Source organism: Curtobacterium sp. 22159, assembly GCF_052045775.1.
In the GTDB taxonomy this organism is placed as follows: Bacteria; Actinomycetota; Actinomycetes; order Actinomycetales; family Microbacteriaceae; genus Curtobacterium.
In genome coordinates this window covers 30951-88621 of sequence record NZ_JBQEPN010000013.1, presented here as the reverse complement: position 1 = coordinate 88621, position 57671 = coordinate 30951, and the positions used below count along the sequence as shown (strand labels likewise).

52 protein-coding genes (1 of these 52 only partly in view) are annotated in these 57671 nt (G+C 71.7%); 15 read left to right on the top strand and 37 right to left on the bottom strand.

What is annotated here, in order from left to right; all coding sequences use genetic code 11:
• The 6 genes from ACTJKO_RS14945 to ACTJKO_RS14920 all read right to left on the bottom strand — a co-directional run.
• Positions 1-176 carry the 5' end (the start) of a 50S ribosomal protein L25/general stress protein Ctc gene (locus ACTJKO_RS14945; protein ID WP_440689935.1) on the bottom strand. Its footprint begins 445 nt before the window's first position, so only the first 176 of its 621 coding nucleotides appear in the window; the start codon lies at positions 174-176; its stop codon lies beyond the left edge, outside the window.
• A 287-nt stretch (positions 177-463) separates the two neighbouring features.
• The gene (locus ACTJKO_RS14940) at positions 464-1420 is read right to left on the bottom strand and encodes a hypothetical protein (RefSeq protein WP_440689934.1); all 957 of its coding nucleotides are present in this window, start codon (positions 1418-1420) and stop codon (positions 464-466) included.
• 10 nt (positions 1421-1430) lie between these two features.
• Positions 1431-2087 (bottom strand): response regulator transcription factor, encoded by a 657-nt coding sequence (locus ACTJKO_RS14935; RefSeq protein WP_440689933.1) that lies wholly within the window; start codon positions 2085-2087, stop codon positions 1431-1433.
• On the bottom strand, positions 2084-3301 hold the full coding sequence (locus ACTJKO_RS14930; RefSeq protein ID WP_440689932.1) for a sensor histidine kinase: 1218 nt from the start codon (positions 3299-3301) through the stop codon (positions 2084-2086). The genes ACTJKO_RS14935 and ACTJKO_RS14930 overlap by 4 nt, the downstream gene beginning before the upstream one ends.
• A 276-nt stretch (positions 3302-3577) precedes the next feature.
• On the bottom strand, positions 3578-4747 hold the full coding sequence (locus tag ACTJKO_RS14925; RefSeq protein ID WP_440689931.1) for a MalY/PatB family protein: 1170 nt from the start codon (positions 4745-4747) through the stop codon (positions 3578-3580).
• Complete coding sequence (locus ACTJKO_RS14920) at positions 4744-5226, bottom strand: DinB family protein (protein WP_440689930.1); 483 nt, start codon at positions 5224-5226, stop codon at positions 4744-4746. Before ACTJKO_RS14920 ends, ACTJKO_RS14925 begins: the two co-directional genes overlap by 4 nt.
• 73 nt (positions 5227-5299) lie before the next feature.
• Between ACTJKO_RS14920 and ACTJKO_RS14915 the strand changes: the two genes are divergently transcribed.
• The gene (locus tag ACTJKO_RS14915; RefSeq protein WP_440689929.1) at positions 5300-5866 is read left to right on the top strand and encodes a CGNR zinc finger domain-containing protein; all 567 of its coding nucleotides are present in this window, start codon (positions 5300-5302) and stop codon (positions 5864-5866) included.
• Positions 5867-5922: 56 nt separating this feature from the next.
• On the opposite strand, the gene ACTJKO_RS14910 is transcribed toward ACTJKO_RS14915, so the two are convergent.
• A complete protein-coding gene (locus tag ACTJKO_RS14910; protein ID WP_440689928.1) occupies positions 5923-8469 on the bottom strand; it encodes a metallophosphoesterase in 2547 nt (848 codons plus the stop codon).
• A gap of 179 nt (positions 8470-8648) precedes the next feature.
• Here ACTJKO_RS14910 and ACTJKO_RS14905 point away from each other — a divergent pair, with 179 nt between their 5' ends.
• The 3 genes from ACTJKO_RS14905 to ACTJKO_RS14895 are packed head-to-tail and all read left to right on the top strand — an operon-like array spanning position 8649 to position 11280.
• On the top strand, positions 8649-9389 hold the full coding sequence (locus ACTJKO_RS14905) for an ABC transporter ATP-binding protein (RefSeq protein ID WP_440689927.1): 741 nt from the start codon (positions 8649-8651) through the stop codon (positions 9387-9389).
• Entirely contained in the window at positions 9386-10798 is a 1413-nt protein-coding gene (locus tag ACTJKO_RS14900; protein ID WP_440689926.1) for an FtsX-like permease family protein, read from the top strand. Before ACTJKO_RS14905 ends, ACTJKO_RS14900 begins: the two co-directional genes overlap by 4 nt.
• Positions 10795-11280: a hypothetical protein gene (locus ACTJKO_RS14895; protein WP_440689925.1), complete on the top strand. Its 486-nt coding sequence runs from the start codon at positions 10795-10797 to the stop codon at positions 11278-11280. Before ACTJKO_RS14900 ends, ACTJKO_RS14895 begins: the two co-directional genes overlap by 4 nt.
• Positions 11281-11296: 16 nt before the next feature.
• Here ACTJKO_RS14895 and ACTJKO_RS14890 read toward each other — a convergent pair whose 3' ends face one another.
• The 11 genes from ACTJKO_RS14890 to ACTJKO_RS14840 all read right to left on the bottom strand — a co-directional run bounded on the left by ACTJKO_RS14890 (position 11297) and on the right by ACTJKO_RS14840 (position 22313).
• Positions 11297-12280, bottom strand: a complete 984-nt coding sequence (locus ACTJKO_RS14890) for a hypothetical protein (protein ID WP_440689924.1) — start codon at positions 12278-12280, stop codon at positions 11297-11299.
• A 23-nt stretch (positions 12281-12303) separates the two neighbouring features.
• Entirely contained in the window at positions 12304-13041 is a 738-nt protein-coding gene (locus ACTJKO_RS14885) for a hypothetical protein (RefSeq protein ID WP_440689923.1), read from the bottom strand.
• The gene (locus tag ACTJKO_RS14880) at positions 13034-13219 is read right to left on the bottom strand and encodes a hypothetical protein (RefSeq protein ID WP_440689922.1); all 186 of its coding nucleotides are present in this window, start codon (positions 13217-13219) and stop codon (positions 13034-13036) included. Before ACTJKO_RS14880 ends, ACTJKO_RS14885 begins: the two co-directional genes overlap by 8 nt.
• Before the next feature lie 113 nt (positions 13220-13332).
• Complete coding sequence (gene manD, locus ACTJKO_RS14875; protein ID WP_440689921.1) at positions 13333-14685, bottom strand: D-mannonate dehydratase ManD; 1353 nt, start codon at positions 14683-14685, stop codon at positions 13333-13335.
• Positions 14682-15968 carry a mannitol dehydrogenase family protein gene (locus tag ACTJKO_RS14870; RefSeq protein ID WP_440689920.1) on the bottom strand — a complete coding sequence of 429 codons (1287 nt, stop codon included), beginning with the start codon at positions 15966-15968 and terminating at the stop codon, positions 14682-14684. Before ACTJKO_RS14870 ends, manD begins: the two co-directional genes overlap by 4 nt.
• Positions 15965-16852: a sugar phosphate isomerase/epimerase family protein gene (locus ACTJKO_RS14865; protein WP_440689919.1), complete on the bottom strand. Its 888-nt coding sequence runs from the start codon at positions 16850-16852 to the stop codon at positions 15965-15967. Before ACTJKO_RS14865 ends, ACTJKO_RS14870 begins: the two co-directional genes overlap by 4 nt.
• Entirely contained in the window at positions 16849-18057 is a 1209-nt protein-coding gene (locus tag ACTJKO_RS14860) for a Gfo/Idh/MocA family protein (RefSeq protein WP_440689918.1), read from the bottom strand. Before ACTJKO_RS14860 ends, ACTJKO_RS14865 begins: the two co-directional genes overlap by 4 nt.
• Positions 18054-18890, bottom strand: a complete 837-nt coding sequence (locus tag ACTJKO_RS14855) for a sugar phosphate isomerase/epimerase family protein (protein WP_440689917.1) — start codon at positions 18888-18890, stop codon at positions 18054-18056. The genes ACTJKO_RS14860 and ACTJKO_RS14855 overlap by 4 nt, the downstream gene beginning before the upstream one ends.
• Positions 18891-18979: 89 nt before the next feature.
• Entirely contained in the window at positions 18980-19930 is a 951-nt protein-coding gene (locus ACTJKO_RS14850; RefSeq protein WP_440689916.1) for a carbohydrate ABC transporter permease, read from the bottom strand.
• A complete protein-coding gene (locus ACTJKO_RS14845; protein ID WP_440689915.1) occupies positions 19927-20955 on the bottom strand; it encodes a carbohydrate ABC transporter permease in 1029 nt (342 codons plus the stop codon). Before ACTJKO_RS14845 ends, ACTJKO_RS14850 begins: the two co-directional genes overlap by 4 nt.
• Positions 20955-22313, bottom strand: a complete 1359-nt coding sequence (locus tag ACTJKO_RS14840) for an ABC transporter substrate-binding protein (protein ID WP_440689914.1) — start codon at positions 22311-22313, stop codon at positions 20955-20957. Before ACTJKO_RS14840 ends, ACTJKO_RS14845 begins: the two co-directional genes overlap by 1 nt.
• Before the next feature lie 154 nt (positions 22314-22467).
• Here ACTJKO_RS14840 and ACTJKO_RS14835 point away from each other — a divergent pair, with 154 nt between their 5' ends.
• From ACTJKO_RS14835 to ACTJKO_RS14825, 3 genes are all read left to right on the top strand, one after another.
• Complete coding sequence (locus tag ACTJKO_RS14835; RefSeq protein WP_440689913.1) at positions 22468-23511, top strand: LacI family DNA-binding transcriptional regulator; 1044 nt, start codon at positions 22468-22470, stop codon at positions 23509-23511.
• A gap of 11 nt (positions 23512-23522) precedes the next feature.
• Positions 23523-24962 carry a glucuronate isomerase gene (uxaC, locus tag ACTJKO_RS14830; RefSeq protein ID WP_440689912.1) on the top strand — a complete coding sequence of 480 codons (1440 nt, stop codon included), beginning with the start codon at positions 23523-23525 and terminating at the stop codon, positions 24960-24962.
• A gap of 97 nt (positions 24963-25059) precedes the next feature.
• Entirely contained in the window at positions 25060-25656 is a 597-nt protein-coding gene (locus ACTJKO_RS14825; protein WP_440689911.1) for a class I SAM-dependent methyltransferase, read from the top strand.
• A gap of 6 nt (positions 25657-25662) precedes the next feature.
• Here ACTJKO_RS14825 and ACTJKO_RS14820 read toward each other — a convergent pair whose 3' ends face one another.
• Positions 25663-26355 (bottom strand): response regulator, encoded by a 693-nt coding sequence (locus ACTJKO_RS14820; RefSeq protein ID WP_440689910.1) that lies wholly within the window; start codon positions 26353-26355, stop codon positions 25663-25665.
• Positions 26352-27647: a sensor histidine kinase gene (locus tag ACTJKO_RS14815; protein ID WP_440689909.1), complete on the bottom strand. Its 1296-nt coding sequence runs from the start codon at positions 27645-27647 to the stop codon at positions 26352-26354. The genes ACTJKO_RS14820 and ACTJKO_RS14815 overlap by 4 nt, the downstream gene beginning before the upstream one ends.
• A 215-nt stretch (positions 27648-27862) precedes the next feature.
• On the opposite strand from ACTJKO_RS14815, the gene ACTJKO_RS14810 reads away from it, so the two are divergent.
• The gene (locus ACTJKO_RS14810) at positions 27863-28102 is read left to right on the top strand and encodes a hypothetical protein (protein WP_440689908.1); all 240 of its coding nucleotides are present in this window, start codon (positions 27863-27865) and stop codon (positions 28100-28102) included.
• Here ACTJKO_RS14810 and ACTJKO_RS14805 read toward each other — a convergent pair.
• Entirely contained in the window at positions 28089-28628 is a 540-nt protein-coding gene (locus ACTJKO_RS14805; RefSeq protein WP_440689907.1) for a gluconokinase, read from the bottom strand. The genes ACTJKO_RS14810 and ACTJKO_RS14805 overlap by 14 nt on opposite strands.
• Before the next feature lie 112 nt (positions 28629-28740).
• On the opposite strand from ACTJKO_RS14805, the gene gndA reads away from it, so the two are divergent.
• Positions 28741-30198 (top strand): NADP-dependent phosphogluconate dehydrogenase, encoded by a 1458-nt coding sequence (gene gndA, locus ACTJKO_RS14800; RefSeq protein ID WP_440689906.1) that lies wholly within the window; start codon positions 28741-28743, stop codon positions 30196-30198.
• Between the two features lie 264 nt (positions 30199-30462).
• Here the strand turns inward: gndA and ACTJKO_RS14795 are convergent, their stop codons facing one another.
• The 3 genes from ACTJKO_RS14795 to ACTJKO_RS14785 form a co-directional block, all read right to left on the bottom strand.
• Entirely contained in the window at positions 30463-30657 is a 195-nt protein-coding gene (locus tag ACTJKO_RS14795; protein ID WP_440689905.1) for a hypothetical protein, read from the bottom strand.
• A gap of 673 nt (positions 30658-31330) precedes the next feature.
• On the bottom strand, positions 31331-35899 hold the full coding sequence (locus ACTJKO_RS14790; protein ID WP_440689904.1) for a beta strand repeat-containing protein: 4569 nt from the start codon (positions 35897-35899) through the stop codon (positions 31331-31333).
• Positions 35900-36054: 155 nt separating this feature from the next.
• A complete protein-coding gene (locus ACTJKO_RS14785; protein WP_440689903.1) occupies positions 36055-36681 on the bottom strand; it encodes a hypothetical protein in 627 nt (208 codons plus the stop codon).
• Between the two features lie 189 nt (positions 36682-36870).
• Between ACTJKO_RS14785 and ACTJKO_RS14780 the strand changes: the two genes are divergently transcribed.
• Complete coding sequence (locus tag ACTJKO_RS14780; RefSeq protein WP_440689902.1) at positions 36871-38520, top strand: molybdopterin-dependent oxidoreductase; 1650 nt, start codon at positions 36871-36873, stop codon at positions 38518-38520.
• 72 nt (positions 38521-38592) lie between these two features.
• Here ACTJKO_RS14780 and ACTJKO_RS14775 read toward each other — a convergent pair whose 3' ends face one another.
• The 10 genes from ACTJKO_RS14775 to ACTJKO_RS14730 form a co-directional block, all read right to left on the bottom strand.
• A complete protein-coding gene (locus ACTJKO_RS14775) occupies positions 38593-39372 on the bottom strand; it encodes a putative protein N(5)-glutamine methyltransferase (RefSeq protein WP_440689901.1) in 780 nt (259 codons plus the stop codon).
• Positions 39369-40346, bottom strand: a complete 978-nt coding sequence (locus ACTJKO_RS14770; protein ID WP_440689900.1) for a ribose-phosphate diphosphokinase — start codon at positions 40344-40346, stop codon at positions 39369-39371. The genes ACTJKO_RS14775 and ACTJKO_RS14770 overlap by 4 nt, the downstream gene beginning before the upstream one ends.
• A gap of 55 nt (positions 40347-40401) precedes the next feature.
• Entirely contained in the window at positions 40402-41835 is a 1434-nt protein-coding gene (glmU, locus tag ACTJKO_RS14765) for a bifunctional UDP-N-acetylglucosamine diphosphorylase/glucosamine-1-phosphate N-acetyltransferase GlmU (RefSeq protein ID WP_440689899.1), read from the bottom strand.
• A 112-nt stretch (positions 41836-41947) separates the two neighbouring features.
• Positions 41948-43336, bottom strand: a complete 1389-nt coding sequence (locus ACTJKO_RS14760; protein ID WP_440689898.1) for an MFS transporter — start codon at positions 43334-43336, stop codon at positions 41948-41950.
• Positions 43337-43457: 121 nt separating this feature from the next.
• A complete protein-coding gene (locus ACTJKO_RS14755) occupies positions 43458-44501 on the bottom strand; it encodes an NAD(P)-dependent alcohol dehydrogenase (RefSeq protein ID WP_440689897.1) in 1044 nt (347 codons plus the stop codon).
• The gene (locus tag ACTJKO_RS14750) at positions 44498-45739 is read right to left on the bottom strand and encodes an ROK family transcriptional regulator (protein WP_440689896.1); all 1242 of its coding nucleotides are present in this window, start codon (positions 45737-45739) and stop codon (positions 44498-44500) included. The genes ACTJKO_RS14755 and ACTJKO_RS14750 overlap by 4 nt, the downstream gene beginning before the upstream one ends.
• A complete protein-coding gene (locus tag ACTJKO_RS14745; protein ID WP_440689895.1) occupies positions 45736-46761 on the bottom strand; it encodes a sugar phosphate isomerase/epimerase family protein in 1026 nt (341 codons plus the stop codon). Before ACTJKO_RS14745 ends, ACTJKO_RS14750 begins: the two co-directional genes overlap by 4 nt.
• A gap of 26 nt (positions 46762-46787) precedes the next feature.
• The gene (locus tag ACTJKO_RS14740; protein WP_440689894.1) at positions 46788-47888 is read right to left on the bottom strand and encodes a Gfo/Idh/MocA family protein; all 1101 of its coding nucleotides are present in this window, start codon (positions 47886-47888) and stop codon (positions 46788-46790) included.
• Positions 47885-48583, bottom strand: a complete 699-nt coding sequence (locus ACTJKO_RS14735; RefSeq protein ID WP_440689893.1) for a ThuA domain-containing protein — start codon at positions 48581-48583, stop codon at positions 47885-47887. The genes ACTJKO_RS14740 and ACTJKO_RS14735 overlap by 4 nt, the downstream gene beginning before the upstream one ends.
• Positions 48580-49761 carry a Gfo/Idh/MocA family protein gene (locus ACTJKO_RS14730; protein WP_440689892.1) on the bottom strand — a complete coding sequence of 394 codons (1182 nt, stop codon included), beginning with the start codon at positions 49759-49761 and terminating at the stop codon, positions 48580-48582. The genes ACTJKO_RS14735 and ACTJKO_RS14730 overlap by 4 nt, the downstream gene beginning before the upstream one ends.
• 98 nt (positions 49762-49859) lie before the next feature.
• Here ACTJKO_RS14730 and xylA point away from each other — a divergent pair, with 98 nt between their 5' ends.
• From xylA to ACTJKO_RS14710, 4 genes are all read left to right on the top strand, one after another.
• Complete coding sequence (xylA, locus tag ACTJKO_RS14725) at positions 49860-51050, top strand: xylose isomerase (protein WP_440689891.1); 1191 nt, start codon at positions 49860-49862, stop codon at positions 51048-51050.
• On the top strand, positions 51047-52516 hold the full coding sequence (locus tag ACTJKO_RS14720; protein ID WP_440689890.1) for a xylulokinase: 1470 nt from the start codon (positions 51047-51049) through the stop codon (positions 52514-52516). Before xylA ends, ACTJKO_RS14720 begins: the two co-directional genes overlap by 4 nt.
• Positions 52517-52585: 69 nt before the next feature.
• Complete coding sequence (locus ACTJKO_RS14715; protein ID WP_440689889.1) at positions 52586-53584, top strand: acetylxylan esterase; 999 nt, start codon at positions 52586-52588, stop codon at positions 53582-53584.
• Positions 53581-54045: a hypothetical protein gene (locus ACTJKO_RS14710; protein ID WP_440689888.1), complete on the top strand. Its 465-nt coding sequence runs from the start codon at positions 53581-53583 to the stop codon at positions 54043-54045. Before ACTJKO_RS14715 ends, ACTJKO_RS14710 begins: the two co-directional genes overlap by 4 nt.
• Here ACTJKO_RS14710 and ACTJKO_RS14705 read toward each other — a convergent pair.
• From ACTJKO_RS14705 to ACTJKO_RS14695, 3 genes are all read right to left on the bottom strand, one after another.
• The gene (locus tag ACTJKO_RS14705; RefSeq protein WP_440689887.1) at positions 54023-54598 is read right to left on the bottom strand and encodes a TetR family transcriptional regulator; all 576 of its coding nucleotides are present in this window, start codon (positions 54596-54598) and stop codon (positions 54023-54025) included. The two genes, ACTJKO_RS14710 and ACTJKO_RS14705, sit on opposite strands and share 23 nt — an antisense overlap.
• A gap of 40 nt (positions 54599-54638) precedes the next feature.
• Complete coding sequence (locus ACTJKO_RS14700) at positions 54639-56150, bottom strand: LCP family protein (RefSeq protein ID WP_440689886.1); 1512 nt, start codon at positions 56148-56150, stop codon at positions 54639-54641.
• Positions 56151-56265: 115 nt separating this feature from the next.
• Entirely contained in the window at positions 56266-56754 is a 489-nt protein-coding gene (locus tag ACTJKO_RS14695) for a MarR family winged helix-turn-helix transcriptional regulator (RefSeq protein WP_440689885.1), read from the bottom strand.
• A gap of 85 nt (positions 56755-56839) precedes the next feature.
• On the opposite strand from ACTJKO_RS14695, the gene ACTJKO_RS14690 reads away from it, so the two are divergent.
• Positions 56840-57631 carry an SDR family NAD(P)-dependent oxidoreductase gene (locus ACTJKO_RS14690; RefSeq protein ID WP_440689884.1) on the top strand — a complete coding sequence of 264 codons (792 nt, stop codon included), beginning with the start codon at positions 56840-56842 and terminating at the stop codon, positions 57629-57631.
• The last annotated feature ends 40 nt before the right edge of the window (positions 57632-57671 follow it).

Here is a 57671-nt window from a genome sequence, read left to right as displayed (position 1 = left end):
GCGTTGGCGTGACGGACGAGCAGCATGGTCTCGTGGCCCGGGAGGCTGATGTGCTGCGGCTCGGTGCCGTGGCCGTAGACGACCGCGGGGATCTTGTCGTTCGCGCGGATCTTCCGGGCAGCGCCCTTGCCGAACTTGGTGCGGACTTCCGCTGCGAGCTTGGTGTAGTCGGCCATGGTGCCTCCTGGTCTCGGGGACGACACCGGGGTGCCGGCATCGTGGGGGTCTGTGGTGTTGCAACTCGAACGCGTGCACGCGTGAGGAACGCTCCCAGGACTGGGCCGGGTCTCCCACCGCGTCGATCACGGCCGCGCACGCGCGGCCCTCGCCGAAGTCAGTCACCGAGTCTAGCAGGACCCCTCCGGGCGTGTCGCGCCACGGGACGGACGGGAGGCGCGGGGCAGTCCCGCCCCGTGCCTCCTGGCCGTCCCGTGGCGACCCGTCGATCCGGTCGACCCCCGTCTCAGTCGACCCCGTCCGGCGCATCGGGAGCCAGTCGCTCGATCCAGCGGTCCAGTCGCTGGCCCACCTCGGCCTGGTCGCCGTCGGCGCGCGCGAGGACCGCCGCGTCCGTCGCCGTGACGCGGAGGAGCTCCGACCACTGCGCGTCGTAGAGCGCACGACGGTAGCCGGACGAGGTCTGACAGGCCACGTCGCGCTCGGCGAGCGTGCGTTCGTCCGCGCTGACCGGCATGGTCGGGGCACCGATCCCGAAGGCCTCGCGCATCGCGACCGTCGGCATGCCGTGCGGGTCCTCGGGGAGCGCTCCCGGTGCGTCGGACGCCAGGCAGCTCCGCCAGCGGCCGGCAGCGGCGACCACACCGGGGTCTCGCCGTGCGGTGTCCGCGGCCACCCAGGTCAGGTGCTCCGCGAGCGCCGAGGCGCCCTGGTCGCCGTCATCCGTGCCGAGCGTCCGGTACGCGTCGTGGGCACAGCGCGCGACGTCCTGCTGACGCGCACGGGCGAACGCGGCGTTCCGTTCGGGGTCCTCGCCCCACGCCTGCCACCCGGACCGGTTCGCCCCCTCGGTGGAGGCCGGGTGGTACCCCCGTGCCGAGGCGGCGTCGGCGCTGAGCGGACGGGACCATGCGAGGGCCGGTGACGGGTTCCCGCGCCCCGGGCCGTCGTCGGCGTCCCCTTCGGCGTCGAGTCCGGCGACGGTGGCCCAGGGCGGCGGGAAGTCGATGCCGATGCGACGCAGGCAGGGCTGCTCGACGAGCGCGGAGGCGTAGTCCTGCTTCGACCCGGACGGCTGTACGTACCCGTCGAGCGGCATCGTCCACGCGTCGAGGTCGCGCCCGACGGTGGGCCGGACGGCATGGTCGGCGGGCTCGGGCAGGCTGTGCAGCACGGCGCCGGTGAGCCCTGCGACGACGAGGACGAGGGTGCCGGTCTTCGCGGCACGGACGGTCAGGTGCACGGTGTTCCCCCTATGCGCGGACGAGGCCGCGTTCGTGTGCGGTGATGACGACCTGGATCCGGTTCCGGAGCCCGAGCTTCGCGAGCACCGAGCGGACGTGGGACTTCACGGTGGCCTCACTGAGGAACACCGAGGTCGCGATCTCCTGGTTGCTGAGGCCCTTCGCGACGAGGAGGAAGACCTCGCGTTCACGGGCGCTCAGTACGTCGAGCACGTCGTCCGGTCGCGGGGTCTCGACGAGTGTGCCCTCGGCGCGGAGCAGGTCGAGGGCCTCGGTCTCGGTCGGTGCCGGACGACCGTCGTGGACGTCACGCACGGTCCTGAGCACGACCTCGGGCAGGGCGTCCTTCGTCAGGAACGCGGCCGCGCCGGCGCGCAGGGCGGCGAGGACGGCGTCGTCGCGGCGGATGGTGGTCAGCACGACCACGCGCGGGCGTTCGCCGCCCCGCTCGGCGATCCGGGCCGTGGTCTCGATGCCGTTCAGCACCGGCATCCGGAGGTCCACGAGCAGCACGTCCGGGTCCGTCGCCGCACAGAGCGCGAGGGCCGCCTCACCGTCGTCGGCGGTCCCGACGCAGGTCATGTCCGGCTGGGCGTCGACGAGCATCTGCATCCCGGACGCGAAGAGTCGCTGGTCGTCCGCGATCGCGACCCGGATCGCGCTCACGGGAGCACCGCCGTGCCGACCGGTCCGGTCGGGAGCCAGGCGGTGACCACCCACTCCTGCGGGTCGTCCCCGGCTCCCGCGCGCAGCCAACCGCCGGCGAGACGTGCCCGCTCCCGCATGCCGGCGACCCCGCTGCCCGCACCGTCGAGTTCGACGAGGGGAGACCCACCGCGCGAGGTCACGACGAGGCCGAGCCCCGGCCCACGCCAGTCGAGCGTCACCTGCGCGGTGGCGGTGCGGCCCTGGTGCTTCAGGACGTTCGTGAGGCTCTCCTGGACGATGCGGTGCGCCGCGCCGTCGACGGCGGGACCGGTCGGCCCCGGCTCGCCGTGCTGCGTCACCGACGCGTCCATGCCCAGGTCGCGCATGTCCTCGACGAGCTCCGGGACGTCCGCGAGACCGCGCGACACCTCCGGTCCGGTCCCCTGGATGCGCTCCACGAGTGAACGGACGTCCCCGAGGGCGTCACGGCTGACGGCGGCGATGTCCCGCAGCGCCGTGGCCGCCGGGCCGTCGGGGCCGCTCAGCGCCGCCGCGCCCTGGGCCTGCGACACGACGACCGCCAGGGAGTGCGCGAGCGAGTCGTGCACGTCCCGGGCGATCCGGGCACGGTCCTGCTCGGCGCGGAGCTCGGAGGCCGTGACCTCGGTCGCGCGCTCGGCCTCGACGACGCGGACCCGTGCGAGTCCGATGCGCCACGCGGCACCGATCGCCACCCCGACGGCCCAGGCGACGCAGCTCGCGCCCGCGATCGCCAGGGTGACGAGGACGAGGTCGCTCCGCGTGCCGCCCATCGACCCCGTCCAACTCCCCCAGGTGTCCTGGTCGTCGGCGGTCGGGACCACCATCGCCCACGCCGCGGCGGCGCTCGCGACACCCAGCGCGGGGACGGCGAGCCAGCGGAGGAGACCCGACCGCCCGGCGCCGACCAGACCGACGACGACCGCGATGGCGAGGTACTCGGGCCAGGTGGTGTCCCGGGGGCGTGCGAGCAGGTGGAGCGCCTGCAGCGAGGGGACGACGACCACGAGCCCGAGGCTCGTCGCCGGCATCCACTCCGCGAGGCCGATCGCGGCGGCGAACGCGGCGACGACGAGCACGTGCCCGGTGAGCTCGCCCCGGCCGGCTTCGGCGACGATCCAGAGCACGAGGTACGCGGCGCCGGCGATCGGGGCCAGCAGGTGCCGGGCGCGTCGGCGGAGGAAGGAGGTCATGTCGGCGAGCGTATGGGGCGTGTCCGCGGGTCGGCGAGCCGACGGGGCTGCTTTCATCCGGTCGGATGAAGGCGCGGACCGGCGACCGGCGCGCAGCCCACCGTGCCGGGAACCGCGGTGCTCGGACCCGTCGCGCCCCGTCGACGACACGAGGCCGCCCCCGGGACGGGGCGGCCTCGCCGATCCGGGGTGGGGCACCCGGATCGATCCGGGGGTGGGGACCCCGGATCGCGCGGGCCGCCCGTGTCACCGACACGGACCGCCCGCGGGTCGTCGTCACCCGGCGAGCGCCACGTCGATGCCGTCGAGGATGCGGGCGACGCGCTCGGTCGAGGTCGCGAAGTTGATCCGGGCGAACGACCCGGTGGCGACGTCGGTGTGCTGCGCGAACTCGGCCCCGTCGCTCAGGAGCACCCGGCCGCGCTCCAGCACGTGCCGAGCGGGTGCGTCGCCGATGTCCGTCGCACCGAACCCGACCCAGGACAGGTAGGTGGCGTCCGGTCGGTGGTGGACGAGTGCCTCGTGCGACGCCGCCCAGTCCGCGACGAGTGCCCGGTTCACCGCGAGGACGCGACGCACTCGCTCCAGCCACGCGTCCCCACGGTCCCAGGCGGCGACGGTGGCGATGCGGCCGACGGTGCTCGGCTGTCCGAAGTAGTCCAGTGGTGCGGCGTCGAGCGCACGCCACAGCGGGTCCCACCCGACGTGGGCCAGGGCACAGCGGAGTCCGGCGATGTTGAAGGCCTTGGTCGCGGACGTCGCCGTGATGGTCCGCGCCGCGGCGTCCGGCCCGAGCGAGGCGAACGGCACGTGCGTCCGCTCGTCGTGGACGAGGTCGGCGTGGATCTCGTCCGCGAGCACCGGGACGTCCACGAGCCGGGCCGCCTCGGCGATCCGCTCGAGCTCGGCGCGGTCGAGCACCCTGCCGGTGGGGTTGTGCGGGTTGACCAGCACCACGAGGCGCACGCCCTCGGCTGCGAACCGCTCGGCGAGCCCCTCGGTCTCGAGCTCCCACCCGTCCTCGGTGGCCGTGACGTCGAGTGGCACGATGCGTCGGTGCGCCCGCCGGATCGACGCGAGGAACGGCGGGTACGTCGGCACGTGCAGCGCGACGCCGTCGCCCGGCTCGGTCGTGTGCTCGATGACGACCTGGAGGACCTGGATGAGGTCGGTGAACACCCGGGTCCGGTCGGCGGCGGGGGTCCAGCCGTGCCGTCGACGCATCCGGTCCTCGAACGACCGGACGAGGGGGTCGCCCTCCGGGTGGTGCGGGTACCCGAACTGCTCGCGCTCCACGGCGACGGACATCGCCTCGCGCACCGGGTCCGGCACACCGAAGTCCATGTCCGCCACCCACGCCGGTGTGACGTCGGGTTCCACGGCACCCCACTTGACGCCGCCCCCTGCCCGGAGGACGGATTCGGCGAGCGCCAGCGAGCCGTTCACCGGACCACCACCCGTCCCGAGTCGACCGCGAGGACGAGGTCGCGGATCTGCTCCATCTGGCCGTGGTGCTGTGCGAGTTCCTCGTAGACGTGCTGCAGTGCGCCGCTCACCGTGAGTGCCCGGTCGGGCCCCTCGAACTCGGGCGGCGGCACCTGCGCGAGCGGAGCGGTGGGATCCGCCTCGACGAGATCGGTCCGGAGCCGCACGAGCGTCGCGTCGACCCGTCCGAGCAGCTCGTCGACGGGGCCGGACGCGCGGAACTCCGCCGCGCGATCACGCTCGATCGGTCGACCGGCGACGAAGCCGCCGACCCAGGTCTCCACCACCGCGATGCAGTGGTGGAGCAGGGCGTAGGGCGAGTTGCCCCCGTCGAGCGGCGGCGTGCGCGTGGCCAGGTCGTCGCCCAGGTCGGCGACGATGCTCCGCATGCCGAGGAGCGCGCGCTCGGCGAAGTACCAGTAGTCGTCTCGGTCGATCATCGTGGACCCTTCGTCAGTGGTCGAACCAGTGACGATGCTTGCAGAAGGGTCCGTCACTGGTCAAGATGGTGATGTGGTCCACGTCTTCGTCAGCGGCAACCTCGCACTCGACTTCCTCGGCACCCGCAAGTGGCGGCGCTCCGAACCGGAGGAGCTCCTCGAGACCCCTGCAGACCTCGGCGACTGGATCGACCAGGCCGGGGTCGTGAGCGGCCCCGTCCGGGTGGACGCCTCGGACTTCGACCGGGCGCTCGCACTCCGCGAGGCCCTCTACGACCTCGTGGCGGCACGGTTGGGATCCCCGGGCCCCGGTGTCCCGTCCGACGCGATCGCCGTGCTGAACGCCGCCGCCGCGAACCCGCCCGTCGTCCCCGTGGTGACGGCGGACGGCGTCCGGGTCGACGGGGACGCCCGGGCCGTGCTGTCGACGATCGCCCGGAGCGGGGCCGAGGTCCTCGCCCCCGTCACCGAGGGCGTGCTCAAGGAGTGCGGTCGCGATGAGTGCACGCGCGTCTTCCTCGACCGGTCGCGTGGCGCGCGGCGCGCGTGGTGCGGCATGGAGGAGTGCGGCAACCGCGTCAACGCCGCCGCGTACCGGCGTCGCCGCCGGGCGGCCGACGGGACGGCCGCGTCGGTCTGAGGACGTGGACGGACGGGAGGCGCGGTGCGGTCCGGCACCGCGCCTCCCGTCCGGCGTCACGACAGTTCCGCCCGCTCCCCGTCACCGTCGGCACGGCGACGCCGGCGCACGACCAGCAGGACACCGCCGGCGACGAGCAGCAGCGCGGTCAGCGCACCGAGGACGCCGAGCCCGGCCGCCCCCGTGAAGGCGAGCTCGCCTCCGTCACGCCCGGCTGACGCGTCGTCGACCGGGTCGGCCGTGCCGTCTCCGGCGACCGGAGCACCGTCGGCGGGTGCGTCGGGGCCGGCGGGATCCGCGTCGTCTCCGGGTGCCGGCGACGAACCGCCGTCTCCCGGCTCGGCGGCCGCGGGCAGCACCACCGCGAACGGCACGGCGGTCCCGCTCCTCGTCCCGATCGACTGGACGGCCTCGGCCCGGCCTGCGGCCAGCGCGGTGACGGCGACGGAACGACCGGCCGCGGCGCGGACGTCGGCGGACCACCGTCCGTCCGCCCCGACCGCGGCGGTCCCGGCGACGTCCCCACGGATCGCGACGGTCGCGCCCGGTCGACCGGTCCCCGTCACCGTCACCGTCGGCGCGTCGCCCGCTCCGTCGTCCACGGAGAGGTCGTCGAGGTCAGCCCGGGCGGTCAGCCAGGAGGCGGCTCCGATGGGGTGGTCCACCACGCGGGTCTCCCCGATGCAGCCGTTCCAGCCGTTCGTCGCGGCGTCGTCGACCCAGTCGCTCCCGAAGAGCCACGGCATGCCGTGCTGGATCGTCTGCCCGCCCGTGTCCGTCGCGTTGCGGAGGACCGGAGCCCCGTCGACGTACATCGTCGTCGTCGCGGCGTCGACGTCGTTCACGAGGGCGACGTGCAGCCACCGCCCGGGGATGATCTCACCGGACCACGCCGTGCGGTCGCCCTTCGACGGGTCCGCCGTCACCTCGGTCCACTGGAACTCCTTGAGGTTCGAGATCCCGAGTGCGGCCGGGGAGGCCGTCCAGTCCCAACGCGTCTGCGGGACGCCGATCTGCGAGCGGTTCCCGCTGCGCACGATGGCCTTCGACCAGGAGTTCGCCGAGTCGGTCCACGACGGGTCGACCCGGAGGAAGGTCTCGATCGTGTAGCCGTCCGGGAACGTCGCCTCGTCCACGGCCGTCCCGCCGGGCGAGGTGAGCGCGCTGAACCGCTTCGCCGCCTTGTCCGCGTTCGCGAAGCACAGCGACGCGCCGTCGGACGACAACGGGTGGGCGTCGCGCTCGATCGTGACGTCCCCGGCCTCGGCGCCGGGCGACCCGGACTCCGCGTTCGTCAAGCGGGTCAGGTCGGCGTCGCCGACGACGTCCGCGACGGACTCGCCCGGTGCGACGACGCCGGCCTCCTCCTCACCCGGCCGCCACCAGGCGAGGGTGCCGTCGACGACGGTGTGGTCCGCCCGGCCGCCCGGCGCCTCGGTGGTGACGGGCGGCGCGCCCTCGAACCCGTCGAGGAGGAGCGCCCGTGCGCGCTCGACGAGCGGCGGCTCGTCGGCCGAGCCGGGACGGAAGTCCGGCGCGAATCCGGCGAAGCGGGTCCGGAAGTCCACCGGCACCGTGTAGCGCTGGTTGGGGGCGTCGAGCAACGGCTGGTCGTAGGCGGTCAGCGTCTCGGACGGCTTCCAGGTCACCCACGGCGAGGCGGTCTGCATCTCGAGCGTCCCGTTCGTCAGGTCGAACTCGACCAGACCGAGGTAGCCGTCCCCGCCCTCGTAGTCCATCTGGTGGTCGATGAGCACCTGGGTCACGCCGTGTCCGGCGTCGTTCGTGCGGTTCTTCCACGTCGACCCGTGGAAGTGGCCGTTGAACGTGAGGAACACCTGGTCGTTCGGCGCGATGAGCCGGTCCCACAGCCGTTCGCCGTAGGCCGTGTCCACCGCGGTCGTGCCGTCGGAGGCGATGTTGATCACCTCGTGCGAGGTGAGGATGGTCGGCAGCGTCGGGTGGTCGGCGATCACCTGGTCGGCCCACGCGAGGGTCTCGTCGGACGCCCGCCACGGCAGTGCGAGCGACAGGAAGCGCTGCCCTTCCGCCTCGAAGACGTGGAAGCGGCTGAGCCCCGTCGGGTCGGTGCCGTTCTCCACCGTCGGTTGCGCGGCGGCCCGTGAGGCGGGGAACGTCTTGAGGTACGGCTCGGCCGCGAGGTCGTAGGACGTGTCGAACCGCGTGTCGCGCGAGTCCAGCACGTCGTGGTTCCCGGTGGTGATGCTGTACGGGAGGCGAGCGTCGTCGAGCACGCGCATCGCCCGGTCCGCCGCCTGCCACTCGCCGGCCTGGCCGACCTGGTCGACGACGTCGCCGACGTGGGTGACGAAGGGCACGTTGAGCTCGTCGGCGTGCTCGGCCAACCACTGCGTCTGGACGTGGAACGGGTCGTCGCCGTAGCGCGGGAGGAACTGCGACGCCGAGTAGCGGGAGTAGAACTGCGTGTCGGGGAGCACGGCGAGGGTGAACCGCGATCCGAGGTCGTCGGGTGCGGCGACGGCGGCATCCGGGGCGGACAGGAGGGGGAGGCCGACGGCGGCCGCTGCGAGGGCGGCGGCCCCCAGCAAGCGGGGGCGACGGCGGGTGCGTTCTGAGATCACCACGCGATGCTGGCGAACCCACTCGGCCTCGGGGTTTCCTGTACGTGACCACAGGATGTACAGCCGTCGTCCCTCCCCGGTCGTCAGCACAACGATGTCGTCCGTGTCGTCCGCTCGACCGACCGAGGTCACCCCCACGACCGACGCGTGCGGGAACGGACGGCCGCCACCATGACCACATGCAGCTCCCACCAGCCGTCGCCGAAGCGATCGGCGTCTCACGCACCTACCGGTCCGGCGAGGTCGTCGTCCACGCCGTCCGCGACGTGTCACTGTCCGTCGCCGCCGGCGAGTTCGTCGCCGTCATGGGGCCCAGCGGCTCCGGCAAGTCGACCCTGATGAACCTGCTGTCGGGGCTCGACGACCCGACCTCGGGGCGGGTGGTGCTCGACGGACACCCGCTCAGCGGGCTGCCGGACGACGATGCCACGAGGCTGCGGCACGCCCGCATGGGGTTCGTGTTCCAGTCGTTCAACCTGTTGTCCGCGCTGACCGTCGCCGAGAACATCGACCTGCCGGCGACGCTCGGCGAGCGACCGCTGGCGATCGACCGGGCACACCGGGCGTCGCTCCTCGACCGGCTCGGCATCGCCGCGCTGGTGGATCGCCGGCCGGGCGAGCTGTCCGGCGGGCAACAGCAGCGTGTCGCCATCGCCCGGGCACTCGTCCACCGTCCCGCAGTGGTCTTCGCCGACGAACCGACCGGCAACCTCGACGTCGAGACCGGGCGGGCGGTCCTCGACGTCCTCGCCGACACCGCACGGGACAGCGGCGCCGGGATCGTCATGGTGACCCACGACCCCGTCGCGGCGAGCGTCGCTGACCGGGTCGTCTTCCTGCGGAACGGCGCCCTCGTGCAGACGAGGCCGCGGTCCTCGGCGGCGGAGATCGCCCGCGTGCTCGTGGAGACGGTGCGGTGAGCGGCCGTCGTCGCCTCGGAGCCGACGGTCTCGTGGTCGCGCTCGGCGCCGCGTTCGCCACCGTCGTCGTCGGGCTCACCTCCGTGATCGTCCGCGGGGTGGCCGGCAGCGGGTTCGGGGCCAACCCGGTGACGGTCGTCGTGCTCGGACTCCTCACCGTCGCGTTCGTGGTCGTCGCCACCGTCGTGACGACCAGCGCGGCGACGAACTCCTACGTGCTCGTCGCCGCCTCCCAGGCGCGGGAGGTCGCGCTCCGTCGGCTGCTCGGCGCCACCGCGGCCCGCGAGCACGCCCGACTCGTGTCCGCGGCGACCCGCCGGGCGCTCCTGAGCACGGTGGTGGGTGCGGCTGCGGGACTCGTGGTCGCGGCCGTCACGGTCGCCCTCACCTCGGGGCGCGGCGGCCTGTTCGAGGGCCTCACCCCGACCGCCGTCCTGCAACCACTCGTGATCGTGCCGCTGGTCCTGCTCGTCCTGAGCACCCGGCGTGCGGCGCAGCGGGGCTTCGAGGGAGTGCTCCGGGTGACACCGGCGACCGGACTCGACGCGGCACAGCGCCAGCACGACGGCCAGGTCGGCGTCGCGGACGTCTCGTTCCGGGGACGGGGCGGGGCGCTCCTCCTCACAGCCGCCGGCCTGCTCGTCCTGGGCGTGGCCGTCGGGTTCGTCTCCCCCTTCGCCGTGCTCATCGCGATGGTCGGGGGCGCCCTGGCCGCTGCCGGCGTGCTGGCCACTGCGACCCCGATCATCACGACCGTCGTCCGCGTCCTGCTCCGGGCGTTCGGACGTCGATCGGCGGTCGTGCGCGTGGCGGGGCGCAACCTGCTCCAGTACCCGGTGCGCTCCGGCCGAGCCGGGGTCGGTGTCCTCATCAGCACGACGGTGCTGACGATGTTCGCCGTCGCGTCCGCCTCGATGGAGGGCGCCCTCCGCGACGAGTACCGCGGCACCACGCAGTCGTCCGCGGCCACCGAGGTGATCGACGGCATCCTGCCGCTCCTCACCGTGCTCACCCTCTGCATCGCCGCGATCTCGGCCGTCGGTCTCGCCGACACCATCGCGCTCGGAGCCCGTCTGCGGCAGCGCGACCTCGCCGTGTTGCGGATCCTCGGGCTGTCGGTCCGGCGCAGTGGCCGGATGCTCCTCGCGGAGACCGGCTTGCTCGTCGGCTCCGCCACCCTCGCCGGACTCGTCGTCGGCGCGCTGCTCGGTTGGGCAGGCGTGCAGACGCTGCTGTCCTCGACGCTCAACGCTCCGCTCGTCGTCCCGCTCGCCCCCGTCTGGTTCGTCCCGGTCGTCGCGGTCGTCGTGTCCGGGCTCACCGTGGTGCTCGCGCGGCGCCCGGTCCGCCGAGCGGGCGCCGTCCCACCGTCCCAGTTCCTCACCCGATCCCTCCAGGAGTCCCAGTGACCGTCGATCCGTCCGTCCCCGCCCACACGCCCCCTCGCACTCCTCCTCGTCGGGGCCGTGCCACGATCGCCGTGCTCGTCGGCGTGGTCGCGTTCGCGGTCGCCGTCGCGGCCGTCGCCGTCCTGGCCACCGTCCGGAGCGGGAGCGTCGGCGCCTGGGTCGCTGAGCTCCAGGGCAAGGTGTCGGTCGCCCGCTACGACGACGGCCGGAGCGTCCCGACCTCGCACCGCCCCGACTGGTTCCCGGAGGGCGCGCGCGACGTGACGGTGAAGATGCCCGGTCCGACGAGCGGCACGGACGGCATCAAGCTCGACGCCGCGGTGCCGTCCGGTACGACACTCCCCACGACGTGCACGGCGAGCGGGTACTCGCAGGCCTGGGACGGTGGGGGCACCTGGCCCACCTTCGGTGCGGGCGACATCCGCGCCTGCGGTGACTGGCGGGCAGTCCTCCGGGACGACCACCTCTACCTCTGGAGGTGATGCGGCGCCGCCGCGGTCAGCGCCCCACGTCGCGCCGGTGCCGTTGCGCGGCGCGCAGCACCTCGCGCGCGCGGTCGCTCGCGGCTTCGGCCTCGTCGCGGGCCTGCTCCAGGCGCTCGATCTCCGCGGCGGCGTCGGCGAGTCGGCGCTCGAGGTCGGCGCGGCGTTCCTCCGCCGACTCGAGGTCCGCCTCGGCGGCGTCCAGCGCGGCGTCGGCTTCGCGGGACTCGTGGCGGGCCTCCGTCTCGGCCTGACGGGCGGCGCGCCGTGCGGCCACGGGGTCGACACCGCGATCCTGCTGCCGCCCCGCCGACCGTCGGCGCTCCGGTGCGTCCTGGGCGTCCGGCTCCGGGTCCGGCCCCGGCCGTGCGTCGGCCTCCGGCTCCGGCTGCGGGTCGGATTGCGGCTCCGGCTTCCGGGAGGCGCGGCTCGTCCCCCGCGGTCGCCGTGCGCTGGTGATCGGGATCGGTTCCGCGTCGGCACCGGCCCACGCGTCCGGCACCGCATCGGGGTCGGCGAGCGCCCCGTCGAGGTCGACGTCGTCGAACCCGGCGCTCTCGAGCGGCCGGACGAGCAGGCCCGACCGGACCGCCGCGCCGGCGTGCGGGTCGGCCATGGCCGCCTCGATCGTGGCGCGCACCTGGTCGAGGACGGCCGGTGTCGCGGGGTGCCCGGCGTCCGAGGCGAGGTCGGCAGCCGCCTGGGCGAGCGCGTCCACCAGGTCGGAGCGCTGGCGTCTCAGGTCGCGGATGGCCGCCGGGTCGGCGTTCGCCTGGGCTTGACGGATCGCCGGACCGAGGTCGACCGCCTCGTCGAGCGCGCCCTCGTGCGCGAGCAGGTCGATCAGCCATGCGGCGGGTGCGGGCTTCCGGAGCCCACCGATCACCGCCGCCAGCTCGCGGTCGTCCTTCCGGACGGCGCGCTGTCGAGTGGTGCGCTCCCGGATGAAGTCCGCGGGCGCGACGAGGAGCAGTTCCCTCGCCTCGTCCGCGAACCCCATGCGACCAGCTTGCCCTGCACGGTTCAGTAGCGCCCGAGGCGGTCCGTTCGACGGATCGGTCCTTGTTCAGGTGCCGAGACGACGTAGCCGAGCTCGCGGAGGGCAGCAGCTGCGGCTTCTGGGTCGTCGTGCGCTCCGACCGCGGTCTGAATCGAACGAAACCGTCGTCTGCCCTCGGCGATCGCGTTCTCTGCGGTGTCTGCATGGTCGATCCCGAACTCGTGGACGAGCATCTCCAGGACGTCCTCGAGCGACGGCCGGTGCCGGTGTCCACCGAGCGGGAAGTGCAGCGTCGAGATCCGCGTGATCTTCCCCTTCGCTGCGTCCTTCGACCGGCGCTTGCCACGGTTCGTGCGCGCCATGAGCATCGCCCAGACCACCTCGTCGCGATGGGCGTGGATGTTCAAGTGCGAGACCGGAACCGAACCGTGGGCATCACGCACGTAGTCGTAGTGGAAGAACGGTTCGCTGATTTTCTCGATCCGCACGGTGAACGCGGACTGCTCGACGGCGAGGTAGTTCCCCGCTGTGTTCCACCGGCAACGGAACTGCACGAGGAGTCGGAACAGGACATCGCCGTCGACCGTCAACGGCACTCCGAGTGGCTCCGATTGTGAGATCGAGACCTGCGGGCGCGAACGAGAGGTGCCGACCTTGACCTCGAACCCAACCGGGAACCCCACGACCGCGGTCAGCGTGTCCATCAACTCCTGCGCGAAGCCCTGCACACGCTCAGTGAGCTCGACCGACGCGTCAGTCATCACCTTCGAGGAAGTCGAGCTCGTCCAACGCACGGAGGATCGACTGCTCCTCGGGGTCGAGCTGGAAGGTCTCGCCCTTCTCGCGGAGCTCATCGAGCGACATGTGAGCTCGTGCGAGGAGGTCGTTCCGCTGCGTCGCGATCGAGCGGCTGTTCAAGAACGTCACGGTGGGCACCATGTCGGCTCCTCTCCTTCTTGCCTCAGACCATAGTGCCGCTTGCCCCCGACACAACGTTGTCGGGATGCACGGCGGTCGAGATGGTCTCCGGGCCCCGACCGCCGCGCGCTCCGCTACCAGTCGTGGACGGTGCCGTCCGCCAGGCGGTTGAACGGCAGGTAGGCCTGCTCGTAGGGGTACTTCCCCGCCTCGTCGACGTCGAGCGAGACCCCGAGTCCCGGTTCGTCGCCCGGGTGCAGGTACCCGTCGGTGAAGGTGAAGGTCTGCCGGAACACCTGGTTCGTCTTCGGCCCGTGCTGCATGTACTCCTGGATGCCGAAGTTGTGGATCGCGAGCCCGAGGTGCATCTGGGCCGCGAGACCCACCGGAGAGATGTCGGTCGGCCCGTGGAACCCGGACTTGATCTGGTACATCGCGGCGTAGTCCATCGTCTTCCGCAGCGGCGAGATCCCGCCCATGTGCGTCACGGCGCCTCGGACGTAGTCGATGAGCTGGTCGCGGATGATGTCCTTGAAGTCCCAGATCGTGTTGAACACCTCACCGATCGCGAGCGGCGTCGTGGTGTGCTGCCGGACGAGCTTGAGCGCTTCCTGGTTCTCGGCGGGGGTGCAGTCCTCGAGCCAGAACAGGTCGTACGGCTCGAGCGACTTCCCGAGCTTGGCGGCCTGCAGCGGCGTCATCCGGTGGTGCCCGTCGTGCAGCAGCGGGAGTTCGGGACCGAACTCGTTGCGGACGGCCTCGAACACCGTCGGGACGTGGCGGAGGTAGGCGCGGGTGTCCCAGTCCTCCATCGCGGGGAACGCACCACGCTGCGCCGGCTCGAAGTCGTACCGGACGCCGCTGTTGCCCTCGCTCGTCTTGTTCGAGGCGATGCCGTAGATCGACTCGAGCCCGGGGACGCCGGTCTGCACGCGGATCGATCGGTAGCCCTCGGCCTGGTGCTCACGGATCGAGTCGAACAGCTCGGGCAGCTCCTTGCCGGAGGCGTGCCCGTACGCCATGAGCCCGGTGCGCGATGCACCACCGAGGAGTTGGTACACGGGCATCCCGGCGACCTTGCCCTTGATGTCCCAGAGCGCCATGTCGACGGCGGCGATCGCGGCCATCGTCACCGGGCCGCGGCGCCAGTACGACGATCGGTAGAGGAACTGCCAGGCGTCCTCGATGCGGCTCGCGTCACGCCCGACCAGCAACGGCACGACGTGCTCGGACAGGTACGCGGCGACGGCGAGCTCCCGCCCGTTGAGGGTGGCGTCGCCGAGTCCGGTGACACCGTCGGCCGTCGTGATCTTCAGCGTCACGAAGTTCCGGTTCGGGCTCGTGACGATGACCTCGGCCCGGTCGATCAGCTGCCCACGGTCGGTCGACGCCCACGTGTCCGGACGCCCCGCGGTGGGGTCGGTCGCGGCGCCGGAGTCGGCGGCACCCGGCACCGGGGCCGCGGGGTTCGTGGTCGTGTCGGTCATGCGTGGACTCCTTCGTCGGTCGGGGTGCGGGCCGCGGTGTCACGGGCGGCCCGGATGCGGTCGGCCGCTGCGGTGATCGCGGCGACCACAGGGGTGGTGTCGAGGTCGGGGGCGACGGCGCGCAGCACGTCGTGCACGTCCGAGTCTGGCCCGGGCGCGCTCGCGTCGTCCACCAGCTCGGGCTGCAGCGTCAGGTGGAGCCACCACGCTGCGAGCGCCGTCGCCGCGCCCGCGCCGATCCCCGCGGACGGGTCCCGCTCGAGTCGTCGGCGGAGCACGTCGACGACGCGGACGGGGAGCTTCTCGGACCCGCCCGAGGCGATCTGGCGGAGCGTGTGCCGGATGCGCGGGTTCGCGAACCGGTCCACGAGGGCGGCGCGGGCGGCGTGGACCTCCTGCGTGCCGAGGGGCAGCTCGCGGGCCGCCTCGTCCCAGAGGTCGTCGACGGCGGCGCGGCAGACCGGGTCGGCCATCGCCGACGCGACGGTCTCGTGGCCGAGCAGGAGGCCGAGGTACGCGAGGAGCGAGTGGGAGCCGTTGAGCAGCCACAGCTTCCGCTGCTCGTACGGGGTGACGTCGTCGACGATCCGGACACCGGCGGTCTCCCACGCGGGTCGTCCGACCGCGTCGAAGGCGTCCTCGAGCACCCATTCGGCGAACGGTTCGGTGACGACCGGGACGCGGTCGCCCGGCAGCGCGCCATCGAGGTGCGCCAGCCCGTCGACGTCCGTGGCGGTGGTGGCCGGCGTGATGCGGTCGACCATCGAGCTCGGGAAGGCGACGTTCGACCCGACCCACGTCCGCAGCTCGTCGTCGGTGATCGCGTCGAGCACGGCACGGCGCAGCACCTCGCCGTTGTGCGTCAGGTTGTCGAGGCTGACGAGGGCGATCGGTCCGGCACCGGTGATCCGTCGTGCGTCGAGTCCGGCGACCAGTCGTGCCGGGACGTCGGAGTCCGGGCGGTACCCGTTCTCGGTGACGGTGAGCGTGACGATCGTGGTGTCCGGGGACCCGATCGTCCGCAGCCAGGCCTCGTCGTCGCTGCCCGGGTGCGCCGCGACGATCGTGTCGAGCACCTCGGCGGTGTCACCGTCGGCGGCACGCGTGACGAGGGTGTAGCGGCAGCCCTGCGCGGTCAGGGCATCCGCCGCCGCGGGCGACCTGCCCGTGAAGGCGGTGATGCCCCACGGCTCCCCCTCGGCGTGCGCCGTGTACCAGGCGAGGTGGGCGCGGGCGAACGCCCCCACCCCGAGGTGGGCGATGCCGGGCCGTCGGTCGGTCATGCCGACACCGGGACGAGTGACCGCAGGTAGGCCAGGTTGTCGGCGGTCCGCACTTCGAGCGGCAGGTCGGTCGAGAAGTCCTCGATGGTCACCCACCCGTCGTAGCCGGCCTGTCGGAGCGCGTCGAGGTACTCGGACACCGATGCCTGGCCGGTGCGCAGCGGCGCCCACTCGTTCTGCCAGACCACGGAGCCGTCGTCGCGGGTGTCGCCGGTGTCCACCCACCGGGCGTTCTTCACGTGGGCGTGTGCGAGGTAGGGGCCGAGGAGCTCGAACGCGGCGAGGTGGTCCTCCTGCCCCTCGATGACGAGGTTGCCGAGGTCGTGGATGACGCCCACGTGCTGCGGGTCGAGGCCGTCGACGAGCCGGAGCGCCGCCGACGCCGACGGGGTGATCGTCATGTGGTGGAGTTCGACCAGTGCCTTGACGCCGAGGTCGGCCGCCCGGTCCGCGATCCACTCGAGGTCGGCCCGGGTGCGGTCGAAGATCTGCGTGTAGGTCTCGCCGGTCTGTTCCTTCACGGTGCGGTACATCGGCATGGTCACCCGGACCTGGCGCGCCCCGAGCTCCGAGGTCACCCGGAGCATCGTCTCGACGCCCTCGTGGTCGGAAGCCTGCTGGTACCCGCCGATCCCCGAGTACTCGAGCCCGGCGCCGTCGGTGATCCGGGCGATGTCCCCCACGTGCTCGGTGATGCCGGTGAACTGCCACGTCGAGTTGTTCCCCGCCCAGAACGAGCGCCCGGCGGGGACGGTCGCCCCGTCGGCGGGTCGGTCGTCGACGATGCGCCACTCGATCCCGTCCCAGCCCTGGGCAGCGAGCGTCTCGGCTGCCTCGGTGGGGGTCCAGTCGGGGGTGGAGGCGGTGAACACGGAGAACTTCATCGGGTCGCTCCTTCGGGTGTGGTGTCATCGGTGCGGGCGGCGACGACCGGGACGACGTCGTCGTACGCGCCGTCGATGACGTCGTCGATCCGGACCGGCTGCCCGAGCGTCGCGCTGACGTACAGGCCGCGGACGGTGGCGAGCGAGACGAGCGCGGCGTCCACGGTGACGCCGGGGTCCCGCCCTTCCCGGATCGCACCGACGATGTCGGTGTACTGCCGGGCGTGACCGGCGGCGAAGTGGTCGGCTTCGGCGGGGCCGCCGACCACGTGCTCCGGCGGCACGACCTGGTCCTTCTGGTCGACGGCGTCGGCGACGGCCGTGGCGTTGGCCGTCGTCGATGCCGACTCGAGCGTCGCCGTGTCCGGCGCGATGTGGAAGTACGCGAGCCGGTCGTCGTCGACGATCGCCGACCCGTGGGTGCCGTAGACGGCGTAGCGCGCGGAGAGCCCCGGGTACGCGGCGGTCGTGCAGTGGATGACGCCGAGTGCCCCGCCCGCGAACCGGACGGTGGCGACGGCGGTGTCCTCGACCTCGATCCGGTCGTGCGCGAGCAGCGCGGTCTGGGCGGAGATCTCCACCGGGCGGCCGAGCGCCCAGACGAGCAGGTCGACGGTGTGCACGCCCTGGTTCATCACCGCGCCGCCCCCGTCGAGCTCCCAGGTCCCCCGCCAGTCGCCGGAGTCGTAGTAGCCCTGCGACCGGTACCAGGCGACGCTCGCGACGCCCGACGTGACGGTGCCGAACCCGCCGTCGTGCGCCGCGCCCGCGACCACGACCGAGGCCGGGTCGAAGCGGTGCTGACTGATGACGCTGGTGACGAGCCCGCGCGCCCTCGCCTCGGACGCGAGCCGGGCGATCTCGCGGGCCCGGGGCATGGTGGTGTCGAGCGGCTTCTCGATGACGACGTGCTTGCCCGCGGCGAGCGCTGCCTCGGCCAGCTGGACGTGCATGCCGGACGGCGAGCAGATCGCGACGACGTCGATGTCGGTCGCGGCGATGGCCTCGTCGATGGTCGAGGTCGTGACCGGCCGGGCGACGCCCATCGCCTCGACCTCGTCTGCGGCACCGGTGGCTGCGGCCGGGATCGCGTCGACGAGCGCGACGACCTCGAGGTCGGGGTGGTGCACGGCGACCTTCGCGTGGTGGCGGCCGATGACGCCCGCGCCGACGACGGCGAGCTTGAGCGGGGTTTGGTCGGTCATCGCAGGGTGACTCCGATCTGGTCGGTGAGCTTCCGGAGGGCACGGCCGGCACGGCCGAAGGCGGCGGGTCCGGAGAACCCGCCGAGGTGGGTGAAGTCGCTGAGGTGGGGTTCGAGGGAGGCATAGCCGCCGTACCCGGCGTCCCGCAGCGCGGTCAGGGTCTCGAGGAGCTCGCCGTCCCCCTCGCCCGCGGGCACCACGGAGGAGTCGGCGGACAGGGCGTCCTTCACCTGGAGGTAGTCGACGTACGGCGCCAGCTGGGCCCAGCCGTCGGTGTACGGCCGGACCCCGCACTGCACGTAGTTCGCGTTGTCCCAGGCGAGCCGGAGCGAGGACGACCCGACGCTCTCGACGATGTCGAGCACGCGCGAGGGGACGTCGCCGTAGATGTCCTTCTCGTTCTCGTGCAGGAGCGTGACGCCTTCGCGGGCGGCGAGTTCGGCGAGTGCCCGCATCCGGACGAGCACGTCGTCGCGGACGTCCTCGGGGGCGCGGCCCGGGAAGTAGAAGGAGAAGATCCGGATGTTCGTCGTGCCGAGCGCGTGGGCCGCCGCGATCGCGCGCCCGAGCCGGTCGACCTCGTGCTCGACGGGCTCGTCGACGGCGACCTTGCCGATCGGCGAGGCGATGGCGGAGACGGTCTGGCCGCGTTCCTCGAACATGCGGTGCAGGCCGGCGAGCTGGTCCTCGTCGAGGTCGACGACGTTCACCCCCCACGCACTGCGGACCTCGATGGCGCTCGCTCCGAGCGCCTGCAGGACCGCCACCTGGACGGCGGGGTCGGCGTCGATCTCGTCGCCGAACCCGGAGAGTTCCCAACTGGGCTGGGTCATTGCATTCCCTTCATGGTGACCGGAAGACCAGCCTGGAGGCGCGGGGCGGCCTGGCACCGCGCCTCCAGTCGGTCTGTGGAGGACTGGCGCTACTTCACAGAGCCGGCGGTGAGACCGCCGACCAGGTACCGCTGGAAGATCAGGTAGAGCGCGACGACGGGCACGGCACACACGATCGAGGCGGCCATCATCTGGCCGTAGATCGGCACGGCACCGCCCTCCTGCGTCGTGCCGAGCACCTGCAGGACGACGGCGACCGTGCGGGTGTTCGGGGTCGTCATGATCGTGGAGAACAGGACGTCGTTCCAGCCGAGCAGGAAGGCGAAGATCGCCGACACGACGATGCCCGGCCAGGACAGCGGGAGCACGACGCTCCGCAGGATCCGGGTGCTCGAGGCGCCGTCGATGCGGGCGGCCTCCTCGAGCTCCTTCGGCAGGCCGCGCAGGTAGGTGACCATGACCCAGGTCGAGAACGGCAGGGCGAACGTCAGGTAGGTGACGAACAGCCCCCAGCGGGTGCCGATGATCTGGACGCCGGTCGCGCTCGCGATGTTCGAGAACACGACGAACACGGGCAGGAGGAGGAGCGTTCCCGGGATCGATTGCAGGGCCAGGAGTCCGCGGAGGATCGTCAGTCGGCCGAGGAACCGGAACCGGACGAGGACGTACGCGGTGGACACCGCCAGGGCGGCACTCGCGACGGCGACCGCGCCGGCCGTCAGCATCGAGTTGACCAGGCCGCTCCCCAGCGCGACCGTCGACCAGATGTCCACGTAGTTCGACAGCGTGAACTCGGAGGGGAAGTACTCGCCCCGCGCCACCGCGACGTCGGAGTTCACCGACCCGAACAGGATGTAGAGCACCGGGACGGCGATGAACGCGATGATCACCGCGATGACGACGACGAGCAGCCAGCGCGGCAACAACCGCGTGACGTCGGTGTCGTAGGGGCGCCGTGGCCGGCGGCTGTTCCGCGGCGCGGTGATGCTCTCGGTGAGGGTGGCGGTCGGTCGGGTCCTCGTGGTGCTGAAGGCGCTCATGCTCGGGCTCCGTCGATGTCGGCTGCTGCTGCCGGGGTGGCTCCGGCGAGGGTCCGTCGGTCGGCGCGACGCTGCTTCCGGTCGGGGCCCGCGTCGTCACCGGTGTCGAGCTTCACGGCCCGGAGGTAGACGAACAGCGGGATCGCGACGATCACGAGCGAGCAGATCGCCATCGCCGCGGACAGGCCGAAGCGGAACGACTGGAAGCTCGCGATGTACGTCAGGACTGGCATCACCTCGACGCTCGACGGCAGCGGGATGCCGAAGAGCACGAACGGCAGGGTGAAGTTGTTGATGTTGTGCAGGATCGCGATGATCACCGCGAGGCTGAGCGGGCCGCGGAGGTACGGGAAGATGATGTACCGCAGCTTCGCCCACCAGGTCACCCCGTCGAGCGCGGCGGCCTCGTGCACCTCGTTGTCCACGGCCTGCAGCCCGGCGAGGGACAGCAGGTAGACGAACGGCCAGCTCGTCCACACCATGACGCCGGCGAGCGCCCAGTACGAGGCCGAGCCGTTCAGCCAGAGCACGTCGGTGTGGAGGATCGAGTTCACCACGCCCTGCGGCTGGAGCATGGTCCGGAAGAAGGTGCCGACGACGAACGCCGGGAGCACGTACGGGATCAGGTAGACCGACCGGACGAGCCCGCGGCCGGGGAACCGGTTCTGCGTCGAGATCGCGGCCGCGACGCCGATCGGGACCGTCACCGCCGTGACCAGCACGGACAGGGACGCCGAGATCCAGATCGAGTGCAGCAGCGGCGAGTCGGTGAACGCCTCGACGAAGTTCGCGAGTCCGACGAACGGCGCACTGAACCACTGCCGCAGCGTGTACTGGTCGAGGTCGAGCATCGCGATGTACACGCCCACCAGGAGCGGCACCACGATCACGGCGAGCATGAGCACACCGCCGGGCAGGAGCATCCAGAGCGGGCGCTCCCGCTTGTACAGCGGCGTCTTCCCGACGGGCCGGACCTCGTGGTGTCGCGAGCGCTGCGGGCCGGGTCGGGTCTGCGTGGCGGTCATCACAGACCTCCGTTCTTCTGACGGTCGAGCGTGGACTGGGCGTCCTGCTGTGCTGCCCGCAGGCGCTTGCGGAGTTGGTCGTCGCTGACCTCGCCGCTCTTGAGCGACGGGATGGACTGCACGACGACGTCGACGAGCGAGAGTTGGATGTCCGACCAGGCGCCGGTGAACGCCGTCGGTTTCGAGAGCTTGCCAGCGTCGATGATGGGCTTCAGCTGCGGGTCGTCCGCCGCGAGCCGGGCGGCGGCGGCGGCGTTCGTCGGCAGGTTGCCGAAGAGTCGGTAGTACTCGAGCTGGGCCTTCGGCGTGCTGAGCTGCTTGATGAAGTCGAACGACAGGTCCTGCTTCGTGCCGTAGTCGGCCACGACCCAGTTGTCGCCGGACAGGATGCTCGCGGCCTCGATGCCGTTGCTCGGGCGTTCGGTCGCGCCGGGCGGCACCGTCGGCAGGAGGGCGAACTCGTACTTGCCGTCCACCGGGGTGCCCTTGAAGGAGTTGATGGCGGTCGTCGTCGTCATCGGGAAGAACGCGGCCTTGCCCTCGGTGAACTGGGCGAGGGCCTGCGCGTTGTTCCAGCCGATCGCGGCCTTGTCGACGACACCGTCCTTCGTCACCCAGTCGAAGTAGGTGCGGTAGGCGTTCTGGACGGCCTCCGAGTCGATCTCGGCCTTGCCGCTCTTCGAGACGATCGTGTTGCCAGCGTTCTCGGCCATGCCCCAGATGAACTTCCACGGGTCGAAGCCGTCCGCGTAGGCGATCGCGAGACCGTGGTGGCCGTTCCCGGTCGTGGCCTTCGCGTCGGCGGTGAGCTGGTCCCACGTGGTCGGCATCTCGGTGATGCCCGCCTGTCGGAGCAGGTCCGTGTTGACCGCCATCACGAACGGGCGGCTGGCGAACGGGATGCCGATCTGCTTCGAGGGGCTCGGGCCGGAGATGCCGAACGAGGCCGGGTCGAACTGGTCCTTCCCGCCGACGGCCCGCCACTGCTGCTCACCCATCTCGACGAAGGCGCCGGTGGCGTACGCGGTCGGCGTGAACGTGCTGCCGATGGCGTAGACGTCGGGGCCCTGGCCGGAGATGACGCTCGTCTGGATGGCGGTGAGTTCCTCCTGGGCCGACGCGTAGGTCTCCCACTGGATGTCCGCGCCCGTGGTCCGCTTGAACTCGGCGGCGGTCTCCTGCTGCCACTGCTTGCGTTGCTGCGGGTAGGTGGTGTCCGCGCCCATCATGACGCGGAGGGTGTGCGGGTCGTCGCCGCTGCCGTTCACCACGGCGCATCCCTGGAGGGACAGTGCGGCGAGGGCGACCACGGCCACGGCACCGATCAGGGTGCGTGTCCTGAGTCTTCCTGTGCTCATGCGGGGGTTTCCTCCTCGAGACCTCCACCCGGGAGCGACGCTGCTGCCCGGGCGCCGGGCTGCGTTGCCTCCGGCGTGGCCACCACTGTTGCGGCCGTGGCAACATCCGGCAACCGGTTGCCACTTGTTGCCACGGCGGCCTACGGTCGCTCCCGTGACCGACACCGACACCGCCCGGCGGGTGACCATCCGCGACATCGCCGACGCGACCGGGGTCGCCCCGTCGACCGTGTCCCGGGCGCTCTCCCTGCCCGACCGGGTCAACCACGCGACGCAGCAGCGCATCCAGCAGGCCGCCCGGGAGCTCGGCTACGTCCCGAACTCGCAGGCCCGTGCGCTCACGTCGGGACGGACCCGCGCGGTCGCGGTCCTCGTGTCGGACATCACCAACCCGTTCTACTTCGACGTGATCCGCGGCACGCAGCACCAGCTCGCCGGCGCCGGCTGGACCCAGCTCCTCGTCGACACCGAGGAGTCCGCGGACGCCGAGATGGCCGCCCTCAGCGCGATCGCCGGGAAGGCCGACGGCGCCGTGCTCACCGCGTCCCGCCTGTCCGACGCGCAGATCGCACGGTTCGCCGAACGGACCCCGCTCGTCGTCGTGAACCGCCGCCCCGCCGGGGTGCCGTCGGTCCTCATCGACACCCCCGGCGGCGTCGAGCAGGCCGTGCAACACCTCGTGTCGCTCGGACACCGGGACGTCCTGTACGTCGCCGGCCCGGACAGCTCCTGGTCGAACGAACGTCGGTGGCGGGCCCTCGTCCGCGTGGCGAAACGGCTCGGCATCCGCGTCGCACGGATCGGCCCGCACGCGCCGTTCGTCGACTCCGGAGCGGCAGCCGCGGACGCCGCCGTGCACGCCGGCGCCACCGCGTGCATCGCGTTCAACGACCTCATCGCCATCGGCATGCTCACCCGACTGCGGGAGCGCGGTGTGCGCGTGCCCGAGGACATGAGCATCGTCGGCTGCGACGACATCTTCGGCGCCGACTTCTGCAACCCACCACTCACCACGATGACGTCGCCGATCGAGCGCGCCGGCCGCGTGGCGATCCGGATGCTGCTCGGCCGACTCGGTGCCATCCCCGCGGACGAACTGCCCGGTGAGCACATGAGCGGCGCGGTCGCCCTGCCCACCCACCTGACCGTGCGCGAGTCCACCGGCCCGGCGCCGACCTCGCCCCGCCGCCCGTCCTGAAGGAGTCGACGATGACCCACACCAGCACCGCCACCCCGCTCGCCCCGCACCCGGACCGGCTCTTCGCCGCCGACCCGGGAGCGCGAGCGGTCGCGCGGACCGTCTACGACGCCGTCAAGGACGCACCGATCATCTCCCCGCACGGCCACGTCGACGCCGCGCTCATCGCGGACGACCAGCCGTTCCCGGACCCCGCAGCGCTCCTCATCACGCCCGACCACTACGTCCTGCGACTCCTGCACGCCAACGGCGTCGGACTGGAGGCGCTGGGTCGCGCCGACCTGTCGGGAACCGCCACCGTGCCTCCAGGCCGCGCGATCTGGCGGACGCTGGCGGAGCACTGGGACGACTTCCTCGCCACCCCCGTCCGCTACTGGTTCGAGACCGAGCTCCACGACGTCTTCGGCCTCACCGAGCAGCCGTCAGCCGCGAACGCGGACGCCCAGTACGACCACCTCGCGGAGCTGCTGGCCACGCCCGCGTTCCGGCCACGCGCCCTGTTCGACGCCTTCGGGATCGAGGTGCTCGCCACCACGGACGACCCCACGGCCGACCTGGAGGCGCACGCCCGGTTGGCAGCCGACCCCACCTTCACCGGACGGGTGCTCCCCACCTTCCGCGCGGACGCCGTCTTCGACCCGTCACGATCGGACTGGAGGCGCGTGGTCGCGTCGATCGGCGAGGCCGCCGGGATCGACACGGGCACCCACGACGGGCTGCTCGCGGCACTCCGCGCTCGTCGCCGGTACTTCATCGAGCACGGCGCGACCGCGACCGACACCGGGGTCCTCGACGCCGGGTCGACGCCGTTGCCCGCTGCCGCCCGTGAGCGGATCCACGCGGCGGCGCTGCGCGACCCGGCGTCCGTGTCGGACGCCGACGCCACCGCGTACCGGCACGACATGCTCTACCGGTGGGCGGAGATGAGCGTCGACGACGGCCTCGTCATGCAACTCCACCCGGGGGTGCACCGGAACCACCACACCCCGACCCTGGATCGCTTCGGGCCGGACACCGGACACGACCTCCCCGCCGTCGGGTCGTTCACAGAACCGCTCCGCCCACTGCTCGAGTCGTTCGGCACCGCACCCGGGTTCCACCTCGTGCTCTTCACGGTCGACGAGACCGTGTTCTCGCGCGAGATCGGCCCGCTCGCCGGGTTCTACCCGGCCGTGTACGCCGGGGCGCCCTGGTGGTTCATCGACACCCCCGCGGCTATCGGACGGTACCGCGCGGCGATCACGGACTCGGCCTCGTTCACGAAGACCTCCGGGTTCATCGACGACACCCGGGCGTACTGCTCCATCCCCGCCCGGCACGACATGGCACGTCGAGCGGACGCGGCCTACCTGGCGTCCCTCGTCGTCACGCACCAGGTCTCCGAGGAGGACGCGGTGCGCACCGCGCAGCGGATCGTGTCGGACATCCCGCGGGCGACGTTCAAGCTCTGAGCGCAGTCCACTCGCGGAGCCGCCCCAGCGCAGCACGGATCTCGGCCTCGGCGACCAGCGGGTCCGTCGACCGCTGCCGTGGCGCTACGGTCGATGAGTGGAGCGCGAGATTGCCGCTGCGTACGCGGCTCGGGCCGCCGAGTACACGGACCTGCTCGGCACGATGGACGCTGTCCACCCACACGATCGGGACTTCGTCGAACGATGGGCAGACGGTTGCGACGGCCCGGTCCTCGACGCCGGGTGCGGCCCGGGGCACTGGACCGCGCACCTTGCACAGCGCGGGACCGCCGCCATCGGTCTCGACGCCGTACCCGACTTCATCCAGCGTGCCCGCGGGCGTGCACCCGGCGTTCCGTTCCGGGTGGCGACACTGGAGGCGACGGGATTCGGTTCGAGCAGTTTCGCCGGCGTGCTGTCCTGGTACTCGTTGATCCACCACGAACCAGATCGGATCCACGAACCGCTCGACGAGTTCACGAGGATCATCCGGCCCGGAGGGCGGCTGCTGCTCGGGTTCTTCGAGGGGACGGCCGTGCAACCGTTCGATCACGCGGTGACGACGGCGTACCGCTGGCCGATCGATCGGATGGCGGGTGCCCTCGCTGCGCACGGGTTCGAGGTCACCGACGTCCAGCGCCGGACCATCGCCGGGAAGCGCCCGCACGCTGCGGTCGCCGCGGTCAGACCGTGACGGAGGTCACGGGTGCCAGCCGGGCGTGACGAGGCCGGTCTCGTAGGCGAAGACGACGAGCTGGGCGCGGTCCCGGGCGCCGAGCTTGATCATCGCCCGCGAGACGTGGGTCTTCGTGGTCATCGGGCTGATGAACAGACGCTCGGCGATCTCCGTGTTCGTCAGGCCGATGGCGACGAGCTGCATCACCTGGCGCTCGCGGTCGGTCAGGACGTCCAGCTCCGGCGCGAGGGACGCCGGCTTCGCGTGGGTCGCGTACGCCTCGATCAGGGAGCGGGTCGCCCGGGGTGAGAGCAGGGACTCCCCCGCCACGACCGTCCGTACGGCACGGAGCAGTTCGGCCGGCTCGGTGTCCTTCACGAGGAACCCGGCAGCACCGCCGCGGATGGCTTCGAACACGTAGTCGTCTTCCTCGAACGTGGTGAGGATGACCACGTGCACCCCGGCGAGCTCCGGGTCGGCCGAGATCTGCTGTGTCGCTTCGAGCCCGTCGACCCCCGGCATGCGGATGTCCATGAGGACGACGTGCGGTCGTTCCCGTCGAGCGACGTCGACGGCTGTGGCACCGTCGCCGGCTTCACCGACGACGCTCATCCCCGGCTCGGCATCGACGAGCGCACGGAGCCCGGCACGGACGAGCACCTGGTCGTCGACGAGCAGGACGCGGATCGGGTCGGGGGCGTCTGTGTCGGTGGTCATGCGAGGTCCTCTGCGTCGATGGTGATGACGGGGAGACGAGCAGCGACCCGCCAGCCACCGTCCGTCGTCGGGCCGGCCGTGAGCGTCCCGCCGACCGCGACTGCGCGCTCTCGCATGCCGATCAGCCCGTTGCCGGAGGGCGCGAGCGGGGGCGTCGTCGTCCGACCCGGCGCCGGCGGAGAGGACGGGTGGTCCTCGACCACGAGGTCGACCACGTCCGGCCCGACCGAGATGGTCACGACCGCCCGGTGGTCCGCCGCGTGCTTCATCACGTTCGTGATCGACTCCTGCACGATGCGGAAGGCGTTCCGGTCCGTGACACCGGGCACGGTCGACGGATCGCCCGTGGTGGTCGCGGTGACGTCGACCCCGGCGGCCCGAGCGCGTGCCACCAGGTCCGGCACGCGGTCGAGGCCTGCCGTCGGGTGCCGCTCGGGACCCTCGGCGGCGGTCGTGCCGTCGACGGAACGGAGCACCCCGAGGATCGTGCGGAGTTCGACGAGCGCGTCCCGGCTGGAGTCGCGGATGTTCGCCAGGGAGTCCTTCGTGGGGCCGGGCAGGTCCGCACCGAGGTGCAGCGCCACGCCGGCCTGGAGGTTGATGAGCGACATGCTGTGCGCCACGGAGTCGTGGAGCTCTCGCGCGATGCGGACCCGTTCCTGTCCGGCGCGACGCCGCTCGGCCTCAGCACGCTGGCGTCGCCGTTCGGCGACGCGTTCGACGCGGACCCGCACGAGTTCGGCCACCGCGATCGTCACCGTGACCCACGCGACACAGAGCAGGAGCGCGTTCAGGTCGTAGGCCGGCGAGCGGCCGAGGGCCACGTCCGCCGACGGCAGGACGAGGACCGACACCACAGCGGTCCCCACGACCAACGATCGGTGTCCGCGGAGCCAGGCGTTGACGAGCGCCATGGTCAGCGCAGCGACGAACGGACCACGCGGGCTGACGACGAGGGCATAGCCGATGGTCGTTGCCGCCGTCGCCACGAGCAGCGCGCGTGGCCAGCGCCAACGCCACGGCAGGACGAGCACGCCGGCGACGAGCAGCGTGAGGCCGAGGGCCCCGACGTGGACGGGTTCGACGGCGCCGACGAACCCGTGAGCGGCCCACGGCGGGCCACCCACGCCAGCGCGCCGCCCGGCGCCGGTCGCGACGTGCGACGCCACCAGCGTGCCGACAATCTGGACGACCGCGACCGGCAGGACCCGTCCGACGCGCGCGAACCGTCGGCGTCGGGCCCAGCGGGCGTCATCGCCCACCGGCTCGGTGGCGGTCGTCGGGGTGTCCATGGATCGAGCCTAGGGTCGGGCCCCGGACGGGACATCGGGCGCTCGCACGACCTGTGGACTACTCCCCCGGGAGTAGTCGGATGTGGAGGACTGCCCGGCGTACGTCGGCGGGAGCAGGGGGAAGTGAGGATCCGAGGGTGACGCGTGACGCGCCTCCAGGCCGGACGCTGGAAGGGTCGCGACAGCGGCGACGAAACCGACCACAGGAGGTCACCATGCTCACCACCATCGCTGCCACCGGGCCGTACTGGCACGGCGGCGGGTTCCCGTTCTTCGTGTTCCCCGCGTTCTTCTTCTTCGCGTTCCTCGTCGTGTTCCTGGTGTTCGGGGTGGCCCGGCGCGGGAGCTGGCGCGCCCGATCGGACGCGCGATCGGTCCTCGCCGACCGGTTCGCGCGCGGCGACATCGACGCCGAGGAGTACCGCTCGCGGTTGTCCGAGCTCAGCCGGAAGTGACCTGGAGTGCGGCGAGGATCGCCGTCACCGTGTCGTCGACCGAGCCCTCGATCGACACGGTGACGGCGGCTTCGTCCGGCTCCGGGCGTTCGAGGGTGGCGAACTGGGAGTCGAGCAGCGACGTCGGCATGTACTCGTGGTGACGGTGCGACTGCCGCTCGGCGATGAGGTCGTGCGAGCCGTCGAGGAACGCGATGACGAGCCCCGGGGCCGCAGCGCGGAGACGGTCACGATAGACGCGCTTGAGCGCCGAGTTCGCCATCACGCATCGGCTGCCGCCCGCTTCGACCGACGCGATCCGGGCAGCGCAGGCGTCGAGCCACGGCCAGCGGTCCTCGTCGGTGAGGGGGATGCCCTGCCGCATCTTCTCCTTGTTCGCGGCGGGGTGCAGGTCGTCCGCGTCGACGAAGACGCTCGGTTCGCTCCGGGCGGCGAGGGCGTCGGCGAGGGCCTGGCCGATCGTCGACTTGCCGGACCCGGAGACCCCCATCACCAGCACGGGCGGGAGGACAACGCTCTCGGTCATCCCTCCACAGTATTGGTCCGGGTGAACACTCATCCCCAGTTGCCGTAACACCCGTGCGGTCCCAGACGGGCGACCGTAGGTTGGGTCGGGACGGCAGGACGAAGGAGACCTCGTGGCAGACAACAACGGACAGGCGAACATCGGCGTGATCGGTCTCGCCGTGATGGGCTCGAACCTCGCACGCAACCTCGCATCGCGTGAGGGCAACACCGTCGCGGTCTACAACCGCACGTACGCCCGCACCGAGGAGCTCATGAACGAGCACGGGGACGCCGGGTTCATCGCCTCCGAGTCCATCGACGACTTCGTCGCCTCGCTGTCGAAGCCGCGCACCGCGATCATCATGGTCCAAGCCGGCAAGGGCACGGACGCCGTCATCGAGCAGCTCGCGGAGCGGTTCGAGGAAGGCGACATCATCGTCGACGGCGGCAACGCCAACTTCCACGACACGATCCGCCGCGAGCACGACCTGCGCGAGAAGGGCCTCAACTTCGTCGGCACCGGCATCTCCGGCGGCGAGGAGGGCGCGCTGAAGGGCCCGTCGATCATGCCCGGCGGGTCGAAGGAAGCATGGGAGACGCTCGGTCCGATCCTGAAGTCCATCGCCGCCGTGGCCGAGGGCGAACCGTGTGTGACCCACATCGGCACGGACGGCGCCGGACACTTCGTGAAGATGGTGCACAACGGCATCGAGTACGCCGACATGCAGCTCATCGCCGAGTCCTACGACCTGCTCCGTCGCGTCGGCGGCTACTCGGTCGAGCAGCTGGTGCAGGTGTTCGACGAGTGGAACAAGGGCGACCTCGAGTCGTACCTGATCGAGATCACCGGAGAGGTCCTGAAGCAGCGGGACGCCGACACCGGCAAGCCCCTAGTCGACGTCATCCGCGACGAGGCGGGCTCGAAGGGCACCGGCGTGTGGACCGTGCAGAACGCGGTCGGGCTCGGCATCCCGGTGTCCGGCATCGGCGAAGCGGTGTTCGCGCGCGCAGTGTCGTCGAAGCCCACCCAGCGTGCCGCGGTGCAGGCATCCGTGAAGGAGCGCCCGCAGATCGCCGAGGTGCCGGACACCTTCGCCGACGACGTCCGGGCAGCGCTGTACGCGTCGAAGGTCGTGGCGTACGCACAGGGCTTCGACCTCATCATCGCCGGGGCGAAGGAGTACGGCTGGGACATCAACCTCGGCAACATCGCGAAGATCTGGCGCGGCGGCTGCATCATCCGTGCACAGTTCCTGAACCGCATCGTCGAGGCGTACGACAAGAACCCGCAGCTCGAGTCGCTGCTGGTCGACCCGTACTTCGCGAACGCCGTGGCCGAGGGCGAGGCGGCTTGGCGTCGCATCGTGGGGATCGCCGCCGCGTCCGCCATCCCCGCACCGGGCTTCTCGTCGGCCCTGGCGTACTTCGACTCCCTCGCTTCCGATCGGCTCCCCGCTGCACTCATCCAGGGGCAGCGCGACTTCTTCGGAGCGCACACCTACCAGCGCATCGACAAGGACGGCACGTTCCACACCCTCTGGTCGGACGACGACCGGCGCGAGGTCGAACAGGAACCGTCCACCCACTAGACCGCGGCGACAACCGCACCTGGGAAGGCCTCGCCGATCGGCGGGGCCTTCCGTCTGCAGGCGGACGCGATCGAGGCTCCTCCTGCGTTCTCCGGCACGCCGACTCCATCAGCCCGTTGTGATCGTCAGGACAAGCGACACCCGGTAACTGTGCGGGGTACCCGGGGCAGGTGATCCCGCCCGGCGGGGGTCGGACATCGTCTGCGAGGCGGTAGAGGCTCCTGTCATTGCAATACGTTACGTTGGAGTTCTCATTCGGAACGATCATTTCTTCCGATTCTTCAGTCGGAACCACGCGCCGGCGGCCAGAAGGATCACGCCGAATCCGATGAAGATGAGCGGCAGGGTTGGCCCGCTCGGGAGCGTTGCCAGCAAGACGCCGAAGACAGCGATGAAGACTGTGCCGCCGATCATGAGGATTATGGGCCGGTGGCCTTGCCGCTCGGTGCTGTCGTTCATGCGCACGCGAATGCTCCTCCGACGTCAATGTCCAAACGGACTCCGCAGGTGACTCGATGGCACCCTGTGCCGCTCGAACCCGCGGGCGACCCCATCCACGACGACGACTCGAACGGTTGTCGTCCGTATACGTGGTAACGCCTCCGTTAACCGCGACTCCAATCATTAACGCGATCCATGAGGACTTGCTTTGCGCGGCCATCTGGTGAGCCGTCAGCTGGCCGCGCAGCACTCATCACCGCAGCAATTAAAGTCTCTCTTTCGCGACCGTGCGATCGCCATCGGAGATACTGACCGTCCCTGACTCCGACTACGTCTTCCCGGGGGATTCGAAGTGAGCCGAAGAAGTTATGCAGGATTAATTCCTTGTTTCCAAGTTCAACCCTCATTGAGAGCCAACGGAATGTTGAAGCGCACGTCAAGAGTGCTGCAACGACAAGCGGGACGGCTGCTTTCGGCCAAACGAAGGCAAACACAACGAGCCCAGCGGCCAGAACCACCCATCCTCCCCCAGCAACCGCTCGGCTGAGCGGAGCGGCTCGCAAACTCTCCACGTTACTTGCGCCGCCGCCGACGCTCCGAGATCGCCGCGAAGGCAATCAAGGCCACGATCACTGGTACCGCCACCCACCACAGCCCCATCGCGCCTGCTGCAAACATGTTCGTCTCCGATCTAAGAGTTGGCGTACGCGGCGCCACCCGCTAGTTCAAGAGCAGAGTAGGCGCCGCCAGCGGCAGTGCCCACCGTTCGGCTGACGCCGAGCCCCGCACCGAGGCCCCCGATTCCAAGCGTTGCCACACCGAGGACCGCTGCACCACCGACCGCCGACGCCGGAGCCCCGTCAACTGCCAGCGAGGCTACGTTAGCTGCGGAGCTGGCAGCGCCAAGAGCAAGGCCGAATCCAGCACCAACACCAGTCGCCGTCAATGCCAGTGAGGCGATTCCCAAGCCGAAACTTGCAATGCCAAGCCCAGTACCCCAGGCGCTTCGGCCGCTGGCGTCCGAACCGTTGATCGGGTCGTCGCCGGCATACGCGTACCGGTTGGCGTTGTTGGGGTCGAGGGGTGCGTCGAGGGTGTCACGTTCGATCCATCCGCCGGTGATGCTGGACTGCCACCGGTAGCCGAACTTGGTGAGCCCTGTATCGGTGTTGCTTGCGCGGAGCCCGTTCTTGTACCCGTAGGGGTTCTGCTTCCACTGCGCACTCGACCCGCCCGCGGTCACGCGCTCTGCGCCATAGGAGTCGTATGAGACGGTGAAGGCGACGTCACCGGTGTCAGCGATCGCCGCGGCGGGGTTTCCGATGCCGTCCACGACGTACATGCTGGTCGTTCCATCCGAGGTCCGGAGATCCAGTGCCTGCCCAGTGGTGGGGTCGCTGATCACCGCGGCCGTCCCGGTACCGGGAGTGGTGTGGTTTGCGATCACAGCGACACCATTGCTGTCGGACGTGCCATACGTGTAGTCGTACTCCGCTCCCCCGTCCGTGGACTGGTGAAGCAGCTTGAGCATGTCAGCGCCGGCGTACTCGTACCTCGTCTCGACGCCGTCCTTGGTGGACGCGGTGAGCTGCTGGGCACCGTTGTACGTGTACGTCTCACCCGGTGCTGCGGTCATGTTGCCGACCCCGTCGTAGGAGTACCCGGTGGTGGTGATCTGTCCGACCGCGTTGAAGCTCAGCTTCTGGTCACTGATGAGTGCACCTGATGCAGCGTTCGTGGTTTTCGCTTCGGTGCGGTTCCCGGCGGAGTCGTACGTGTACGACCAGTTGGTCGGGTTCGCCCCGCCCGTCTGGGTGATCCCGGTCAGCCGGTCCGTGGGTGTGGTCCCGTCGGCTGCGAGGTAGCCGTAGTTGGTGACCTGCCCGGTGATGTTGTCCTTGGACCACTGCAGCTTGTCGCGGTCGTTGACCGTGGACGCGGTGCAGTCCGGTGCCGTGGTCGATGCGACGTAGCAGTAGCTGGCGTCGACGACGGCGGTCGGGTTGCTGCTGTCTGCCCAGGCCTGCACCTTCGTGACCTTCCCGGACTTGTCGTACGTCAGCTTCTGGTGCGCCGCCCACGATCCCGGCTCGACACCAGCGGTCGCGGTGCTGGCAGCGCCGAGCCACGTGTCGGTGCGACGGCCCTGCTTGTCGGTGAGGTAGATCTGCTTCGCCGTGCCCGAGCCGGTCGGGTACGTCGTCGCGGTGAGCACCTCGGATGGGTCGTACTCGTGGGTCACAGAGCCGGTCTGATCCGTGACCTGCACCGTGTTCCCCGCGAGGTCATAGCCGTACGACACGGTCCCACCGCCGGCGGTGTTCACCGTGGAGGTGAGCCGGTTCCGCTGGTCATACGTGTTCGTGACCGTCCCCGTCGCCGAGACTTGGGTGAGCTGATTGCCGTTGCCGTCGTACGCGTTCGTCACCGTCGGCGTGCCGTCACTGAACGCGGTGGCGAGGAGCCGGTCATCGTTGTCGTACGTGTACGTGGTGACGCCGCCGCCTCCGTCGGTGTGGTTCTTCACCCGGCCGAAGTCGTCATAGGCGTACTTCTGCACCCCGAGGCTGGTACCCGTGGGCGGGGTGATCGCCCCGAGCTGGTTGTTCGTGTCGTACGTGTACGTGGTCGGGTTGCCGCTGTTCCCCGGAGCGGTCGCGGTTTTCACCGCACCCCACGCGTAGGGGTCGGTGTCCTTCTTGTTGTACGTCAACGTCGACGTCGCCGCCGGGTCACTGCCCGACTGGGACGACTGGGCGTTGCCGACACCGTCGTAGCCGATGCTGGTGCTGTTGCCGGAGCTGTCGGTGACCTTCGACGGCAAGTACGCCGTCGCCGACCCCGAACCGTAGTCAGCCGTGGATGCGGATCCAGTCCCGGATGTGGACTTCGTCAACGACTGGCTGCTGTTCTTGCCGTACTCGTTCGTCGTCGTCCCGGACCCAGCATCGCTGGCGGCGCCGGTGGTTGCCGTCGCGACGCCGTTGTTCGCCGAGTTGTAGGTGCGCGACCGCTCACGGCCCGCAGCGTCCACCGCCTTCGTGACGAGATCGTTGCCGTCCAGCGTGTACGTCGTGTGTGCTGCGTCGGCGACCGCCTTCGACTGGTCTGACCGCGGGTCCGCGACCTGCGTCGACGTGTCGGAGGCGTACGAGAAGCGGGTCACCGCCGCACCGGGTGACCCGGCGGTGGTGTTGCGCTGTTCGACGCTCGTGACGCGGTCCGAGGAGTCGTACGTGAACGCCGTCACCCCGCCCTCGGGCGCAGTGATCGAGGTGAGGTCCCCGTTCGTGTACGCGAACGTCGTCTTCGCACCCGTCGCGTCCGTGTACGTCGTGATGTCACCAGCGGCACTCTTCGCCCACGAAACGCTGCGACTGCTCGAGCCGCTCGTCTGCGAGAAGGTCTGCACCCCGTTCGCGTACGACGACTGGGCCGTCCGCGCACCCGCCACACCTGCCGTGGAGACGATCGTCGTCAACGCGTACCCGTCGGAGGTGTTGAAGCTGACCTGGTTGCCGTTGCGGTCCACGACCGAGGTCGGCTGTCCCGCCAGGTTGAAGTGCGTGGTCGAGTTCGTCGTCCACCCCTTCAACTGGTACTCATGCGTGTTCGCGTTGTCGACACGTGTCAGGGTCTGCTGCAGACCAGCGGGCGTGGTGAACGCGCCCTGCGTGGTCGTGGCCTTGAACTGCCACGTCGTACCCGCCGCGTCCGTGTAGACCACACCGGACGCGTTCGCAGTGAGGTCACCCGCGCCAGCCAGGGCGTACTGCCACCGGTTCGCGTCGCGCGTGGTGCTGCTCGCGACCGTCGTGCTGCGAGAGTTGTACGCCGCACCGATGACCGTGTTCTGCGTCACCCCCGGCAGGCTCAGCGCGCTCGTCGTGACCAGCAGGTTCCCGGTGCCGACATCGACACTGGCGTTGGTCTGATCCGTGATCGGGAACGGCAGCGTCGTCGCGGACTTCCGCTGCCCAGTGCGGTTGGTGTCCGCTGGCCCACCTCGCAACGAGTTGTAGACACCCTGCAGATCGACCACGAAGTCGGTCGCCCCGCTCGACATGTTCCGGATCCGGATCTTCCCGTTCGCCCCCACCGGAACGATCGTCGTCGTCGTCCGGATCGACGACGCCGGACCGTAGTTGATCGCGCTGACATCAGTCTCCGTCGCGCCGTCAGCCCACACCTTCGCGTACCCGCGTGTCGTCCCGTCGTGCACAGCCGTCAACGTGACCGCGACCGCGGACAGCCCACCCTCGACCGACGGCACACCAGCACGAGCACCCGCGACCTGCACCGCGATCGAACCGTTCCCCGCCACGGTCGACCCGCTCCGAGTATCGAGCAGCCGTCCGGTCTGCGGCGTGAACCCACCACCCGGGTTCGACGGGAGGAAGTACCCCTGCACGTCGATCAGAACGTCGATCGTGCCGCCCTTGGCCGCCAACGTCACCTTCCCGTCAGCGCTGAGCGCGACCTGCGCACTCATCGCCGTGCTCACGCCCTGCGTTGACACGTAGTTCAACACACCAGTGCTCGGGCTGCCGTCCGCCGGGTACGGCGACACCCACCCAGCGCCCCCGCCACTGTTGGCCACGACGACACTCATCGCGACGGCCGCCGCTCCTGCCGGCACACCACCGTTCCCGGCCACCTGGAACGTGATCGAGTCCGCCCCCGACAGTTGCCTCTTCGGGACCCCCGTCCCCGAACGGGTATCGACGATCCGCGCCGGCGCGACCGGCACGAACCCGCCCGCGCTGACACCGTTCTGCGTGCTCGTGTAGTAGCCGGTGACGTTCAACGACACGCTCTCAGCTGACTCGGACATGATCTGCACCGAACCGCCGTCCCCGACCGCGAGCAACGCCGTGTTCGACGTGTTCCCGCCCACACCCGCCCGGTAGATCATCATCAGGTTGCTCGGCGTCGACGCATCCGCTCGGCCGAACAGCTGCCCCTGCGACTGCGGGTTCGCGACCGTCACCATCACGCTGATCGCGCCGATCCCGGACGTCGGCAGTCCACCGACCCCGGCGATCTGGACGCTCTGCCACACACCGGCCTTCGTCGTCGCTGCGAAGACCTTCGCGTTCTCCGGCAGGGGAACGAACTGACCACCAGTCCCGGTGACCTCCGCCCGTGCAGCCTGCGGCGGCGACACCACCGCCAGCAACGACCCCAGCAACCCCACGAGCGCGATCACGGCCAACGCGACCCAGCGAGCACGAGCAGACGACAACGACGATGCGAACACGCGCACAACCCCTCAACACGGCCGCAGCAAGCTATGACACCCCCATGGCGTCGCTGAGCAACCATCAAGGACGTTACGGAGCATCCCTCACCCCCGCACCCCCAGTAACGGGGGGAGAAACGGCACTCGGCGAACCGGTACGGCACGAGCGCGGACTACGCGACGATGCGCTCCCGCGCGAGGTCGGCGATCAGCCGCTCGAGCCGAGGCCCGCGGCCCAGCATCCGCCGGGACCCCGGCGCCGCCCGGACGAAGAACGTCGCGACCGCGGCCGTGTCGTCCGGCCGGACGTAGTGCATCGCGACGGCCCAGGAACGACCGTCACCGTGCACGTCCTCGAGACCGACGTGCACCATGCGGCTCCACCGGATGACGAGCAGCCGCGTGGCCCGACGCTCCTCGAGTTCCCACAGGGACGCTTCGGTCGCCCCGAACGCCCATGTCACGCGGTGTCCGAGCGAGACCTCGGGTCGGACGGACTCGATCGAGGTCCGGAGCTCGGGGGTCGGCGCTGCGGGGACGAGCCACACGGTGGGGTCGATGCGACGGATCGCGAGGGCGAGCGCGTCGTCCTCCCGGCGTCGGCGCAGCGACTGCGCCCGGACGACCGCGACCGCGATCAGGAGGAGGCCCAGGCTGATCGCCACCACCTCGGCCACACCGAAGTACGTCAGGTCGGTGCCGGGCGCCGTCGCGACGACGATGATGCGTGCGGTCAGGAGTGCCGCCCAGACGCCGACGACGACCCAGCGGAGGACCGCGAGGCGCCGGGCCGAGGACATCGGGCCACCGCCGTTCCGGCGGGCGCGACCGAAACGCGGAACACGGTCGGGTCGCCTCAGCACCCTCCGATCCTCGCACGAGCGGATCGTCGTCGGCTGGCCCGGAGCGGTGAACGCCCGCCGAACCGCCCGGAGACGACATGGACGACTGTCAGCCCACGCGCGGCGGGTTCGACCTACGCTCAGCCCGTGAGTCCCGACTTCGAGCGCGCCCCCGCTGACCCCGGCGGCCCGCCCCGACCGGTGGACGCCAGCGAGCCGACGACCGCCGGCAGGCCGGTGCCCCGCCCAGCGCTGCTGGCCGCCGCGGTCGGGCTGGTCGCCGCCGCGGCGTTCTTCGCTGCGGCGGAGCTCGGCGCCCTCGTGCTCGGTGGCGCGGGGAGTCCGCTGGTCGCTGTCGGTTCCGCCGTCATCGACCTCGCTCCCCGCGGCGCCAAGGACCTGATGGTCACGTTGTTCGGCACGGGTGACAAGGTGGCGCTGTTCGTCCTGATGGCCGTGCTCGTCGCCGCGATCTCCGCCGCCGCGGGCGTCCTCGAGCGTGCTCGCCCGCCGCTCGGCGCGCTCGTGTTCGCCGCCGGAGGTGTCCTGTCGTTGCTCGCCGTCACCACGCGGTCCGACAGCGGCACGTTGGACGGTGCTCCCTCGGTGCTCGGGGTGGCCGCCGCGATCATCGTGCTCCGGCTCCTGGTCCGGCGCCTCCGTCGGTGGGAGACAGTGACCGCGATCCCCTCCGCGCGCGGAGCAGCGGCCGGCCCTGCAGTCCCCGAACGGCGGGCGTTCCTGGTCTGGGGCGTGACCGCGGCGACCCTCGCGGTCGTGGTGGGCGGCGCCTCCCGGCTGGGCACCTCAGCGATGCAGGCGGCCGCTGCTGCGCGCCGTGCGATCCGGTTGCCGGCCGCCGCGACGGCGGCACCGACGGTGCCGGCGGGGGCTTCGCTCGACGTCACGGGCATCACCCCGTACATCACGCCGAACGCGGACTTCTACCGGATCGACACCGCGCTGCGGGTGCCGTCGATCGACACGGCGGGCTGGCGGCTCCGGATCCACGGCGCCGTGGACCACGAGGTCGAGCTCACCTGGGACGAGCTGCTCGCCCTGCCCCTCGAGGAGCACCACGCCACCCTGAGCTGCGTCTCGAACGAGGTCGGCGGGGACCTCATCGGCAACGCCCTGTGGCTCGGCTACCCGATCCGTCACCTCCTCGAGCGCGCGGGGCCCCACGGGGACGCGGACATGGTGCTCTCCCGCAGCATCGACGGGTTCTCCGCCGGCACCCCGCTGGACGTCCTGCAGGACCCCGGCACGGCCGCGCTCCTCGCCGTCGGCATGAACGGCGAGCCCCTGCCGCCGGAGCACGGGTTCCCGGTCCGGATGGTCGTCCCCGGGCTCTTCGGGTACGTCTCGGCGACCAAGTGGGTCACCGAACTCGAGGTGACGCGGTTCGCGGACGCACAGGGCTACTGGACGCCTCGGGGCTGGTCGGCGCGCGGCCCCGTGAAGCTCGAATCGAGGATCGACACCCCACGAGCGGGCTCGACCGTGCGGACGGGCTCGACGGTCGCCGTGGCGGGGGTCGCCTGGCAGCCGCACACGGGCGTGAAGGCCGTGCAGGTCCGGATCGGTCACGGGGACTGGCAGGAGGCGACGCTCGCCGATTCGGTGTCGGCCGACACCTGGCGGCAGTGGGTCTACCGGTGGACGCCGACGAAGGGCTCGCACCGGATCCAGGTGCGTGCGGTCAGCGCCGACGGCGAGGTGCAGACGAGCGTGGAGCGGCCGCCGGCGCCGGACGGGGCGTCGGGGTGGCACACGGTCGAGGTGCGCGCGACCTGACGTGGTCACTGGACCGCGGTGGTGCAGCGCAGGCCTGGAGGCGCAGCCCGGCTCCCGCGGGACCGCCCGGATTCAGACGGTGCGCGTCGCGACGATGCAGGTCCCGTCCACCTCGGCATCGGACTCGACGGACGCGCTGAAGCCGGCGGCCGCGAACACCGCCGCGGACACGGGCGCCTGCGCTTCCGACACCTCGATGACGACGGCACCGCCCGGACGGAGCCACTCCCCCGCCCCCGCGGCGATCCGCCGGTGCAGGTGGAGGCCGTCGGCACCGCCGTCGAGGGCGACCCGGTGCTCGTGGTCCCGCGCTTCCGTCGGCATCGTCGCGATCGACGCCGTCGGGACGTACGGCGCGTTCACCGCGATGACGTCCACGGCACCCCGCAGTCGTTCCGGCAGCGGTTCGAACAGGTCACCGGCGACGACGATGCCCCGGTCTCCGATGTTCTCGGCCGCGACGTCCACGGCGTCGGGGTCGATGTCCGCCGCGACGAGGTCGAGCGCCCCCACCCGGCCCAGCAGTGCGACGGAGATCGCTCCGGCTCCGCAGCACAGGTCGACGACCCGGTCGTACCGCTGCAGACGGCGGGCGGCGTGCTCGACGACGACGGTCGTCCGGGCTCGCGGCACGAAGACGCCGGGCGTGACACGCACACGGTGCCCGTCGAACGCCGCCCAGCCGAGGACGTACTCCAGCGGTTCCCCGCCCAGTCGCCGCTGCACGAGCGACCGCAGGCGTGCGGCATCACCGGCGCCGGCCTCGAGCAGGAGGTCGGCTTCGTCCTCGGCGAAGACGCTGCCCGCGGCCCGGAGTCGGGCCGCGAGCGCGTCACGCGGGGCAGTGGTCAAGCAGCACCGTCGAACATGGAGGTGACCGATCCGTCGTCGAACACCTCGTGGATGGCGCGGGCGATGAGCGGGGCGATCGGCAGGACCTCGAGCCGGTCCCACCGCTTCTCCTCCGGCAGCGGCAGGGTGTCGGTCACGACGACCCGGTCGATGAACTCGCTCTGCAGCAGTTCCGTCGCCGGGTCGGAGAACACGGCGTGCGTCGCGGCGACCACGACACCGGTGGCCCCGGCGTTCTTGAGCGCTTCCGCCGCCTTGGCGATGGTGCGTCCGGTGTCGATGAGGTCGTCGACGAGCAGGCAGACCCGGCCGGAGACGTCACCGACGATCTCGTGCACGGTGACCTGGTTCGGCACGAGCGGGTCACGCCGCTTGTGGATGATCGCGAGCGGCGCGCCGAGCTTCTCGGACCAGATGTCCGCCACGCGCACCCGGCCCATGTCCGGGGACACGACGGTCAGCGTGGAGGGGTCGAGGATCTGCTGGAAACGCTCGAGCAGGACGGGCATCGCGAACAGGTGGTCGACGGGTCCGTCGAAGAAGCCCTGGATCTGCGCAGCGTGCAGGTCGACGCTCATGATCCGGTGCGCACCCGCGGCCTTGAACAGGTCGGCGACGAGGCGGGCGGAGATCGGCTCGCGACCGCGGCCCTTCTTGTCCTGCCGGGCGTACGGGTAGAACGGCGCGACGACGGTGATGCGCTTCGCCGAGGCACGCTTCAGGGCGTCCACCATGATGAGTTGCTCCATGAGCCACTCGTTGATGGGCGCGGTGTGCGACTGGATGACGAAGGCGTCGCAGCCGCGGACCGACTCGTCGAAGCGAGCGTAGAGCTCACCGTTCGCGAAGGTCCGGGCGTCGGTCGGGACGAGATCGACACCGAGTTCTTCGGCGATCTCGGCCGAGAGCGCCGGGTGTGCTCGCCCCGAGACGAGGACGAGTCGTTTCTGGCCGGTCGTTTTGATTCCGGACAAGTGCGGTGCTCACTCCCTGACCCCGCCGGGGCCGTGTCGATCGGCCCGAGAGCCGTCAGATCTGTTCGCCGTTCGCGCGCCGAGCGGCCTCGGCAGCCGGCGTGCCGGGTCGGTGTTCCTCGACCCATCCGTCGGTGTTGCGCTGTGGGGCGTAGCTGATGGCCAGCGCGCCGGCCGGGACGTCCTTGCGGACGGTCGTCCCCGCGCCGGTGTACGCTCCGTCACCAATCCTAACCGGGGCGACGAACACGTTGTGCGAGCCGGTCCGGACGTTCGACCCGACCTCGGTCCGGTGCTTGGCGACGCCGTCGTAGTTCGCGGTGATCGTGTTCGCGCCGATGTTGGAGTCCTCGCCCACCTCGGCATCGCCGATGTACGACAGGTGCGGGACCTTGCTGCCCCGTCCGATCGTGGCGTTCTTCGTCTCGACGAAGGTGCCGATCTTGCCGTGCTCACCGAGGATCGTGCCGGGGCGGAGGTACGCGAAGGGTCCGACCGAGGCGCCGTCCCCGATGACCGCCAGGGTGGCGTCGACGCGGTTCACGACCGCGCCCGCACCCACCTCGGTGTCGCGGAGCGTGCAGTCCGGACCGACCACCGCCCCGCTCGCGACGGCCGTGGCGCCGACGAGTTGGGTGCCGGGGAGGATCTCGGCGTCGGGTTCGATCGTCACGTCGAGGTCGATCCACGTCGTCGCCGGGTCCTGCACCGTGACCCCGGCCAGCTGGTGCCGACGGACGATGCGGGCGTTCAGCTCGCGGGCGGCGTCGGCGAGCTGCGCACGGTCGTTGATGCCGGCGACGAGCCACGGATCGGTCAGGGTCACGACGTCGACGAGCCCACCCCGGTCGGCGATGAGGCTCGGCGCGTCGGTGATGTACTTCTCGCCCTGCGCGTTCGCCGTGGTCAGTGCGGGCAGGACCGCTCGGAGGTGCGTGACGTCGAACGCGTAGATGCCGGCGTTCGCCTCGGTGATGGCGAGTTGCTCCGGGGTGGCGTCCTTGTGCTCGACGACGCCGACGAACCCACCGGAGGCGTCGCGGACGACCCGACCGAGGCCGGTCGGGTCCGGCGCGATCGCACTGACCAGGGTGGCGGCGTTCGACCCACCGACGTGCACGTCCACGAGGCGGCGGAGCGATTCGGCGTCGAGCAGCGGGACGTCGCCGGAGAGCACGACGACCGCGCCGTCGAAGTCGGCCGGGAGGGCCTGGACGGCGACCTCGACCGCACGACCCGTCCCGGGGACGTCGTCCTGGTCGACGAGGATCGCGTCGGGTGCCCGCTCGACGACCTCGGCCGCGACCCGGTCACGCTCGTGCCGGACGACGACGGCGACGTGGTCCGGGCCGAGGGACGACGCCGTCCGCAGCACGTGCGCGATGAGCGGGAGCCCTGCGAGGCGGTGCAGGACCTTCGGGGTGGACGACTTCATGCGCGTGCCCTGCCCGGCGGCGAGGACGACGACGGCGATCCGCTGGTCGGTCATGGCTCCATCCTGGCGCACCGAGCCTGCGCGGAGGGACCGGACCACGCCTCCTGTGCGCGACACCGCACTCGACCGCACCTGTGGAGGACGACCGCCGTGTCCAGGACGGGCGTCAGCGGGAGGCCGTCGCCCCGCGGGGCTCCCGCCGCACGAAGGCCATCAACACGAGCCCGACGACGAGCACCAGCACGACGCCGATGATCCCGAACCGCGTCGACCCGCCGACGGTCACCGCGATGCCGAACAGCGCCGGCGCGATGAACGACGCCGCCCGACCGGTGGTGGCGTACAGGCCGAAGAGCTCGCCCTCCCGTCCGGGTGTCGCGAGCCGCGACAGGTACGCCCGTGAGGACGCCTGCACCGGACCGACGAAGAGCGCGAGCGCCAGCCCGAGCACCCAGAAGCCGTCGCGTGCGGTGCCGATGAGGAAGACGCCCAGTCCGGTGACGACCAGCCCGATGAGCGAGACGGTGATGATCGTCCGCGACCCGAAGCGGTCGTCGAGCCACCCCGACGCGAAGGTCGCGACCCCGGCCACGACGTTCGCCGCGATGGCGAACAGGATCACCTGCGAGGCGGAGAAGCCGAACACCTGGCCGGCGATGATCCCGCCGAAGGTGAAGACCGCGCCGACGCCGTCACGGAACACCGCGCTCGCGAGCAGGAACGCCAGCACGTTCCGGCGCTCCCGCCAGAGCCGGGCGACGTCGCGGACGAGGTCCCGGTAGGCGCCGAGCACGCCGCCACGGCCGGCCGACGGGACCGGTGCCGCCTCGGGGACCACGACGAACAACGGGATCGAACTGACCGCCAGCCAGACCGCCGCGATGCCGATCGCGATCCGCACGTCCCACTGCCCCGTCGCGACCGTGGCCGGGAGCTGCAGCAGGCCGGCCACCCCGGGGTGCCCGAAGTCCTGGATGCACAGCACGAGCAGGACGACGAGGAGCACGATGCCACCGAAGTACCCGGCGGCCCAACCGATCGCGGACACGCGGCCCTTCTGCTCGCCGGTCGCCACCTGACCGAGCATCGCGTTGTAGCCGACGCTCGCGATCTCGTAGGCGACGGTGCCGATCCCGAGCAGGGCCGCGCCGAGCACCAGGTACGGCTGGCTCGGCGCGACGAACACCATGCCGACGATCGAGAGCGCGACCCCGATCGTCGCGATGAGCACCGACCGGCGACGGTGCCCGGAGGAGTCCGCGAGCCGCCCGACCGCCGGGGCGACGATCGCGACGACGATCCCGGCGATCGTGAGCGCCGTCGAGACGACGGCGGCGTTGTGGGCGAGCTCGCGTTCCACGAGCGCCGTGCCGGCTGCGGAGGTGTCAGCGACGAGTGCCGGGTCGACGAAGGCGCGGCTCGCCAGGTACGCGCTGAAGACGAAGGTCGTCACGACGGCGTTGAACGCGGCGGAGCCCCAGTCCCAGAGTGCCCAGGACACGAGCGCGCGGCGGTCGGTGCGCTGCGGCACCGCCGCCGCGGGTTGAGCGGTCATGCGCGAACCGTAGCGCGTCCGGGTGACGTGGCGGTGGCCCCGGTGCTGGCGTGCCGGCGCAGGGGGTGACGGACTGGAGGCGCGGCGCGGATCCGGCCCGCGCCTCCCGTCCGGCGGCCGGTCACGACGCAGACGGGACGCCTCCCGGGTAGACGACCGACTTGAGCGATGCGGGGTCGGTGTCGCTCTCGAGCGCCTCACGGACGTCGTCGAGCCCGAAGCGACCCGTGACGAGCGAGTCGAGGTCGACCTGCCCGGACGCCACCAGGGCGATCGCGACCGGCCAGGTCCGGGTGTACCGGAAGATGCCCGTCACCGTGACCTCGAGGTTCTGGATGTGCTCCACCGGCAGGGTCATCTCGGAGTTGCCGAGCCCGACCAGGACGGCTGCTCCGGCGGGCCCGACGGCCTTGATGCCGTCCGACACCGCGCGCGGCGCACCGCTGGCGTCGATGAACGCGTCCACCGGGACGATGTCGGACGCGACCTGGACGACCGTCGGGTCGACGACCTCCGTCGCGCCGTACGACAGCGCCCGCTCACGCCGCTCGGCGACGAGGTCGCTCACGACGATGCGGGTGGCACCGAAGGCCCGGGCGGCCTGCGCGCAGATGATGCCGATCGGGCCGGCACCGGCGATGAGCACCGACGACCCGGGGACGATCCCGGCCTTGCGGACCGCGGCGATGCCGACCGACAGGGGTTCGAGCAGTGCGCCGGCCTCGAACGACACCGAGTCCGGCAGGGTGTGCGCGAAGCCCGACTCGATCGTGACGAAATCGGCGAACGCGCCGTCCACCGGGGGTGTCGCGTAGAAGCGCATGTGCGGGCAGAGGTTGTACCGCCCGGCGAGGCACTGCTCGCAGTGGTGGCAGGGCCGCTGCGGCTCGATCGCCACGCGTTCGCCGACCCGCGCGGGGTCGACGCCCTCGCCGACGGCGGCGATCGTGCCGGAGAGCTCGTGGCCGAGGACGAGCGGCTCCTCGACGACGAAGTCGCCGATGCGTCCGTGCCGGTAGTAGTGGACGTCGGAACCGCAGACGCCGACGGCCGCGACGCGCACGAGCACGTCGCCGGGGTCGACGGCGGGGACGGGACGTTCTTCGACGGTCAGGTCCTGGGTGCCGAGCAGGACACTGACGCGCTGGCGGTCGACGGTGGTCACGGGATCCTCGATTCTCCGGCCGCGACGGCGCGGTCGGTGGGTGGTTCGGTGGCGGGCAGTCCGCCGACGGGGTCGAGCAGGAGGTCACGGAAGCCGAGTTCGGCGGCCCCGCGGAGCAGGACGTCGGCGCCGAGGGCCGCGGGGGCGATGCGGAGCCGTTCGGTGACGGCTGCCATCGACTGCGCCCGGACGGCCGACTCGATGCGGTCGCCGACGTGCTCGAGCAGCACGCCGAGGAACCCGCCGAGGACGACCACCGCGGGGTTGACGGTGTGGATCGCGTTGCGGAGCGCCGTCGCCAGGGCGGTGACCTGCCGGTCGACGACCCGCTCGACCTCTGGCCGACGCTCGGCGAGCACGGCCGCGAGCGCTGCCGGGTCGTCCGGCGCGACGCCCGCCGCGGTGACCAGGTCGTCCCGCGAGGCCTCCGTCTCGAGGCACCCGACGGCGCCGCAGTGGCACCGGACGCCGTTCGCCGCGACGAAGGTGTGGCCGAGTTCCCCGGCGTACCCGTCCGCGCCGCTGAGGGGCCGCGCGGCGCTGATCACGCCGCCGCCGATGCCGCTCGCGCCGCCGTTGAGGTAGATGAGGTCGTCGACGCCGCGGCCGCTGCCGTACAGCCGTTCGGCCCAGGCGCCGGTGTTGGCGTCGTTCGTGGCGCGGACGGGCAGGCCGGTCCGGGTGGCGAGGGGCCCGGCGACGGGCTCGTCGTGCCAGCCGAGGTGCGGTGCGTAGCGGACGACGCCGTCCTCGACCCGGACGGTGCCGGGCACCGCGACGCCGATGCCGGCGACACGCACGGGGGCGGTGCCGGCCCCCGTCAGCTCGTCGAGCGCGCGACCGATGGTCTCGATCGCCTCGGCCGCGGTGGGCGGCGCCTCCGACCGGACCACGGCACGTTCGCGCACGCTTCCGTCGAGCCCGACGAGGGCGACCGTGACGGCGTCGACCTCGACGGTGACCGCGACGGAGACGACGTCCGCGGTGGCCCGGACGACCGGGCTCGGCCGTCCGACCGACGCACCGCTCCCACCGGCACCGGCAGCCGTCGTGGCGCCCGCGCTCTCCTCGTGCACGAGCCCGAGCGCGACGAGCTCCCCGACGATCGCCAGCGTGGTCGAGCGGTTCAGCCCGGTGCGTCGGGTGAGTTCGGCGCGGGTGAGCGGCCCGTCCTCGTGGACGAGCCGCAGGACCCGCGCCGTGTTGCCGGCGACGGGTGCGGGTCGGTTCCCGCTCACCGTGACCGCGAGAACGCCGCGTCGAAGGAGGCCGCTGGCGGCGCGATCGTCCCGAGGCGCCGCACGAACGCCAGCGCCTCCGGTCCGCCGACGAGCCGGTCCATCCCGGCGTCCTCCCACTCCACGCTCGTCGGCCCGTCGTAGCCGATGTGGTTCAGGACACGGAACACCCGCTCCCACGGCACGTCCCCGTGCCCGGCGGTGACGAAGTCCCACCCGCGGCGGGGGTCACCCCACGGCAGGTGCGAGGACAGCCGGCCGTTGCGCCCGTCGAGCTGCTTGACCGACTCCTTGCAGTGCACGTGGTAGATGCGGTCGGCGAAGTCGAGGAGGAACGCGGCGGGGTCGAGGTCCTGCCAGACGAAGTGCGACGGGTCGAAGTTGAAGCCGAACGACGGCCGGTCCGCGAAGACCGACAGCGCACGCTGGGCGGTCCAGTAGTCGTAGGCGATCTCGGAGGGGTGCACCTCGAGGGCGAACCGCACCCCGACCTCCTCGAAGACGTCGAGGATCGGCGACCACCGGTCGTGGAAGTCCTGGTACCCGGCGTCGATCATCGCCGGCGGCACGGGCGGGAACCCGGCGACGGTCTTCCAGATCGACGAGCCGGAGAACCCGGTCACCGTGTCGACGCCGAGCGCGGCGGCGGCACGCGCCGTCCACTGCAGCTCCTCGGCGGCGCGCTGCCGGACGCCCTCGGGGTCGCCGTCGCCCCACACGCGCGGGGGCACGATGTCCTCGTGGCGTTGGTCGATCGGGTCGTCGCACACTGCCTGTCCGACGAGGTGGTTCGCGATCGTCCACACCCCGAGCCCGTTGCGTTCGAGGATCGCCTTCCGGTCGGCGACGTACTCCGGGTCCGTCGCTGCTCGCCGGACGTCGAGGTGGTCCCCCCAGCAGGCGATCTCCAGGCCGTCGTAGCCCCACTCGCCGGCGAGACGCGCGACCTCTTCGAACGGCAGGTCCGCCCACTGGCCGGTGAACAGCGTCACCGGCCGGGAGGCACGGGTCGTCTCCGTCATGCTGTTTCCTTCCTCCTGTGGCCGGGTCACCAGGACCCGGGCGTCGCGTCAGCGGGGACGAGGGTCGGCCGCTCGACGCGTGACCGCACCTCGACGACGGTGTGCTCGCGTGCCGCCGTCCCGATGGACTCCATCACCTCGAGCACGTGGAACGCCAGTTCCCCGGAGGCCCGGTGGGGCCGGCCGGTGGCGATCGCGTGCGCCATGTCGGCGAGGCCGTACCCACGGCCCGCGTCGGCGTAGCCCGCTGACACCGGCACCCCGCGCCACTCGCGGTCGTCGGCGGTGGCGATCGACACCGGGTCGGAGAACCGGTTCGGGTCGGGGACCGCGAGGCTGCCGGCGGTGCCGTGCACCTCGAACAGCGGTGCGCGCGTCGCCCAGACCTCGAACGAGACGGTCAGGGTGGAGACCACACCGTTCGCGTGCTCGAGGACGGCCACCACGTGGGTGTCCACGTCCACGGGGATGGGTGCGCCCGCGAAGGGGCCCGTCGCGACCGTGCGTTCGCGGGTGGAGCGGGTGGCGCTGCCGCTGACGCTGGCGACCGGTCCGAAGAACTGGACGAGACTGGTCAGGTAGTACGGCCCCATGTCGAGCAGCGGGCCGCCGCCGGGCTGGTAGTAGAACGCGGGCGCGGGGTGCCAGAGCTCGTGTCCCGGGGCGCTCCACGACACGGCGGCTCCCACCGGGTCTCCGATGCGCCCGCCGTCGATGGCGGCGCGTGCGGTCTGGATCCCGGTGCCGAGCACGGTGTCCGGCGCGCTCCCGACCCGCAGCGCCCGGTCCTCGGCGAGCGCCAGCACGGGAGCCGCCTCGGCCGTGGTCAGGGCGAGGGGCTTCTCGCCGTAGACGTGCTTGCCCGCCTGCAGCGCCCGGGTCGCGACCTCGGCGTGCGCCGCGGGGATCGTCAGGTTGAGCACGACGTCGACGTCGTCGGATGCGAGCAGCTCGTCGACGGAGACGCCCCGGACGCCCTGCTCGGCGCCGACCGCCCGTGCCCGCCCGACGTCGAGGTCCGCCACCGCGGTCAGGGCCAGGCCCGGCAGCGTCGGGAGGTGCTCGAAGTACTGCTGGCTGATGTTCCCCACGCCGACGACGCCGACGCGCAGCGGCTGGTCGCTCATCGTGCTGCCCACAGGAGTCCCCGTTCGATGACGGTGCGGAGCGGCTGCGACTCGACGACCTCGAGCCGGTGCCCGGGCGCCGACACGAACACGCGCCCCTCTCCCCACTGCCGGGTCCAGATCGCGGGTGCGGTGACCGGTCGGTTCCAGGCGTCGAAGTCGCGGGCCTCCTGCGTGGTGGTCGCGAGGACGTCGTTGTACTCGTCGGAGAGCACCCAGTACTGCTCGGTCACCAGGTCGAAGTCGTCGATGCCCTCGGTGATGGGGTGTGTCCGCCCGAGCTCGGTGATGTGCACGGTGTAGGGGATGTAGTTGTCGGACTGCTCACCCGTGCGCTCCGACGGGTGCTTGCCGGCGTGGTGGGCGAACTGTCCGCCGATCATGTGCAGGTAGTCGGCGGTGTTCCGGAACGCGTCGGCGATCCCGCCGTGCCACCCGGCGAGCCCGGCACCGTGCAGCACGGCCCGCTGCAGCCCGGCGAACTCGTCGTCCGCGATCGTGGACATCGTGACGACCTGGACGATCAGGTCCACGGTGTCCATGACGTCCGCGTCGGCGTACACGGCGGTCGAGTCCGACACCCGGACGTCGAAGCCGTTGTCCCGCAGGAAGGGGAGGAACAGGTCCGTGGTCTCGACCGGCTGGTGGCCGTCCCATCCGCCCCGGACGACGAGGGCCGTCCGCTCGGCGGTCACGCGGTCACCGTCCAGCTGCTGCCGTCTGCGGCGCTGCGCTCCACCGCGTCGAGGACCCGCTGGACGTGCAGGCCGTCCTCGAACGAGGGGGACGGGTCGGCGCCGGCGACGATCGCCTCGACGAAGTCCTTCACCTGGTGGCTGAAGGTGTGTTCGTAGCCGATGAGGTGCCCGGTCGGCCACCACGCCGCCATGTACGGGTGCTCCGGCTCGGTGACGAGGATCCGCTGGAACCCCTGCTCGCCCACCGGCGCGGTCGCGTCGTAGAGGCGGAGCTCGTTCATGGACTCGAGGTCGAACTGGATCGCGCCGGCCGAGCCGCTGATCTCGAGCGTGAGCCCGTTCTTCCGGCCGGTCGCGTAGCGCGTCGCCTCGAAGGAGCCGATCGCGCCGTCGGCAGCGCCGCCGGCGAGTCGTCCGAGGAAGAACGCGGCGTCGTCGACGGTGACCTGTCCGCGTTCGCTCGACGCGGTGCCGGACAGCCCGACGCCCTCGGCCATGAGCGGGCGTTCGTGCACGAAGGTCTCGAGCGTGCCGGACACGCTGGCGAGCTGGGCGCCGGTGACGTGCTCGACGAGGTCGATCGCGTGTGCGCCGATGTCGCCGAGCGAGCCCGAGCCGGCGAGCGCCTTGTCCAGGCGCCACGTCATCGGGCCGTCCTCGTCCGCCAACCAGTCCTGCAGGTAGAGCGCGCGGACCTGCCGGACGGTGCCGAGCCTCCCGGCCTCCACGAGCTGCCGCGCGAACGCGATGGCGGGCACCCGGCGGTAGCTGAAGCCGACCATCGCGCGGACGCCGCGCGCCCGGGCCGTCGCGGCGGCCGATGCCATGGCCTCGGCCTCCTCGACGGTGTTGGCGAGGGGTTTCTCGCAGAGCACGTGCTTGCCGGCCTCCAGGGCGGCGATGGCCACCTCGACGTGCGAGGACCCCGGCGAGACGATGTCGACCACGTCGGTCTCGGGGTCGGCCACGACCGCCCGCCAGTCCGTCGACGCGGCCTGCCAGCCGTACTTCGCCCGGGCCGCCTCGGTCCGGTCGGGATCACGGCCGACGACCACGGCCATCTCCGGCTCGACCGCGAGGTCGAAGAACCTCGGGGCGGTCCGCCACGCCTGCGAGTGCGCGGCTCCCATGAAGCCGTGTCCCACCATGGCGACCCGAAGTCGTTCCTGTGCCATCCGCTCGCTCCTTTGCGATCACGTCCTTGCCACAGCCAACACTACCGCTTATGTTGGGCGCGGCAACATTTTGTTTCGACGACGAACGGTGATTCACCATGGCAACGACGCCCACCCGTGCAGACAAGTTCTCCTTCGGTCTCTGGACCATCGGCTACAACGGCACCGACCCGTTCGGTGGCCCCACCCGCCCGGCCCTCGACGTGGTCGAGGCGGTCGAGAAGCTCGACGAGCTCGGCGCCTACGGCCTGACCTTCCACGACGACGACCTCTTCGCGTTCGGATCCACCGATGCCGAGCGGCAGACCCAGATCGACCGGCTCAAGGGCGCGCTCGACGCCACCGGGATCGTCGTGCCGATGGTCACGACGAACCTGTTCTCGGCGCCGGTGTTCAAGGACGGCGGCTTCACCTCGAACGACCGTCAGGTGCGCCGGTTCGCGCTCCGCAAGGTCCTCCGCAACATCGACCTCGCCGCCGAGCTCGGCGCGTCGACGTTCGTCATGTGGGGCGGCCGCGAGGGTGCCGAGTACGACAGCGCCAAGGACGTGCAGGCCGCACTCGAGCGCTACCGCGAGGCCGTGAACCTCCTCGCCCAGTACGTCACCGACAAGGGCTACGGCATCCGGTTCGCGATCGAGCCGAAGCCGAACGAGCCCCGCGGCGACATCCTGCTGCCGACCCTCGGCCACGCGATCGCCTTCACCGAGACGCTCGAGCGCCCGGAGCTGTTCGGCATCAACCCCGAGGTCGGCCACGAGCAGATGGCCGGCCTGAACTTCACGGCCGGCATCGCCCAGGCGCTCTACCAGGGCAAACTCTTCCACATCGACCTCAACGGGCAGCGGGGCATCAAGTACGACCAGGACCTCGTGTTCGGCCACGGCGACCTGCAGAACGCGTTCTCGCTCGTCGACCTGCTCGAGCACGGCGCTCCCCAGGGCGGCCCCGCGTACGACGGCCCCCGCCACTTCGACTACAAGCCGTCGCGCACCGAGGACATCAACGGCGTGTGGGACTCCGCGGCCGCGAACATGCGCATGTACCTGCTCCTCAAGGAGCGCGCCGAGGCGTTCCGCGCCGACCCCGAGGTGCAGGCGGCGCTCGAGGCGTCGAAGGTGACCGAGCTGTCGACGCCGACGCTGAACGACGGCGAGTCCTACGACGACTTCCTCGCCGACCGGTCCGCGTTCGAGGACTTCGACGCCGACGCGTACTTCGGCGGCAAGGGCTTCGGCTTCGTCAAGCTGCAGCAGCTGGCCATCGAGCACCTCATGGGCGCTCGTTGAGCCAGCAGCTCGTCGCGGGGGTGGATTCCTCCACGCAGTCGTGCAAGGTCACGGTCCGTGACGCGGTCACGGGTGCGGTCGTCCGGGAGGGACGCGCGTCCCACCCGGACGGCACCGCCGTCGACCCGCAGCACTGGTGGGACGCGCTCGGCGCCGCGATCGCGGACGCCGGCGGCCTCGACGACGTCGCCGCAATCGCGATCGCGGGCCAGCAGCACGGCATGGTCGCCCTCGACGCCGACGGCCACGTCGTCCGCGACGCACTCCTGTGGAACGACGTGCGCAGCGCGGATGCGGCCGCGCAGATGGTCGAGGAACTCGGCCAGGAGGCGTGGGTCGCCCGCACGGGCCTGGTCCCGGTGGCCTCGTTCACCGGCACCAAGCTCCGCTGGCTCCGCGACACCGAACCCGACAACGCTGCCCGCGTCGCCGCCGTCGCGCTCCCCCACGACTGGCTGTCGTGGCGGCTGCGCGGCTACGGCCCAGCAGACCAGAGCCCCCACGGACCGGACCTCGACGCGCTCGCCACCGACGCCTCCGACGCCTCCGGGACCGCGTACTGGGACCCCGTGCGCCGCGAGTACGACCCCGACCTGTTCACCCTCGCGCTCGGCCGGCCGATGCGCGTCGCCGAGACCGGGGACGACGACGCCGTCATCGTGCCACGGGTCGTCGACCCTGACGAACCGATGGGCACCCTCGACGTCGACGTGCCCTTGCCCCACGGTGTCGTCGCCCCGTTGGGCCTCGTCATCGGTCCGGGACTCGGCGACAACGCCGGCGCCGCGCTCGGCCTCGGGCTCGGCCCCGGCGACGTCGCCGTGTCCCTCGGCACCAGCGGCACCGTCTTCGGCGTCACCGACGCCGAAGTACGCGACCCGAGCGGGACCGTCGCGGGCTTCGCCGACGGGACCGGGTCACGCCTGCCGATCGTCACCACCCTGAACGCGGCCCGCGTGCTCGAGGTGATCGGCGGCCTCCTCGGCGCCGACCACGACCAACTCGGCGAGCTCGCCCTGCAGGCACCCGCGGGCGCCGACGGCCTCGTGCTCGTGCCGTACTTCGTCGGCGAACGCACCCCGAACCGTCCCGACGCGACCGCGTCCCTGACCGGCATGACACCGGCGACGACGGACCGGCCGCACCTGGCCCGCGCCGCCGTCGAGGGCATGCTGTGCGCCCTCGCGGACGGACTCGCGGCCGTCGAGGACACCGGCGTCACCGTGACGCGGCTGCTGCTCATCGGCGGCGCCGCACGCAACGACGCCGTCCGCGCCGTCGCCGCCCAGGTGTTCGGCCGCGACGTCCTCGTGCCCGAACCCGGCGAGTACGTCGCCGCCGGAGCCGCCAAACAGGCCGCATGGGTCCTCAGCGGCACCCTCCCGCACTGGGAACCCGACACCACCGTCGTCCCCGGCGACCCCCACCCCCACGTGCTCGAGCAGTACCGCGCCGCCGCGCGCTGACCGACACTCCCGGCCCCCGGCACCGCAGCCCGCGGTGCCGGGGGCATCATCGTCCCCGGAGGACACCGCATGCCACTGACCGACCTGCCCCTCGACGAGCTCCGCCGCTACCGCCCGGAGGTCCGTCGGCCCGACGACTTCGACGCGTTCTGGTCGGACACCATCGCGTCCGCACGTGCCGCCGGCGCCGGGATCGCCCCCGTCCTGGCTCCCGCGCAGACCCCGGTGACCGGGCTGGTCATCGAGGACCTGACCTTCCCCGGCTTCGCGGGCGACCCGGTCCGGGCGTGGGTCTCCCGCCCGGTCGCCGCCGCGGGCCCCCTGCCCGTCGTCGTGGAGTTCCTCGGCTACAACGGCGGCCGCGGGCTGCCCGGCGAACGCGTCGCGTGGGCGCTGGCCGGGTACGTGCACGTGGTCATGGACACCCGCGGTCAGGGCAGCGGATGGGGTTCCGGCGGCGACACGCCGGACCCGCACGGCTCCGGACCGCACATCGGCGGCTGGATGACCGCCGGCATCGGGTCCCCGGCCGACCACTACTACCGCCGCGTGTACACCGACGCCGTCCGGCTGGTCGAGGCGGTCCGCACGCTGCCCGGCGTCGACCCCGACCGGATCGCGCTCACCGGCGGGAGCCAGGGCGGCGGCATCACGATCGCGGCGGCGGCCCTCGTCGAGGCGCACGTCGGCCCGCTCGTCGCGGTGCTGCCGGACGTCGCGTTCCTCAGCGACTGGGAACACGGCACGGACGTCGCGGTCGGCGGCCCGTACCTCGAGCTCGCGGCGTACCTGTCGGTGCACCGCGACGCCGCCGACACCGTGTGGGACACCGCCGCGTACCTCGACGCGGTGCACTTCGCCGCACGCATCACGGCCCCCGCGCTCTTCTCCGTCGCGCTCATGGACGACGTCGTGCCGCCGAGGACGACCTTCGCGGCGTACAACGCGCTCGCGTCGACGGACACGGCGATCGAGGTCTACCCGTACAACGGTCACGAGGGTGGCGGCTTCGCGCACTGGGAGCGTCAGGTGGCGTTCCTGCGGGCGCGGACCGCTCCCGCGCGGTGACCGAGCGGGTCACGGCTGCGGCCTTCCGCAGCGCGTTCCACAGGGCCGGGGATGCCGAACCGCTGGCGCTCCCGGACGGCGAGGTGGTCGGGTCCTCGGCGGACGACGCGATCGCGGTGTTGGCGGCGCTGCGTGCCACGGCGTGGCCCCGGAACGAATCCGTCGCGGACGGTGACGCGTTGCCGACGGTACGGGTCTGGCCGGCTCCGGACGTGCAGGTCGACTGCTTCCTCGGCTGGGGTCCGCCGGTGACGTTCGACCTCGACCTGCGGCAGATCGTCGACGACGACGCACTCGCGGCGCTGCTCGGCCTCGTGCGCCTCGTCTGTTCGACCACCGGCAAGGACGTCGTCGTGTGCCCCGAGGGTGAGCGCGGGGTCGAGGTGGTGCGCGTGTCCGCTCAGGACGGTCGGGTGACGCTGTCCCCGCTCGGACCGGTCAGCTCCCGACGAGCGCGGTGACGGCGTCGACCACGACCTGCCGCCGCCGCGCGGGCACCACGGCCGCCGTCAGGGCGTCGAACTCCGGGGACGCCTCGCTCCAGAACGCGGCGACGTGCAGCACGAGGCCGAGCAGGACGGCGGGCCGGTAGGCGCGAGGCAGCACACCGGCGCGCTGGGCACGCTCGACCTCGGCGACCGCGGCCGTGTTCCGGTCGACGACGGCCTGCAGCGGGGCGACCGCCGCGCGTTCCAGGCGGTGCCACGTCACGAGGCGCTGCGCCCAGGGCCGGCGGACCCACGCGTCGTGCAGTCGAGCGGCGTACCCGGGGAGGTCACCCGTGTCGAGCGGCACCTCGTCGAACGTCTCGGTCACGGTCTGTTCCACGAGGGCGTCGAACAGCCCTTCCTTGCTGCCGAAGTAGTGGAAGACCTGCGCCTTGTTGCTCGACGACGCCGCGGCGATGCGTTCGATCCGGGCACCGGCGAGCCCGACCGCGGCGAACTCCTCGCGGGCCGCGAGCAGGAGGCGGGCGCGCACCTCGTCGCTGGCTGGGGGCGTGAATCTGGCCATGCCGACCACCGTACCGACCGGAGCGCCCGGAGCCGGTGCGTCAGTTGATGCAGGTCCCCTGCTTGCCGTAGGCGTTGCCGACCGGGGTGGGTGACGGCGTCGCGGGGGTCGGCGCCGCGGACCCGTGCGAGCCGGAGCCCGAACCGGCGCCACCGGCCGAGCCCGAACCGCCGGCCGACCCGGCGCCGCCGGTGGACGCGGCGCTCGCGACCGTGTGACCGTCCGTCCCGAGCACGAGCGTCACGCCGGACACCGTCGACGACTGCACGGCGGTGGCACCGGGCACGACGTCCGCGACCGCCTTCGCCTGCGCCTCGGACCCCTTCGGGTACTCGACGACCGTGGCCGAGGTGGTCGTGGTGTCGGACGGCGCCCCGACGACGAAGCCCTTCGCCGTGAGTGCCGCCGACGCCGCGGTGGCACCGCCCGGCGTCGAGCCGCCGTTCTGCACCGACACGTGGACGCTGGACGGTGCCGCTGCCTTCGCCGCCGTGTAGGCCGGCGGTGCGCCGACGATGCTCTGGATGAACGCCGGCATCGCCCCGAAGTCCACCGCCACGGTGGAGTACCCGTCGATGGTGGGCGTGCCCGAGGTCGGGATCGCCGTGGACCGGATGTCCGACAGGTCGATGCTGCGGAAGGTGTTGACGAGGCCGGGGATGCTCAGCCCGTCGTCGATCTGCACCGCGTCGCCGACGCCGTGCAGCAGTGCCGAGACCTTGACGGGGTCGAGCAGCGTTCCCGCGGAGAGCACCCGTCGTGCCTCCTGCGAGAGGAAGTACTGCTGCCGGACCTCGCGGTCGAGGTCGCCGCGCGGGAGTCCGTCGCGCTGACGGACGAAGGAGAGCGCCTGCGAGGCGTTCAGCGTCGACACCCCGGCGGGCAGGTCCACGTTGGAGTTCGGGTCGTGGGCGGGCTCGTTGAGGCAGACCTGGATCGGACCGAGCGCCTTCACCAGTTCGTAGAAGCCGAGGAGCGAGACGCGGACGAAGTGGTCGATCGACAGTCCGCTCATGTTCTCGATGGTCTGGATGAGCAGCCGCATCCCGCCGGCGTCTCCCCCGCCGTTCGCCGCGCCGTCCGAGTACGCGCTGTTCAGCTTGAACGTGCCGTGCCCGGGGATGGGCACCCAGGAGTCGCGGGGGAAGGAGATCATCGTCGCGCTGCCGCCGCCGGCCGGGATGTGCAGGACGATCATCGTGTCGGTGTTCGTCGCGCCGCCGTCGAGCTGCGTACCGAGCTCGGCGAGTTCCTCGGGGGTGGCGTCCGCCGGGCGGTGGTCGTCGCCGACGAGCAGGATGTTCTGCGCCGCCCCGTCCGCGTCCGGCGCCGACGAGGAGTGCGGCAGGGCGATGTGGACCTTCGTCAGGCTGTTGTCGAGCTGCGCGTACGACCAGGCCGCGTAGCCACCGGTGAGGACGAGCGCCATCGCGAGGACGCCGCCGATCGCCGGGAACAGCACGCGGCCGCCGCGACGCTGCCGTCCGTGCCGGACGGCGACACGCTCCTGGGGAACGTCCGGGGTCGCACCCTCGCTTCGATCGTCACGCATGGCGTCACCATAGGGAAGAAGGCTCCACGGGGCGGGGGTGCACGCCTGAGAAGTCGCGCACCGCACCTGGGAATGCGCGCGGGAGTCGCGCGCGGCGAGGAGCTGGCCGACGGCCTCACCCGGGCGGACTCCACACGGGAGCGCCGCTCACCGCCTCGGCGATGCGCCGGCTGATCACCCCGAGCTGCTTCGTCTGCGCCGGGGTGAGCGCGTCGAAGACGACACGGTGCACGAGCGCCTGGTGCCCCGGTGTGGACGCCGCGACCTGGTCGTGACCGGCGTCCGTGAGTTCGGCGAGGGTGAACCGGCCGTCGGTCGGGTCGACCACGCGACGGACCCAGCCCTTCTGCTCGAGCCGGGTGACCGCGCGCGACAACCGCGAGAGCGTGCAGCTCGCGGCGGCGGCGAGGACGCTCATCCGGAGGGTCCGGTCGGGCTCGGCGTCGAGGGCGAACAGCACGCCGTGCTCGAAGTGCGTGAGGCCGCTGTCCCGTTGGAGCTGGGCGTCGAGTGCCGTCGGGAGTCGCTCGAGCACGGTCGCGAGCGCCACCCAGACCTCGAGCTGCTCGCTGCTCAACGGGGTGCGCTCCTCCGGCTGCGTCATGCGTCGATGGTACCGGTGTGACTTGCCCGGGCAAGTCAACTGCCCTACCGTGACTTGCTCAGGCAAGTAATCGACAGGAGTGGACATGGATCTCGGACTCACCGGCAGGACGGCGTTCGTCAGCGGATCGACGCAGGGCATCGGGTACGCGGTCGCCGCGTCGCTCGCGGCCGAGGGAGCACGGGTGGTGGTCAACGGACGCAACGGACGACGCGTCGACGCTGCGGTGGGACGGCTCCGCGCGGCGCACCCCGGCGCCGAGGTCTCGGGCCTGGCGGCGGACCTCGGCGACGCGGGCGAGGTCGCACGGCTCGTCGACCGCCTCCCCACCGTCGACGTCCTCGTGAACAACGTGGGGCAGTTCGGCCTCGCCCCGTTCGACTCGATCGACGACGACGAATGGTCGCGCTTCCTCGACGTCAACCTCATGAGCGGCGTCCGCCTGTCCCGGGCGTTGCTCGGCGGGATGCTCGACCGCGGATGGGGGCGCGTGGTGTTCATCAGCAGCGAGTCCGGCGTGGACGTCCCGGTCGACATGGTGCACTACGGCGTGACGAAGGCCGCGGTGCTCGCGCTGGGGAACGGCCTCGCGAAGCGCACCCGCGGGACGGGCGTCACGGTCAACACCGTCCTCGGCGGTCCGACGTACTCCGACGGTGTCGCCGCGGCCGTCGAGTCGATCGCCGCTGCGCGGTCGGCACCGGTCGAGACGGTCCGGGCGGAGGTGATCGGGCAGAACCGCACGACGCTGCTGGAGCGGTTCATCGAGCCCGAGGAGATCGCGGACCTGGTGGCCTACCTGGCGAGCCCGCGGTCGTCCGCAACGAACGGTGCCGCGATCCGCGCGGACGGCGGCGTCCTCACGACGATGCTCTGAACCGAACGAACCGAACGAGCCGAACGAGCCGAACGAGCCG

Coding starts and splice junctions, on each gene's coding strand:
- glmU (WP_440689899.1), bottom strand. CDS start 41,835: ATGACCGACCAGCGGATCGCCGTCGTCGTCCTCGCCGCCGGGCAGGGC.
- ACTJKO_RS14855 (WP_440689917.1), bottom strand. CDS start 18,890: ATGACCCAGCCCAGTTGGGAACTCTCCGGGTTCGGCGACGAGATCGAC.
- ACTJKO_RS14745 (WP_440689895.1), bottom strand. CDS start 46,761: ATGACGGAGACGACCCGTGCCTCCCGGCCGGTGACGCTGTTCACCGGC.
- ACTJKO_RS14700 (WP_440689886.1), bottom strand. CDS start 56,150: ATGCGTGACGATCGAAGCGAGGGTGCGACCCCGGACGTTCCCCAGGAG.
- ACTJKO_RS14705 (WP_440689887.1), bottom strand. CDS start 54,598: ATGGCCAGATTCACGCCCCCAGCCAGCGACGAGGTGCGCGCCCGCCTC.
- ACTJKO_RS14785 (WP_440689903.1), bottom strand. CDS start 36,681: ATGTCCTCGGCCCGGCGCCTCGCGGTCCTCCGCTGGGTCGTCGTCGGC.
- ACTJKO_RS14885 (WP_440689923.1), bottom strand. CDS start 13,041: ATGACTGACGCGTCGGTCGAGCTCACTGAGCGTGTGCAGGGCTTCGCG.
- ACTJKO_RS14880 (WP_440689922.1), bottom strand. CDS start 13,219: ATGGTGCCCACCGTGACGTTCTTGAACAGCCGCTCGATCGCGACGCAG.
- ACTJKO_RS14810 (WP_440689908.1), top strand. CDS start 27,863: ATGCTCACCACCATCGCTGCCACCGGGCCGTACTGGCACGGCGGCGGG.
- ACTJKO_RS14695 (WP_440689885.1), bottom strand. CDS start 56,754: ATGACGCAGCCGGAGGAGCGCACCCCGTTGAGCAGCGAGCAGCTCGAG.
- ACTJKO_RS14850 (WP_440689916.1), bottom strand. CDS start 19,930: ATGAGCGCCTTCAGCACCACGAGGACCCGACCGACCGCCACCCTCACC.
- ACTJKO_RS14920 (WP_440689930.1), bottom strand. CDS start 5,226: ATGATCGACCGAGACGACTACTGGTACTTCGCCGAGCGCGCGCTCCTC.
- ACTJKO_RS14715 (WP_440689889.1), top strand. CDS start 52,586: ATGCCACTGACCGACCTGCCCCTCGACGAGCTCCGCCGCTACCGCCCG.
- ACTJKO_RS14930 (WP_440689932.1), bottom strand. CDS start 3,301: ATGACCTCCTTCCTCCGCCGACGCGCCCGGCACCTGCTGGCCCCGATC.
- ACTJKO_RS14805 (WP_440689907.1), bottom strand. CDS start 28,628: ATGACCGAGAGCGTTGTCCTCCCGCCCGTGCTGGTGATGGGGGTCTCC.
- ACTJKO_RS14820 (WP_440689910.1), bottom strand. CDS start 26,355: ATGACCACCGACACAGACGCCCCCGACCCGATCCGCGTCCTGCTCGTC.
- manD (WP_440689921.1), bottom strand. CDS start 14,685: ATGACCGACACGACCACGAACCCCGCGGCCCCGGTGCCGGGTGCCGCC.
- ACTJKO_RS14690 (WP_440689884.1), top strand. CDS start 56,840: ATGGATCTCGGACTCACCGGCAGGACGGCGTTCGTCAGCGGATCGACG.
- ACTJKO_RS14840 (WP_440689914.1), bottom strand. CDS start 22,313: ATGAGCACAGGAAGACTCAGGACACGCACCCTGATCGGTGCCGTGGCC.
- ACTJKO_RS14815 (WP_440689909.1), bottom strand. CDS start 27,647: ATGGACACCCCGACGACCGCCACCGAGCCGGTGGGCGATGACGCCCGC.
- ACTJKO_RS14905 (WP_440689927.1), top strand. CDS start 8,649: ATGCAGCTCCCACCAGCCGTCGCCGAAGCGATCGGCGTCTCACGCACC.
- ACTJKO_RS14890 (WP_440689924.1), bottom strand. CDS start 12,280: ATGGGGTTCGCGGACGAGGCGAGGGAACTGCTCCTCGTCGCGCCCGCG.
- ACTJKO_RS14865 (WP_440689919.1), bottom strand. CDS start 16,852: ATGAAGTTCTCCGTGTTCACCGCCTCCACCCCCGACTGGACCCCCACC.
- ACTJKO_RS14845 (WP_440689915.1), bottom strand. CDS start 20,955: ATGACCGCCACGCAGACCCGACCCGGCCCGCAGCGCTCGCGACACCAC.
- ACTJKO_RS14795 (WP_440689905.1), bottom strand. CDS start 30,657: ATGAACGACAGCACCGAGCGGCAAGGCCACCGGCCCATAATCCTCATG.
- ACTJKO_RS14730 (WP_440689892.1), bottom strand. CDS start 49,761: ATGGCACAGGAACGACTTCGGGTCGCCATGGTGGGACACGGCTTCATG.
- ACTJKO_RS14740 (WP_440689894.1), bottom strand. CDS start 47,888: ATGAGCGACCAGCCGCTGCGCGTCGGCGTCGTCGGCGTGGGGAACATC.
- ACTJKO_RS14870 (WP_440689920.1), bottom strand. CDS start 15,968: ATGACCGACCGACGGCCCGGCATCGCCCACCTCGGGGTGGGGGCGTTC.
- ACTJKO_RS14760 (WP_440689898.1), bottom strand. CDS start 43,336: ATGACCGCTCAACCCGCGGCGGCGGTGCCGCAGCGCACCGACCGCCGC.
- xylA (WP_440689891.1), top strand. CDS start 49,860: ATGGCAACGACGCCCACCCGTGCAGACAAGTTCTCCTTCGGTCTCTGG.
- ACTJKO_RS14860 (WP_440689918.1), bottom strand. CDS start 18,057: ATGACCGACCAAACCCCGCTCAAGCTCGCCGTCGTCGGCGCGGGCGTC.
- uxaC (WP_440689912.1), top strand. CDS start 23,523: ATGACCCACACCAGCACCGCCACCCCGCTCGCCCCGCACCCGGACCGG.